The organism is Spongiibacter taiwanensis, assembly GCF_023702635.1.
GTDB lineage: Bacteria > Pseudomonadota > Gammaproteobacteria > Pseudomonadales > Spongiibacteraceae > Spongiibacter > Spongiibacter taiwanensis.
The window spans coordinates 167,129-222,929 of sequence record NZ_CP098455.1 but is presented as its reverse complement, the minus strand read 5'-3'; the positions used below and the strand labels follow the sequence as shown (position 1 = coordinate 222,929).

General features: G+C 55.9%; 59 protein-coding genes and 2 tRNA genes (1 of these 61 only partly in view). 11 read left to right on the top strand and 50 right to left on the bottom strand.

Going from position 1 to position 55,801, the window contains the following annotated elements:
• Positions 1-151 precede the first annotated feature (151 nt).
• Genes NCG89_RS01185 through nfuA form a run of 4 tightly spaced genes read right to left on the bottom strand, consistent with a single transcriptional unit; the run spans position 152 to position 2,459 of the window.
• Positions 152-895, bottom strand: coding sequence for an endonuclease/exonuclease/phosphatase family protein (locus tag NCG89_RS01185; RefSeq protein ID WP_251087947.1), 744 nt, complete (start codon positions 893-895; stop codon positions 152-154).
• Between the two features lie 10 nt (positions 896-905).
• The gene (locus NCG89_RS01180; RefSeq protein ID WP_251087946.1) at positions 906-1,361 is read right to left on the bottom strand and encodes a YchJ family protein; all 456 of its coding nucleotides are present in this window, start codon (positions 1,359-1,361) and stop codon (positions 906-908) included.
• A 9-nt stretch (positions 1,362-1,370) separates the two neighbouring features.
• Positions 1,371-1,799: an acyl-CoA thioesterase gene (locus NCG89_RS01175; RefSeq protein WP_251087945.1), complete on the bottom strand. Its 429-nt coding sequence runs from the start codon at positions 1,797-1,799 to the stop codon at positions 1,371-1,373.
• 42 nt (positions 1,800-1,841) lie between these two features.
• Complete coding sequence (nfuA, locus tag NCG89_RS01170; RefSeq protein WP_251087944.1) at positions 1,842-2,459, bottom strand: Fe-S biogenesis protein NfuA; 618 nt, start codon at positions 2,457-2,459, stop codon at positions 1,842-1,844.
• Positions 2,460-2,612: 153 nt separating this feature from the next.
• Here nfuA and metH point away from each other — a divergent pair, with 153 nt between their 5' ends.
• A complete protein-coding gene (metH, locus tag NCG89_RS01165) occupies positions 2,613-6,311 on the top strand; it encodes a methionine synthase (protein WP_251087943.1) in 3,699 nt (1,232 codons plus the stop codon).
• Between the two features lie 93 nt (positions 6,312-6,404).
• On the opposite strand, the gene NCG89_RS01160 is transcribed toward metH, so the two are convergent.
• Positions 6,405-6,524 carry a methionine synthase gene (locus NCG89_RS01160; protein ID WP_251087942.1) on the bottom strand — a complete coding sequence of 40 codons (120 nt, stop codon included), beginning with the start codon at positions 6,522-6,524 and terminating at the stop codon, positions 6,405-6,407.
• Between the two features lie 175 nt (positions 6,525-6,699).
• On the opposite strand from NCG89_RS01160, the gene NCG89_RS01155 reads away from it, so the two are divergent.
• The 4 genes from NCG89_RS01155 to NCG89_RS01140 all read left to right on the top strand — a co-directional run bounded on the left by NCG89_RS01155 (position 6,700) and on the right by NCG89_RS01140 (position 10,477).
• Positions 6,700-6,930: a DUF2970 domain-containing protein gene (locus NCG89_RS01155; protein WP_251087941.1), complete on the top strand. Its 231-nt coding sequence runs from the start codon at positions 6,700-6,702 to the stop codon at positions 6,928-6,930.
• 163 nt (positions 6,931-7,093) lie between these two features.
• Complete coding sequence (locus tag NCG89_RS01150) at positions 7,094-8,737, top strand: nitrite/sulfite reductase (RefSeq protein WP_251087940.1); 1,644 nt, start codon at positions 7,094-7,096, stop codon at positions 8,735-8,737.
• Positions 8,730-9,209: a DUF934 domain-containing protein gene (locus tag NCG89_RS01145; RefSeq protein WP_251087939.1), complete on the top strand. Its 480-nt coding sequence runs from the start codon at positions 8,730-8,732 to the stop codon at positions 9,207-9,209. Before NCG89_RS01150 ends, NCG89_RS01145 begins: the two co-directional genes overlap by 8 nt.
• A gap of 101 nt (positions 9,210-9,310) precedes the next feature.
• Positions 9,311-10,477: a cation:proton antiporter domain-containing protein gene (locus NCG89_RS01140; protein ID WP_251087938.1), complete on the top strand. Its 1,167-nt coding sequence runs from the start codon at positions 9,311-9,313 to the stop codon at positions 10,475-10,477.
• A gap of 14 nt (positions 10,478-10,491) precedes the next feature.
• Here NCG89_RS01140 and NCG89_RS01135 read toward each other — a convergent pair whose 3' ends face one another.
• The 3 genes from NCG89_RS01135 to NCG89_RS01125 form a co-directional block, all read right to left on the bottom strand.
• Positions 10,492-11,058 (bottom strand): YceI family protein, encoded by a 567-nt coding sequence (locus NCG89_RS01135; protein ID WP_251087937.1) that lies wholly within the window; start codon positions 11,056-11,058, stop codon positions 10,492-10,494.
• Positions 11,059-11,218: 160 nt separating this feature from the next.
• A complete protein-coding gene (locus NCG89_RS01130; RefSeq protein ID WP_251087936.1) occupies positions 11,219-12,148 on the bottom strand; it encodes an electron transfer flavoprotein subunit alpha/FixB family protein in 930 nt (309 codons plus the stop codon).
• The gene (locus tag NCG89_RS01125) at positions 12,148-12,897 is read right to left on the bottom strand and encodes an electron transfer flavoprotein subunit beta/FixA family protein (protein WP_251087935.1); all 750 of its coding nucleotides are present in this window, start codon (positions 12,895-12,897) and stop codon (positions 12,148-12,150) included. The genes NCG89_RS01130 and NCG89_RS01125 overlap by 1 nt, the downstream gene beginning before the upstream one ends.
• Before the next feature lie 381 nt (positions 12,898-13,278).
• On the opposite strand from NCG89_RS01125, the gene NCG89_RS01120 reads away from it, so the two are divergent.
• The gene (locus NCG89_RS01120; protein ID WP_251087934.1) at positions 13,279-14,931 is read left to right on the top strand and encodes an electron transfer flavoprotein-ubiquinone oxidoreductase; all 1,653 of its coding nucleotides are present in this window, start codon (positions 13,279-13,281) and stop codon (positions 14,929-14,931) included.
• 100 nt (positions 14,932-15,031) lie between these two features.
• Here the strand turns inward: NCG89_RS01120 and NCG89_RS01115 are convergent, their stop codons facing one another.
• From NCG89_RS01115 to NCG89_RS00985, 27 genes are all read right to left on the bottom strand, one after another.
• Complete coding sequence (locus NCG89_RS01115; protein ID WP_251087933.1) at positions 15,032-15,565, bottom strand: DUF1285 domain-containing protein; 534 nt, start codon at positions 15,563-15,565, stop codon at positions 15,032-15,034.
• 43 nt (positions 15,566-15,608) lie between these two features.
• On the bottom strand, positions 15,609-16,781 hold the full coding sequence (locus tag NCG89_RS01110) for a phosphoglycerate dehydrogenase (protein WP_251087932.1): 1,173 nt from the start codon (positions 16,779-16,781) through the stop codon (positions 15,609-15,611).
• Positions 16,782-16,849: 68 nt separating this feature from the next.
• Positions 16,850-17,584, bottom strand: a complete 735-nt coding sequence (locus tag NCG89_RS01105; protein WP_251087931.1) for a 4'-phosphopantetheinyl transferase family protein — start codon at positions 17,582-17,584, stop codon at positions 16,850-16,852.
• Positions 17,585-17,645: 61 nt separating this feature from the next.
• Entirely contained in the window at positions 17,646-19,526 is a 1,881-nt protein-coding gene (locus NCG89_RS01100) for a SurA N-terminal domain-containing protein (protein WP_251087930.1), read from the bottom strand.
• Positions 19,527-19,640: 114 nt separating this feature from the next.
• Entirely contained in the window at positions 19,641-19,913 is a 273-nt protein-coding gene (locus NCG89_RS01095) for an HU family DNA-binding protein (RefSeq protein ID WP_251087929.1), read from the bottom strand.
• Between the two features lie 145 nt (positions 19,914-20,058).
• On the bottom strand, positions 20,059-22,485 hold the full coding sequence (gene lon / locus NCG89_RS01090; protein WP_251087928.1) for an endopeptidase La: 2,427 nt from the start codon (positions 22,483-22,485) through the stop codon (positions 20,059-20,061).
• 176 nt (positions 22,486-22,661) lie between these two features.
• On the bottom strand, positions 22,662-23,936 hold the full coding sequence (gene clpX, locus NCG89_RS01085) for an ATP-dependent Clp protease ATP-binding subunit ClpX (protein ID WP_251087927.1): 1,275 nt from the start codon (positions 23,934-23,936) through the stop codon (positions 22,662-22,664).
• Positions 23,937-24,049: 113 nt separating this feature from the next.
• Entirely contained in the window at positions 24,050-24,691 is a 642-nt protein-coding gene (clpP, locus tag NCG89_RS01080; RefSeq protein ID WP_285236384.1) for an ATP-dependent Clp endopeptidase proteolytic subunit ClpP, read from the bottom strand.
• A gap of 116 nt (positions 24,692-24,807) precedes the next feature.
• Positions 24,808-26,136: a trigger factor gene (gene tig, locus NCG89_RS01075; RefSeq protein WP_251087926.1), complete on the bottom strand. Its 1,329-nt coding sequence runs from the start codon at positions 26,134-26,136 to the stop codon at positions 24,808-24,810.
• Between the two features lie 85 nt (positions 26,137-26,221).
• Positions 26,222-26,306 (bottom strand) — tRNA-Leu (locus tag NCG89_RS01070).
• A gap of 146 nt (positions 26,307-26,452) precedes the next feature.
• Positions 26,453-27,628 (bottom strand): acetyl-CoA C-acyltransferase FadA, encoded by a 1,176-nt coding sequence (gene fadA, locus NCG89_RS01065; RefSeq protein WP_251087925.1) that lies wholly within the window; start codon positions 27,626-27,628, stop codon positions 26,453-26,455.
• Between the two features lie 17 nt (positions 27,629-27,645).
• Positions 27,646-29,793, bottom strand: a complete 2,148-nt coding sequence (gene fadB, locus NCG89_RS01060; RefSeq protein WP_251087924.1) for a fatty acid oxidation complex subunit alpha FadB — start codon at positions 29,791-29,793, stop codon at positions 27,646-27,648.
• Between the two features lie 146 nt (positions 29,794-29,939).
• A complete protein-coding gene (locus NCG89_RS01055) occupies positions 29,940-30,923 on the bottom strand; it encodes a beta-N-acetylglucosaminidase domain-containing protein (protein ID WP_251087923.1) in 984 nt (327 codons plus the stop codon).
• Between the two features lie 80 nt (positions 30,924-31,003).
• Entirely contained in the window at positions 31,004-32,122 is a 1,119-nt protein-coding gene (gene gcvT, locus NCG89_RS01050; RefSeq protein ID WP_251087922.1) for a glycine cleavage system aminomethyltransferase GcvT, read from the bottom strand.
• A 69-nt stretch (positions 32,123-32,191) separates the two neighbouring features.
• Positions 32,192-32,968 carry a TatD family hydrolase gene (locus NCG89_RS01045; RefSeq protein ID WP_251087921.1) on the bottom strand — a complete coding sequence of 259 codons (777 nt, stop codon included), beginning with the start codon at positions 32,966-32,968 and terminating at the stop codon, positions 32,192-32,194.
• Positions 32,969-33,022: 54 nt separating this feature from the next.
• Positions 33,023-33,373 (bottom strand): PilZ domain-containing protein, encoded by a 351-nt coding sequence (locus NCG89_RS01040; RefSeq protein WP_251087920.1) that lies wholly within the window; start codon positions 33,371-33,373, stop codon positions 33,023-33,025.
• Between the two features lie 25 nt (positions 33,374-33,398).
• Positions 33,399-34,397 carry a DNA polymerase III subunit delta' gene (locus NCG89_RS01035; RefSeq protein WP_251087919.1) on the bottom strand — a complete coding sequence of 333 codons (999 nt, stop codon included), beginning with the start codon at positions 34,395-34,397 and terminating at the stop codon, positions 33,399-33,401.
• Positions 34,390-35,040 (bottom strand): dTMP kinase, encoded by a 651-nt coding sequence (gene tmk / locus NCG89_RS01030; RefSeq protein WP_251087918.1) that lies wholly within the window; start codon positions 35,038-35,040, stop codon positions 34,390-34,392. The genes NCG89_RS01035 and tmk overlap by 8 nt, the downstream gene beginning before the upstream one ends.
• A complete protein-coding gene (gene mltG / locus NCG89_RS01025; protein ID WP_251087917.1) occupies positions 35,037-36,113 on the bottom strand; it encodes an endolytic transglycosylase MltG in 1,077 nt (358 codons plus the stop codon). Before mltG ends, tmk begins: the two co-directional genes overlap by 4 nt.
• The gene (gene pabC, locus NCG89_RS01020; RefSeq protein WP_251087916.1) at positions 36,110-36,937 is read right to left on the bottom strand and encodes an aminodeoxychorismate lyase; all 828 of its coding nucleotides are present in this window, start codon (positions 36,935-36,937) and stop codon (positions 36,110-36,112) included. Before pabC ends, mltG begins: the two co-directional genes overlap by 4 nt.
• Positions 36,934-38,178, bottom strand: a complete 1,245-nt coding sequence (gene fabF / locus NCG89_RS01015; protein ID WP_251087915.1) for a beta-ketoacyl-ACP synthase II — start codon at positions 38,176-38,178, stop codon at positions 36,934-36,936. Before fabF ends, pabC begins: the two co-directional genes overlap by 4 nt.
• 130 nt (positions 38,179-38,308) lie before the next feature.
• Entirely contained in the window at positions 38,309-38,545 is a 237-nt protein-coding gene (gene acpP, locus NCG89_RS01010) for an acyl carrier protein (RefSeq protein WP_183409231.1), read from the bottom strand.
• 213 nt (positions 38,546-38,758) lie between these two features.
• Positions 38,759-39,496, bottom strand: coding sequence for a 3-oxoacyl-ACP reductase FabG (fabG, locus tag NCG89_RS01005; protein ID WP_251087914.1), 738 nt, complete (start codon positions 39,494-39,496; stop codon positions 38,759-38,761).
• A gap of 15 nt (positions 39,497-39,511) precedes the next feature.
• Positions 39,512-40,456: an ACP S-malonyltransferase gene (gene fabD, locus NCG89_RS01000; protein WP_251087913.1), complete on the bottom strand. Its 945-nt coding sequence runs from the start codon at positions 40,454-40,456 to the stop codon at positions 39,512-39,514.
• A gap of 35 nt (positions 40,457-40,491) precedes the next feature.
• Positions 40,492-41,505, bottom strand: coding sequence for a phosphate acyltransferase PlsX (gene plsX / locus NCG89_RS00995; protein ID WP_251087912.1), 1,014 nt, complete (start codon positions 41,503-41,505; stop codon positions 40,492-40,494).
• Between the two features lie 8 nt (positions 41,506-41,513).
• Entirely contained in the window at positions 41,514-41,693 is a 180-nt protein-coding gene (gene rpmF / locus NCG89_RS00990) for a 50S ribosomal protein L32 (protein ID WP_047012154.1), read from the bottom strand.
• Positions 41,694-41,719: 26 nt separating this feature from the next.
• Positions 41,720-42,250 (bottom strand): YceD family protein, encoded by a 531-nt coding sequence (locus NCG89_RS00985; protein ID WP_251087911.1) that lies wholly within the window; start codon positions 42,248-42,250, stop codon positions 41,720-41,722.
• 178 nt (positions 42,251-42,428) lie between these two features.
• On the opposite strand from NCG89_RS00985, the gene NCG89_RS00980 reads away from it, so the two are divergent.
• On the top strand, positions 42,429-43,043 hold the full coding sequence (locus tag NCG89_RS00980) for a Maf family protein (protein ID WP_251087910.1): 615 nt from the start codon (positions 42,429-42,431) through the stop codon (positions 43,041-43,043).
• A 41-nt stretch (positions 43,044-43,084) separates the two neighbouring features.
• Here NCG89_RS00980 and NCG89_RS00975 read toward each other — a convergent pair whose 3' ends face one another.
• Positions 43,085-43,774, bottom strand: coding sequence for an HAD family hydrolase (locus tag NCG89_RS00975; RefSeq protein ID WP_251087909.1), 690 nt, complete (start codon positions 43,772-43,774; stop codon positions 43,085-43,087).
• A complete protein-coding gene (locus tag NCG89_RS00970; protein WP_251087908.1) occupies positions 43,774-44,730 on the bottom strand; it encodes an RluA family pseudouridine synthase in 957 nt (318 codons plus the stop codon). The genes NCG89_RS00975 and NCG89_RS00970 overlap by 1 nt, the downstream gene beginning before the upstream one ends.
• Positions 44,731-45,283: 553 nt before the next feature.
• On the opposite strand from NCG89_RS00970, the gene rne reads away from it, so the two are divergent.
• The 3 genes from rne (at position 45,284) to NCG89_RS00955 (ending at position 49,130) form a co-directional block, all read left to right on the top strand.
• Complete coding sequence (rne, locus tag NCG89_RS00965; RefSeq protein ID WP_251087907.1) at positions 45,284-48,277, top strand: ribonuclease E; 2,994 nt, start codon at positions 45,284-45,286, stop codon at positions 48,275-48,277.
• 175 nt (positions 48,278-48,452) lie between these two features.
• Positions 48,453-48,540 (top strand) — tRNA-Ser (locus tag NCG89_RS00960).
• Between the two features lie 98 nt (positions 48,541-48,638).
• Positions 48,639-49,130 (top strand): BRCT domain-containing protein, encoded by a 492-nt coding sequence (locus NCG89_RS00955; RefSeq protein ID WP_251087906.1) that lies wholly within the window; start codon positions 48,639-48,641, stop codon positions 49,128-49,130.
• 10 nt (positions 49,131-49,140) lie between these two features.
• On the opposite strand, the gene NCG89_RS00950 is transcribed toward NCG89_RS00955, so the two are convergent.
• Positions 49,141-50,319, bottom strand: a complete 1,179-nt coding sequence (locus tag NCG89_RS00950) for an Arm DNA-binding domain-containing protein (protein WP_251087905.1) — start codon at positions 50,317-50,319, stop codon at positions 49,141-49,143.
• Between the two features lie 93 nt (positions 50,320-50,412).
• Between NCG89_RS00950 and NCG89_RS00945 the strand changes: the two genes are divergently transcribed.
• Positions 50,413-50,766 carry a hypothetical protein gene (locus NCG89_RS00945; protein ID WP_251087904.1) on the top strand — a complete coding sequence of 118 codons (354 nt, stop codon included), beginning with the start codon at positions 50,413-50,415 and terminating at the stop codon, positions 50,764-50,766.
• Positions 50,767-50,808: 42 nt separating this feature from the next.
• On the opposite strand, the gene NCG89_RS00940 is transcribed toward NCG89_RS00945, so the two are convergent.
• The 12 genes from NCG89_RS00940 to csrA form a co-directional block, all read right to left on the bottom strand.
• Entirely contained in the window at positions 50,809-51,021 is a 213-nt protein-coding gene (locus NCG89_RS00940; protein WP_251087903.1) for a hypothetical protein, read from the bottom strand.
• A 65-nt stretch (positions 51,022-51,086) separates the two neighbouring features.
• A complete protein-coding gene (locus NCG89_RS00935; RefSeq protein ID WP_251087902.1) occupies positions 51,087-51,416 on the bottom strand; it encodes a hypothetical protein in 330 nt (109 codons plus the stop codon).
• A gap of 15 nt (positions 51,417-51,431) precedes the next feature.
• Positions 51,432-51,659 carry a hypothetical protein gene (locus NCG89_RS00930; RefSeq protein WP_251087901.1) on the bottom strand — a complete coding sequence of 76 codons (228 nt, stop codon included), beginning with the start codon at positions 51,657-51,659 and terminating at the stop codon, positions 51,432-51,434.
• The gene (locus NCG89_RS00925) at positions 51,652-52,281 is read right to left on the bottom strand and encodes a DNA adenine methylase (protein ID WP_251087900.1); all 630 of its coding nucleotides are present in this window, start codon (positions 52,279-52,281) and stop codon (positions 51,652-51,654) included. Before NCG89_RS00925 ends, NCG89_RS00930 begins: the two co-directional genes overlap by 8 nt.
• A gap of 4 nt (positions 52,282-52,285) precedes the next feature.
• Positions 52,286-52,744 (bottom strand): hypothetical protein, encoded by a 459-nt coding sequence (locus NCG89_RS00920; protein ID WP_251087899.1) that lies wholly within the window; start codon positions 52,742-52,744, stop codon positions 52,286-52,288.
• Positions 52,745-52,746: 2 nt separating this feature from the next.
• Positions 52,747-53,049, bottom strand: coding sequence for a hypothetical protein (locus NCG89_RS00915; protein ID WP_251087898.1), 303 nt, complete (start codon positions 53,047-53,049; stop codon positions 52,747-52,749).
• The gene (locus NCG89_RS00910; RefSeq protein WP_251087897.1) at positions 53,049-53,312 is read right to left on the bottom strand and encodes a hypothetical protein; all 264 of its coding nucleotides are present in this window, start codon (positions 53,310-53,312) and stop codon (positions 53,049-53,051) included. The genes NCG89_RS00915 and NCG89_RS00910 overlap by 1 nt, the downstream gene beginning before the upstream one ends.
• A gap of 88 nt (positions 53,313-53,400) precedes the next feature.
• The gene (locus tag NCG89_RS00905; RefSeq protein ID WP_251087896.1) at positions 53,401-54,060 is read right to left on the bottom strand and encodes a hypothetical protein; all 660 of its coding nucleotides are present in this window, start codon (positions 54,058-54,060) and stop codon (positions 53,401-53,403) included.
• Complete coding sequence (locus NCG89_RS00900; RefSeq protein ID WP_251087895.1) at positions 54,057-54,596, bottom strand: phiTE_072 family protein; 540 nt, start codon at positions 54,594-54,596, stop codon at positions 54,057-54,059. Before NCG89_RS00900 ends, NCG89_RS00905 begins: the two co-directional genes overlap by 4 nt.
• On the bottom strand, positions 54,593-55,186 hold the full coding sequence (locus tag NCG89_RS00895) for a hypothetical protein (protein WP_251087894.1): 594 nt from the start codon (positions 55,184-55,186) through the stop codon (positions 54,593-54,595). Before NCG89_RS00895 ends, NCG89_RS00900 begins: the two co-directional genes overlap by 4 nt.
• Complete coding sequence (locus tag NCG89_RS00890) at positions 55,183-55,677, bottom strand: hypothetical protein (RefSeq protein ID WP_251087893.1); 495 nt, start codon at positions 55,675-55,677, stop codon at positions 55,183-55,185. The genes NCG89_RS00895 and NCG89_RS00890 overlap by 4 nt, the downstream gene beginning before the upstream one ends.
• A gap of 62 nt (positions 55,678-55,739) precedes the next feature.
• Positions 55,740-55,801: the 3' end of a carbon storage regulator CsrA gene (csrA, locus tag NCG89_RS00885; RefSeq protein ID WP_251087892.1), read on the bottom strand. It continues 163 nt past the right edge of the window; 62 of the gene's 225 nt are visible here — the last part of the coding sequence; the start codon falls outside the window, past its right edge; its stop codon occupies positions 55,740-55,742.

Genomic DNA, 55,801 nt, shown 5'->3' with positions numbered 1-55,801 from the left:
GCTTCGTGAGACGCTGGTACATTTGAAAAAAAACGCCCGATGGGCGTTTTTTTTGATCTAAAGATTTTCTAGCGGCGTAGTAAAAGTGCTTCTATACCATCTATGGCATTGCCCCGGTCCCCCGGGGCTTTTTTTATGGTGGCTTCTCAGTTTACGACCGCGCACCGGCATCAGCCGGAAGCAGCTCCGCATAAATGCCACAATGATCTGAAAGCCGGTCCCAGGGCGGACCGCTGAGGCGCCGTGCTTCGACGGCCTCAAAACCACGATAGTAGATTCGATCCAGGCGAAAAAACGGCCGCTTGACGGGGAAGCTGCGCACCGGCTTGCCGGTGAGCTGGGTGAAGGCTTCCCTGAGGCGCAAATGGCGTTTAAACCGCTGGTGGATTGCCCCCGTCCAGTCATTGAAGTCACCGGCAATAATCAGCGGCGCAGCAGCCGGTACCCGTTCGGCGATAGCGCGCTCCAGCAATTGGAACTGTCGGTGGCGCTCCCAGCCAAGCAGACCCATGTGAACACAGACCAAATGCACACCCGACTCGACCTCGCTAAACAGCAAGCCGCGCTGGGATTGGCGGTAGAGCGACACATCCACATTGTCTGAATGGATAATCGGAAACTTGCTCAAAATGGCATTGCCGTGGTGGCCGTGTTGATACACAGCGTTTTTGCCATAGGCAAAATGGGGCCAAATACTGTCGGCGAGAAACTCGAACTGACCACCGTGAACCCAATTGTCAATTGCCCGGGCATGGCGGTGATTTTCGCCCACCACCTCCTGCAGAAACACCACATCAGCATCGACAGCACGAATACTCTCCCGAATATCGGCCAGCAGAAACTGACGGTTGGCGGAGCAAAAACCTTTGTGAACGTTGTAGGACAGAATCCGCATGGCTGTTGATCTAATTCGGATGACACGCTTTGCGTTTCAGACCGCTGCCACAATAGCAGGGTTCATTTCTGCCTAGTTTGATTGGCGGCAACATTTTGCCATCCACGTAGTGCCAGCGGCCATTCTGGAAGACAAAACGTGAACGCTCATGAAGCTGGTCGAAGCTGGCCTCACCGGTCTGACAGAATGCGGCAAATTCCACTTCGCCCTGGTCTTTGCGCGCAGGCGGAGCAGAAACAATCACCAGTCTGGTCCAGCGCGTTTGGGTAATGTCTGCTGCCAGTGCATCCCGGGAGTCCGGTGGTTGCAGCCATGTGTGGATCAGGTAGTCCACCTCACCCGTAGCAAAGGCGCTATAGCGCGAACGCATCAGCTCTTCGGGGGATTGCGCCAGGCGCTCCCCCCTGATGAGGACGCCACAGCAGTGCTCAAAATCAAGTCCAGAACCACAGGGACAATGAGCCATTGCGGCGCCCTACCCGATACCGGGTTTGAGTCGGGCGGGCACTTCGGGGATTTTACTTGGATCGGTGGGCTCCCAGTCCGTGGGCAAGGCCACGGCCTTACGGGTTTGGGTGTCGAACCCCACCAGCACGCTGCGACTGACCGTCACGCAGTCACCGTTGGCGTAAAGATGGTGGGCAATGTTCATGCTTTTGGTTCCGACGCTCTCTACCCAGGTCTCCACGACGACCCGGTGGTCAAAGCGAATCTCCTGCAGCATATCCATCTTCACACTGGCCACCACGTATTGCGGAACTTCGCTGAATTCCCGCACTTCGCGAAAATAATCGATCCGAGCCAGATCAAAGTACTGGGCATACACGCTGTTGGAGACATGGCCAAGCATATCCAGGTCTGAGAAACGGACCTGAATTTCCGTACGGGTTTTGGGCAGTCTCATTTGATTCGGGCACGCTGGTCACCGGCCGGAGGCCGGCGACGGTTATTTGAAGTAAGCATTCTCGGTATTGGTGTGATCGGTATTGTCCTTAACACCTGCCAATTCCGGCACTTGGTCGAGAAGTGTTTTTTCCACGCCTTCTTTAAGGGTCACATCAACCATGCCGCAACCCTGACAGCCACCGCCAAACTTGAGTACGGCGTATTTGTCGCTGGTAACCTCCACCAGAGACACTTCGCCGCCGTGGGCAGCCAGACCGGGATTCACCTCGTTGTAGAGCACGTAATTAATACGGTCTTCGAGGGGGCTGTCGGCGCTCACCCGGGGTAAGCGGGCGTTAGGCGCTTTGATGGTGAGCTGCCCGCCCATGCGATCTTTGGCGTAGTCGATCAGCGCCTCATCCAGAAACGGCACGCTGCGGGCCTCGAAATAGGCATTAAATTTTGGGTATTCCACCACCACATCACCGTCGTTGGCATCGCCATCGCGACAGTAGGCAATACAGGTTTCCGCCTTGGGGGTGCCCGGCTGGGTGATGAAAACACGCACCCCAATGACGTCGTCCTGCTTGGCGAGCAACTCGGCCAAATAATCCTGCCCCGACTCGGTAATGGTCAGATTAACAGGGTTTTCGATTGCGACGACTTCTTCGCTTGCCATATACACCTCTTCATATCCCGCTGTTTTCGCAAACAATTTCAATGGACGCGGGAGTATCTGCTAGAATTGCGCAGTTTACCACGAAGGCGATTGCCGCCACAGCCCGCAAACCTTTGCATTGTCTTACCATTTGCCAGTTTCACCAGGATATTCATGACCGACGCGATCAATCGTAGCGAATTGCTGCTTAATGCCCTCAAAGAACGAATTTTAATCATCGACGGGGCGATGGGCAGCATGCTGCAGAGCTACAAACTCTCCGAAGCGGATTATCGCGGTGAGCGTTTCGCGGATTATCACCGCGACCTGAAAGGCAACAACGACCTGTTGACCCTGACCCAGCCGCAAGTGGTGCGGGAAATCCACCAGGCCTACCTCGATGCGGGCGCCGATCTGATCGGCGCCAATACCTTCAACGCCACGGCTATCTCCCAGCAGGATTACGAACTCGGCGACATCGCCGAAGAGCTGAGCGAAGCGGGTGTGCGACTGGCCCGGGAAGTGGCCGATGCCGAAACCGCCCGCAACCCTGCCAAACCACGCTTTGTGGCAGGCATTCTCGGCCCGACACCCCGTACTGCGTCCATCTCCCCCGATGTCAATGATCCGGGCGCCCGCAATATCACCTACGATCAGCTCGTTGCCGATTACTATGCGTCGACCCGCGGCCTGGTCAACGGCGGCAGCGATATTATTTTGATCGAAACGGTATTTGACAGTCTCAACGCCAAGGCTGCGGTCTTTGCGGTGCTGCAGTACTTTGAGGACACCGGTATTGAGCTGCCAATTATGGTCTCGGTGACCTTTCCAGACGTCAGTGGCCGCACCCTGTCGGGGCAGACACCCAAGGCATTCTGGAACTCCATTGCCCACGCAAAACCCCTTATCGTCGGCAGTAATTGTGGTAGAAGATTCAGTGAGATACGGCCATTTGTTGAGGAACTGGCTGATGCAGCTGACTGCTACTTCAGCGGCCACTTCAATGCTGGTCTCCCCAACGAGTTTGGCGAATACGATGAAACCCCCGAGGACATGCACGACGAGCTGCGCGACTTTGCCCAGCGCGGCTACCTCAACCTGATCGGCGGCTGTTGCGGTACCACACCCGCCCACATCGAGGCCATCGCAAAAGCCGTTGACGGCGCCGCGCCGCGCCCCCTGCCCCAGCATGCGCCCAAATGCCGCTTGGCCGGGCTCGAGCCCTTCGAAATCGGCCCCGAGACCCTGTTTGTCAATGTCGGCGAGCGCTGCAACGTGACGGGATCCGCCGTGTTCAAGCGTTTGATTCTGGAAAATGACTTTGACGCAGCGTTGTCGGTGGCTCGGCAGCAGGTGGAAAACGGCGCCCAGATCATCGACATCAACATGGATGAAGGCATGCTCGATGCCGAGAAGGCCATGGTGACCTTTCTCAATCTGATCGCCTCTGAGCCCGATATCTCCCGGGTGCCGATCATGGTGGATTCGTCCAAATGGGCGGTTATCGAAGCGGGCTTGAAGTGCATTCAGGGCAAGCCAATCGTTAACTCGATCTCCTTAAAGGAAGGCGAGGAAGAGTTCCGCGCCCACGCGCGGCAGTGTCTGAAATACGGTGCAGCGGTGGTAGTGATGGCCTTCGACGAGGCCGGCCAAGCCGATAATCTCCAACGGCGCAAAGATATCTGTCAGCGGTCCTACGACATTCTGGTAAATGAAATCGGCTTTCCGCCCCAGGACATTATCTTCGACCCGAACATCTTTGCGGTGGCCACTGGGATCGAAGAACACAACAACTATGCCGTGGACTTCATTGAAGCCACCGCCTTTATTCGTCAAGCCCTGCCCCACGCGCTGATCTCCGGCGGGGTCTCTAACGTGTCGTTTTCTTTCCGGGGCAATAACCCGGTTCGGGAAGCGATTCACTCGGTATTTCTTTACCACGCAATCAAAGCCGGCATGGATATGGGTATCGTCAACGCCGGCCAGTTAGCAATTTACGATGATCTACCCGAGCTGCTGCGCGAGCGGGTGGAGGACGTGATTCTCAACCGCCGGGATGATGCCACGGAGCGCCTGCTCGAGATCGCCGACCAGTTCAAAGGCGATGGCACCGCCGGCCCTGCCAAAGAAGATCTCAGCTGGCGGGAATTACCGGTAGAAAAACGCATCGAGCATGCCCTGGTAAAAGGGATTGCCGATTACATTGAAGAGGATACCGAGGAAGCACGCCTGCAAGCGGCCAAGCCCATTGATGTTATCGAGGGTGCGTTGATGGACGGCATGAATGTGGTTGGCGACCTGTTCGGCGACGGCAAGATGTTCCTCCCTCAGGTCGTCAAGTCGGCGCGGGTAATGAAACAGGCGGTGGCCTACCTCAACCCCTTTATAGAAGCGGGCAAGGAAGTGGGTGCCAAGGCCAACGGCAAAGTACTGATGGCTACCGTGAAAGGCGACGTTCACGATATTGGCAAGAACATTGTCGGCGTCGTGCTGCAGTGCAATAACTTTGAGGTAATCGACCTTGGGGTAATGGTGCCCTGCGAAAAAATCCTCGAAACCGCCAAACAGGAAAACGTTGATATTATTGGCCTGAGCGGACTGATTACGCCGTCACTGGATGAAATGGTCCACGTGGCCAGCGAAATGCAGCGACTGGGGTTGTCGGTGCCATTGATGATTGGTGGCGCCACCACCTCTAAAGCGCACACGGCGGTAAAAATCGAGCCCAAGTATCAGAACGACGGCACCGTGTATGTACCGGACGCATCACGCAGTGTGTCGGTTGCCAGTCAGCTGATCAGCAAGGACCTCAAGGCGGCGTTTGTTCAGGAGCAGCGAGAGGACTACGAACGGGTTCGCGCGCGCCGGGCTGGTCGCCAGGGCAAAACGCGCCTGCTCGGTTACGAGGACGCCTGCAAACGGGCGTTCACCACCGACTGGGCGAGCTATACCCCACCGGAGCCAGCCTTCCTCGGCCTGCGCGAATTTATCGATTACCCGCTGGAAACCCTGCGGGAAACGATCGACTGGACGCCCTTTTTCATCTCCTGGGGCTTGGCGGGCAAGTACCCTCGCATTCTCAGCGACGATACTGTGGGTGAAGCGGCCACCAACCTGTTTAACGACGCACAAAAAATGCTCGATGAGATCATCGCCAACGGCAGCCTCAAGGCGAAAGGCGTCATCGGTTTTTGGCCCGCACAGCGAGTTGGCAGCGACGATGTGGCGGTGATGGATCCCGAGGATGGTCATACCCTGGCCACCCTGCACCACCTTAGGCAACAGGCCGTTAAACCCGATGATAAACCGCAAATGAGCCTGGCGGATTACATCGCCCCCGAAGGGCTTGGTGTGAAAGACTATGTGGGTGGCTTTGCCGTTACCACGGGGATTGGCGCGGAGGAACTGGCAAAAGCCTACGAGGCCAAGGGTGACGATTACAATTCGATTATGGTCAAGGCCCTGGCAGACCGACTGGCCGAGTCCTTTGCCGAGCATTTGCACAAGCGCGTGCGGACCGAATTCTGGGCCTATGCGCCGGACGAGCAACTCAGTAACGAGGAGCTGATCAAGGAAGCCTACCGGGGCATTCGCCCTGCGCCGGGCTACCCTGCCTGCCCAGACCACACCGAAAAGGAAACCCTGTTCAAGCTGCTTGATGCCAGTGCTCGCACCGGGATCAGCCTGACCGAGCATCTGGCCATGTTTCCGGCGGCATCGGTGAGCGGATTTTACTATTCGCACCCTCAGGCGAGGTATTTTGCCGTGGGTAAAATCAACAAGGAGCAGGTCGCAGATATTGCCAAGCGTAAGGGCATGGAGCTCAAGGCAATGGAGAAATGGCTGTCACCCAATCTGGATTACGATCCCTGAGGGTTCCAGTCAAAGGCGGCCCTTTGTCGAATGGGGCTGCCACAAAAAAGGCCGCATTTGCGGCCTTTTTCTTTAGATCAGTAATACTGGGTCTTACTTTGGCATATGGTAGAGCCAGTACACTACCGTGGCCACAACCAAGCTCAGAATGGCAATGGCGGCGATGGCGTCAGCAGTGTTATCTTCGCGGGTTTCTTGGTCTTTGTCGCTCATGGGTAACCTCGGCAGTGGCAGTAGGGCTATAAATCGATGACCGATTATAGCAAGAAATTTTCAGACAACTTAAGCATATCGACCGCATCGCTATCGCTTATTCATATTCGTCACTTTTCCCGGCCGGTTCACCGCCTTAAAATAGCCTCCATCAACTGCGACAACGAGGTAAAAGGTGGCTCAGCATCAAGACCAGGACGACAAGACCAGCAACAATACGCCGGGGCCCCTTGCGGTGATTGGCAGCGTATTGTCTGCGGCGTTCGGCGTGCAAAGTCGCAAGAACCGTGAGCGGGACTTTCAGCACGGCAAATTTCGAAACTACGTGATTGCTGCGATACTGTTTGTCATCGTGTTTATTATCACCGTCACGTCGGTGGTTCGCCTGGTGCTCAGTCAAAATTAGCCCGGCAGTTTATCGGCTCAACAGTTATCCCATATCAGCAAAAAGCGTTGGCACTCAACCTAACCCAGATTTACCATTGCGCCGCCCTGCTATGTAGGTGTATCCAGTCGCCGCCGACCCGGCGTTGCAGACGGCCCTATTCAGACTCCAAGACAAGGTAATTATGTACGTTTACGACGATTACGACCGCGCGATTATCAATCAGCGGGTGAACCAGTTTCGCGATCAAACCCAGCGTTATCTGGATGGCAAAATCACTGATGAACAGTTTCTGCCACTGCGCCTGCAGAACGGATTGTATGTCCAGCGTCTGGCACCAATGATGCGGATCGCCATTCCTTATGGCACATTGAGCAGCCGCCAGCTGCGCAAGCTTGCCCAAATCAGCCGTGATTACGATAAAGGCTACGGCCATATCAGCACGCGCCAGAACATTCAGCTCAACTGGCCCAAGCTGGAAGAGGTGCCGGACATTCTGGCTGAGCTGGCCACTGTGGAAATGCACGCCGTACAGACCAGCGGCAACTGCATCCGCAATGTTACTGCCGACCAGTTCTCTGGTGTTGCGGCCGATGAAGTGGAAGATGCCCGTCCCTACTGCGAGATTATTCGCCAATGGTCGACCTTTCACCCCGAGTTCGCCTTCTTGCCACGGAAATTTAAAATTGCCGTATGCGGTTCGAAGGCAGATCGCGCGGCCGTGATGGTGCACGATATCGGCCTGCAAATCGTTAAAACCGCTGCCGGCGAAACCCGCTTTAAAGTGATTGTTGGTGGCGGTCTGGGCCGGACCCCCGTGATCGGCAGCGTGATTCACGAGGCACTGGAGCCACAACACCTGCTGAGCTATCTCGAAGCCATTCTGCGCGTTTATAACCAGCTTGGTCGCCGGGATAACAAGTTCAAGGCACGGATCAAAATTTTGGTTAAGGCGTTGGGACCGGAAGCCTTCAAGGAAAAGGTTGAAGCCGAATGGGCCTACCTGCGTGATGGCCAACTCACCCTGACAGACGCTGAAATCGATCGCGCAAAGGGCTTCTTTACCCGTCCAGACTACGCCGCACTCGACGACCAGGACCTGCAGGCGATGGCTCTGGAAAGCGCGGAGTTTGCCCGCTGGCTCAAGCAGAATACCCATGCCCACCAACAGCCGGGCTACCGGATTGTCACCCTGTCCCTCAAGCCGATTGGCATCGCGCCCGGGGACATTACCGCCGAACAGATGGAGTCGGTGGCCGACCTGGCTGATCAATTTGGCTTTGGTGAGCTGCGTACCACCCACCAGCAAAATCTGGTTTTGCCCGATGTGAAGCAAACCGATTTGTTGACCCTGTGGCGCACCCTCACTGATCTTGACCTGGCCAGCCCGACAGTGGGCACGATGAACGACATGATCTGCTGCCCCGGCGGCGATTTCTGCTCCCTGGCCAACGCCAAATCCATTCCGGTGGCGGAGGCAATTCAGCGTCGCTTTGATGACCTGGACTACCTCTACGATCTGGGTCCAATCGACCTGAATATTTCAGGCTGCATGAACGCCTGTGGTCACCACCATATCGGCAATATCGGCATTCTTGGCGTGGACAAGAAAGGTCAGGAGTTTTACCAGATCTCTCTCGGCGGCAGTCAGGGACTCGATGCCAGCATCGGAAAAATTCTTGGCCCCTCCTTTGCCCAGGAGGAAATTCCCGACGTGATTGAGAAGATCCTTGGCGCCTATGTCGACCTGCGCCAACCAGAGGAGGATTTCGTCGATACCTTCACCCGGGTTGGACTGGACCCCTTCAAGGAGCGCGTATATGCCTAATATCATCAAAAACAACGGCGTGGTTCAGGACGATTGGCAAGTTTGGCGCGATACCGAATCGCTCCCGGACCAAGGTAAAGTCATTGTGCCGCTGGCGCTATGGCAGGCGGAGAAAGCCGAGCTGCAAGCATTGGGTGACGTTGGTGTTTTTCTGGCCAGCGACGAGTCGCCCAAACTCCTGGGCGATGACATTGCCCTACTGCCCCTCATTGCAGTGGATTTCCCTAAGTTTGCCGACGGCAGAGGCTTCAGCTACGGGCGGGAGCTGCGTGAGCAGCACGGCTTTAAAGGCGAGCTGCGCGCAATTGGTGACTTTATGCGCGATCAGCTGTTCTTCCTCAAGCGCTGCGGGTTCGACGCCTTTGCACTGGAGAACACCGAGCTGGAAGATGCCATCGCCAGCCTGGCTGACTTTGACGAGGTTTACCAGGCGAGCATTGACCAGCCCACCCCCTTGTTCAGACGCCGTTGAAGCACCCAGCAAAACCAGATTAAGGCCGCCCTGCGCGGCCTTTTTTTATGGCCAGAATCCGACTACCTTTTAAGTATCAAGCGGCACTTTAAGGGTTTCCGATGGCGTCTTCGCTGACATTTTCCTTCTTTATTATTTTCACCGGCGCGGCCCTACTGGCGTCTATAGCACTGTACACCCGCCAGCCTCTGCTGATGGCCTACATTGTTCTGGGTGCCGCGGTAGGCCCTTTCGGCGCAGCCTGGGTGACCGACGTGAATTTGTTGGCCGAAGTCGCCAATATCGGAATCTTGTTCTTGCTGTTTTTACTCGGGCTGGATATGCAGCCCAGCTCCCTGGCGAAAACCCTCCGCAAAACCACAGTGGTCGCCTTGCTGAGTTCGCTGATCTTTGCCTCCGTAGGCTTTCTGGTCTGCTTTGGCTTTGGTTACAGCGTCAGTGAAAGCCTGATCGCAGGCGCCGCAATGATGTTCTCCAGCACCATTATTGGTATCAAGCTGCTACCCACGACGGTGTTACATCACCGCATCACGGGTGAGTTGATGGTGGGCTTGTTGCTCTTACAGGACTTGATTGCCATCTTCGTGCTGCTGATCTTGTTCAGTATGAGCAGCGGGGAGTTCTCTTCACTGGCACTCATGAAAACCCTCCTCGCCTTGCCGCTGATGGTGGCGTTCGCCATCCTGGCGGTGCGGTACTTGTTACTGCCCTTGCTACAGCGATTCGACCGCTTTCACGAATACATTTTTCTGGTTGCTATCGCCTGGTGCCTGGGCTTGGCTGAGCTGGGACACTGGCTTGGCTTATCCGCCGAAATGGGGGCCTTTCTGGCCGGCATCAGCTTAGCGACCAGCCCTATTTCGCAGTACATTGCCATCAACTTAAAGCCCCTGCGGGACTTCTTTCTAATCCTGTTTTTCTTCTCATTGGGGGCGCGCTTTGATCTGGCGTTACTGCCCAGCATTGCCTTGCCGACCCTGATTCTGGCCGGCCTCATGCTGGCGGGAAAACCCGTGGTGTATCGCTATCTCATGAAAACCATGACGCGCAGCAAAGCACTGGCCTGGGATTTGGGCTTTCGAATGGGGCAGATCAGCGAATTTTCATTGTTGATCGCCTATGTGGCGGTGGGTTTGGAGCTAATCAGCGACGAAGTTTCACACTTGATTCAAGCGACTGCTATCGTCAGTTTTATGGTGTCGTCTTACATCGTCGTGCTGAACTACCCGACGCCGATTGCCCTGTCAGACAAACTGCGCCGGGATTAGGCATAGACAAACCGTTACTTGAAGACCACCGAGAAAGTCACCGGCACGACCAGGGTGATACTGTTCAGGCCTGCCAGGCTGCGCAGTTTACCCACGCCGTCAATCAAGCCAAACTTGCGAATATCAACAAAGCCCGGTGCGGTGGTGACCGCAGAGTAGCTACCCTCTGCCGTCTTGGTAACGACGATATCAAAGTCAACCTTGCCGGATTTACCCGACAGCGCCAGCTCGCCAGCCAGGGTCATTGCTTTCTGCTGCCCGACTTCCATCGCCGACAGCGCTGCCATATCTAACTGCGCGGTATAAACCGCTTTGGCGAATTCCTCTGTGTTGAACAGATATTTGCGCAGGCGCTCATCGCGAATTTCAATGCCGGTATTTACGCTGGCCAGCGGCACAGAAATTTGCGCTTCACCGGCAGCGCTGATGCTGCCGGACAACTCGTCAAAAGTAAGCACCTCGGCAATAGCGTCATTTTTGACGCTGACAAAATTGAGAGTCGAGTTTTTCGGGTCAAGCTCAAGGGCCTGCCCTGAAATCACGACCAGGCTGAGCAATAACGAAGAGACAAACTGCTTCACTTTACATCTCCTGATAACAACTGGCTTTTGAAACGACAATCATTCCCTTTTACCCCATGCGGCCGCCCAACTCAATGCGTTTGAGGAGGTTCACCGAAACTTAGGAACAAAAAAAAGCCCGGCGGTTGCCGGGCTTTGATAGAGGTATCTGTGTCGCTGCTTAGATAGCGCTTTCCAACTGAGGAAGCACTTCAAACAGATCAGCAACGAGACCATAGTCAGCCACTTGGAAGATCGGGGCATCCTCATCTTTGTTGATAGCAACAATCACTTTGGAGTCCTTCATCCCTGCCAAGTGCTGGATCGCGCCGGAAATACCAACGGCGATATACAGGTCTGGTGCAACGATCTTACCGGTCTGACCGACCTGCATGTCGTTGGGAACGAAGCCAGCATCAACCGCGGCACGAGACGCACCCACGGCAGCGCCGAGTTTGTCGGCCACCGCGTACAGCAGGCTGAAGTTGTCACCGTTCTGCATGCCGCGACCACCGGAAACAACGATACCAGCAGCAGTCAGCTCAGGGCGGTCGCTCTTGGCAATCTCTTCCTTCACAAAGCTGGAAGTACCGGCATTGTGGCTGGAAGATACAGACTCAACAGCAGCTGAACCACCTTCCGCTGCCGCAGCGTCAAATGCTGTGGTCCGCACGGTGATCACTTTGATCGCGTCACTGCTCTGAACAGTTGCAATCACGTTACCGGCGTAGATCGGGCGCTTGAAGGTATCGCCGCTCTCTACAGAGATAATGTCAGACACCTGGCCTACGTCGAGCAATGCAGCGACGCGTGGCATCGTGTTCTTTCCGTTAGTTGTGGCAGGCGCCAGAACATAGGCAAACTCTTTGCCCAGCTCAGCGACCAACAGGCTCACGTTCTCTGCCAGTTGATGACCATAGGCAGCATCGTCGGCAACCAGGACTTTGCTCACGCCGTCGATTTTAGCGGCAGCTTCTGCAGCAGCGCCGCAGCCTTCGCCGGCAACCAGTACGGTGATATCGCCACCGATCGCTTTTGCGGCGGTGATGGTGTTCAGCGTTGCGCCCTTGATAGAGGCATTATCGTGTTCTGCTAGGACTAGAATACTCATCAGATTACCTTCGCCTCGTTCTTCAGCTTGTCAACCAGTTCAGCAACGTCAGCAACTTTGATGCCGGCACTGCGCTCAGCCGGTGGCTCTACCTTCAGAGTGGTAACGCGAGGAGTGACATCCACACCCAGTTCGTCGGGAGAGGTCGTATCCAGCGTCTTTTTCTTCGCTTTCATGATGTTCGGCAGTGAAGCGTAGCGTGGCTCGTTCAAGCGCAGGTCAGTAGTCACAACCGCAGGCAGTGACAGTTTGACTGTTTGCAAACCGCCATCCACTTCACGAGTCACGCTGACACTGTCGCCGTCTACGGCAACTTCAGAGGCAAAAGTGCCCTGACCCATGCCAGTCAATGCGGCAAGCATCTGACCAGTCTGGTTGTTATCACCGTCGATAGCCTGCTTACCCATAACAACCAGCTGGGGCTGTTCTTTCTCAACGATGGCTTTGAGCAGCTTCGCGATACCCAGCGGCTGAACAGCAACATCGGTTTCAACCAGAATGGCGCGGTCAGCACCCAGTGCCAAAGCGGTCCGCAGTTGCTCCTGGGCAACTTTAGGGCCGACTGAAACAGCAACGATCTCAGTCGCAACGCCCTTCTCTTTCAGGCGAACGGCTTCTTCTACAGCGATTTCACAGAACGGATTGATCGCCATTTTGACATTATTGAGGTCAACGTCGGTGCCGTCCGCTTTTGGACGCACTTTCACGTTGTAGTCAACGACTCGTTTGACAGCAACAAGAACCTTCATGGATTCCCCAGTACATGCGTAAATTTAATGAATGGCTGAGGCCCTTACGCTGCGAACCCGTGAATGGATTCGACTGGACCAAGCCCCTGTAAAAGCGCCGCTATATTGACGCCTGCAGCGGTGTAGGTCAACAAAACCAGCGGTAACAACCCTGTAATGATCGTCATTCACAGGATTAATTTCGCTTAAGTGTTACTGCCTTATGCCGCTCTGGACGCTGATTTTAGCAGAGTCTACGGGCTCAATTCAAAATAATTCGCTTGCGTACTTAAATTTCGGTTAAAATAGCCTTTTGTGCTTTGCGGCCCTATAATTGCGCCTTTTGATTTTGCCAAAAATAGCCCAGATACAAGGGCATACCGTTATTAGAGGAGAGAGTCAGTGGAACGCGAATCGATGGAGTTTGACGTCCTAATTGTCGGTGCAGGTCCCGCGGGTCTGGCCGCTGCCTGCAAAATTCGCCAACTCAGTGAGTCCACCGGCCAGGACATCAGTGTCTGCGTGGTTGAGAAAGGATCGGAAGTCGGCGCCCACATCCTGTCTGGCGCTGTTTTTGAGCCAACAGCGTTGAACGAGCTCTTTCCTGACTGGATAGAAAAAGGGGCTCCCCTCCACACGCCGGTGACGGGTGACGATATCTATTTCATGACCAGCGCCGAGAAAGCCACCAAGGTGCCGGGCTTTGCCGTCCCCAAAACCATGCATAACGAAGGCAATTACATCATCAGCCTGGGCAATTTGTGCCGCTGGCTGGCTGAACAGGCCGAGGGAATGGGCGCAGAAATTTACCCCGGCTTTGCCGCTGCCGAAATTCTGTTCCACGACGACGGCACAGTGAAGGGTGTTGCCACCGGCGATATGGGCATTGGCCACGACGGTGAGAAGAAAGACAGCTACATGCCCGGCATGGAGCTGCACGCCAAATACACTCTGTTTGCCGAGGGCTGCCGCGGGCACCTGGGTAAGCAACTCATTGAAAAATTCGACCTTGCAGCGGGCAAAGATCCCCAGCACTACGGTATTGGTATCAAGGAACTGTGGAAAATTGACCCCGCCAAGCACGAACAAGGCAAAGTCATCCACGCTGCCGGCTGGCCCCTTTCCGAGAACGGTGCATTGGGCGGCAGCTTTCTGTACCACATTGAAGACAACCAGGTTGCCCTCGGTCTGATTACCGACCTGTGCTACGACAACCCTTACCTGTCGCCCTTCGAGGAGTTCCAGCGCTTCAAACAACATCCGGTGATCAAGCAATTCCTGGAAGGTGGCGAGCGTCTGTCCTACGGTGCCCGGGCCATCTCCAAGGGTGGTTTGCAATCGCTTCCCAAAATGACCTTCCCCGGCGGCCTGCTAATTGGTTGTGATGCAGGTACCCTGAACTTCGCCAAAATTAAAGGCAGCCACACGGCGATGAAGTCCGGCCTGTTAGCTGCAGAGGTGGTTCACAAAGCGATCACCGAGGCCTCCAAGACTGGCGAAGAGCTCACCGAGTACACCACGGCGTTCGAGAACTCATGGCTCTACAAAGAGCTCTACGAGCAACGCAACTTTGGCCCTGCCCAACATAAATGGGGCAACTTCATTGGTTCAGCCTATGCCTTCCTGGACCTGAATATCTTTGGCGGTAAGCTGCCCTGGACCCTGCAGGATGGAAAGGCTGACTACGCCCAAATGAAGCCCGCGGCCGAGTGCAAAAAGATCGAGTATCCCAAGCCCGATAACAAAATCAGCTTCGACCGTCTGACCTCCGTGTTTTTGTCCAACACTAACCACGAGGAAGATCAACCCTGTCACCTGACGCTGAAAGATCCAGAGCTTCCTATCCGGGAGAACCTGCCCAAATATGCCGAGCCAGCCCAGCGCTACTGCCCGGCTGGGGTGTATGAAGTGGTCGAGGATGAAAACGGTCCGCGCTTCCAGATCAATGGTCAGAACTGTGTGCACTGTAAGACCTGTGATATCAAAGATCCGGCGCAGAATATTGTCTGGGTTACACCAGAAGGCCTCGGCGGCCCCAATTATCCGAACATGTGAGCGAGCCGAAACGAGAAAGGGCAGCCAAGTGGCTGCCCTTTTTTATGCCGATGATTTTTGCCGCCGGGCAAAGGTCGCCCGATCACCGCAACCCGCGTGCCTACAGCTTACCGAGAGAGAACCGCCCGCCCCGGCAGTGCAATACCAGCTCCCTACCCTCTTCCGATGCCAAGGCAACCAGCCGGTAAAAGCAGGGGCGATTCACCCTCGCGCCCATGCCGCGCAGGGTGGTCACCTCGGGTTGCGGTTCCTGGTCCGCTGACGTGGTCACAGTCAAAGGGTGCTCGGCACTCAGCTCAAACCATTGCCCGGTGTTGGTTTTCACGGCGATGGCAGGAATGGGATCGTCGGACACTTCCATATCGACTACGGTGAACGGCAGGTCCTCTACCACCAGCCGCCACTTCTCCACCGGGGTGACCAGGTAGTAACAGCCGTCTTCCTCACGCCGCAGAATCGACGAAAAAAGCTTTACCAGCTCCCGCCGCTTAATTTCGTCACCCTCGTGAAACCAGCGTCCGTCTGAGCCAATGACGATGTCGATGTCACCGCTCAACTCGGGGTGCCATTTTTCCAGCGGAGGCTGGCTCGTATGGGCACTCACCAATTTTGCAATGTCGTCCAATGCCGCCATATCTTTACCCCTTCCGGCCGCCGGGTTCTAACGAGTGGCCTGGTTATCGAATTACCCTCACGTTTACGATACCTTCCAGCGCCTCGATTTCTTTAACCAGTGCCGGGCTGATATCACCAGCAATATCTATCAGGTTATAGGCAATTTCATCCCGGCTTTTGTTCAACATATCGAGAATATTGATTTCGGCGTCCGCCAGAATACCAAGAACACTGCCAAGCATTTTGGGCACATTGCGATTACTGATAGCCAGTCGGGTGCCGCCGGTCCGCTCCAGGCTAAGTGCAGGGAAATTCACCGAGTTGACAATGTTCCCGTTGCAGAGGAAATCTTGCAATTGGTCGGCAGCCATAATCGCGCAATTTTCCTCTGCCTCATCGGTGCTGGCGCCAATGTGCGGCATCAGAATAACGTCTTTGCGACCTATCAATGCCGGTGTGGGAAAATCGGTGATGAACTGGCGCAGCTGGCCCTGATCCAGCGCTGAAACCACCGCGGCCACATCGACAATTTCCTCGCGGGCGAAGTTGAGCAGGCACGCGCCCTCTTTGGCCACTGCAAGTATGTCACTGTTTATCAGGTTGCGGGTTGAGTCCAGCACAGGCAAATGCAAGGTGACAAAGTCAGACTTGGCGAACAGTGACTGAAGGTTCTCCATTTTCTGAACCGAGCTAGGCAAGCGCCACGCCGCGTCAACCGACAACGCAGGGTCATAACCAATCACTTTCATTCCCAGGTCAAGAGCCACCCGGGCGACCATCGAGCCGATTGCGCCAAGTCCAACAACACCAAGGGTTTTGCCGAGCAACTCCTGCCCTTTAAAGCGCTTTTTCTCAGCCTCGAGCAGTTTTGACATGGCAGCGCCATCTTTCATATCCGCCAGCGTGTTGACGTATTCGATACCCGGCAGGATCCCACGGGAGCCCAAAGCAAGCCCCGCCAGAACCAGTTCCTTTACCGCGTTGGCATTGGCGCCAGGAGTGTTAAATACTGGAATACCCATGGTGGTGCAGGCACTCACCGGAATGTTATTGGTGCCGGCACCCGCGCGTGCAATTGCTTTCACCGAGGCCGGAATATCCTCTTTTGCCAGCTTGTGGCTACGCAGCAAAATAGCATCTGGGCTGGAGAACTCACTGGCAATTTCAAAGGTCTCCCGTGGCAGACGATTAAGGCCTTTCACAGAAATTTGGTTTAGGGTCAGAATCTGATACACAACTCTCTCCTGGGGGATCAAGGGAAGGCAGAAAAGGAAAATCGGCTTTGAAAACCGGGATGCCTAGGTCAGGTAGCGTTGAACTCTTCTACCGGCCCAAGCGGGATGCATTTGAGGAGGCGCAATTGTTGTATCTTTGCGCCCATCGCCAATGCAGCAGTGTAATTGGCATCTTGTAACAACAGTCGAAAATCCCAACGCTCTGCCTCTGGCCCACAAAACTCAACAAAGGCGCCATCTTTCAAAACCACTGAAAAATCGTGGAGGGGGATCGACAGACCTTGCCCCCGCGCTTTCAAGTAAGCCTCTTTCAAGGTCCAGTAACGAAAGAAATCAGCCAGCTTAGCCTCTTCACTATCCTTCTCGTGAAGCGCCTGAAGCTCTTGGGAGGAGAAGTAATCGTCCGCTACGCTGAGCAGACTCGCGCTGTCGGAATGATACTCGGCGTCTATGCCAACCGGATAGGAGCGACCCACCACACACACCGTCAAGCCATGGGTATGGGCGGTATTAAACTGCAAATCCTGGCCAGCAGGAGACAGGAGCTCGGGCTTGCCATACTCACTTACACCAAAGACAAGCTCATTGGGCTCGCAATCACAATACCCAGCCAGAACGGTGCGCAGAAGAACCCGACTAACCAGGTAGTCATGGCGCTGATCCTGCTGTGGAAGCTGCTCATATTGTTCGCGCTCACTATCTGAGAGCATCGCGTTATACGCCCCCAGATAAGTGTTGAGACGTTTGTCTCCTGTAAAGCAAAACCAGACATCAAGATTGCCTGGGCTAACCGTTGTTTTCATAGCGTACTGCTGCTTATTTTTATGAGTTGATCAACTCGGCCCCGGAGGGCCGAGATAATGGCTATTTACGAATTGTGATATCGGCATTAGACCATAGCGAATTAAAGTAAGCGGAGAAGTCCTGCCCCATCTGCTGCTCATACATCGACTTTTTACTTTCAGTTGCGCTCGCTACGTCAAGGCGATCCAGGTCGCCCTGGGTGACACCGGTAACCTGAATGGCCACGAAGCTGTCATCATTCTGGGCAATCGCCGTGCTGACACTGTCTTCCGCCGGCCGGGATACGGCAAACGCTTTATTGCGAATGGCGCTGGCAACGGAGGTACTGTTCCGCTTGCCAGCAACCACAGCCTCCCACTTCAAGCCCTCTGCTTTAGCAAGGTCTTCAGCTCGTTCCCCTTTGGCCAACTTCGCTGCCAATGCATCGGCCTTCTCTTTTGCTGCCTGTCGCGCCTTTTCAGAGGTTAATGCGGCCACAATCTCTTCTTTGACATCAGCCAACGGCAGCGGCTGGGGCGCTGCATACTCTTCTACGTGAATAACCACGTACTTGGTTGGCGACACCTCGACCACGTCACTGTTCAGATTTTGCTCACGCAAGGTCGCATCAAATGCCGCCTGACGAATCAGATCGCTAGAAAAAATGTCTGCCTCATCAGTCCGGCTCAGCCAGTCGGTCTGCTTTACCTCAAGGCCAAGTTGCTTTGCTGGCATCGCCAGGCTTTCCGCATTAAATGCCAGGTCCTTAAGCTCCTCCACCTTCGCAATCAGCTCAGGGCGGGCTTTTTGTTCACGGAGCCGCTCGGTAATCTCCCCGCGCACACTATCAAAGCTGGGTACTTCTGGCTGACGGAGGCTCACTAATTTAATCAGGTGTAGCCCGGCATCTGTCTCTACCACACCAGAAACCGCACCTGGCTCCAAGGTCGCCAGCGCATCTTCAAATTCACTGGGAAAGCTATCACCGGCGGTGAATCCCAATACGCCGCCCTGATTGGCAGAGCCTGCATCCTCAGAATATTTTGCCGCCATTTCGTCAAAGGAGGCGCCATCGGCTAACTTCGCTTTAATTTCCTTCAGCAGTTTGGCCCCGTCTTCGCGGCTGCGGTCATCAGTAATCTCGACCAGAATATGAGCCGCCTCGCGCTCGGTGTCCTTTTCCAAGCCGGATACCATGCGCTGGTACTCCGCCTGAACTTGATCCTCGGAAACGGGTTTAAAAAATTGACTTTCGTTCAGCTCAAGGTACGAAAGACGAACCTTTTCTTCGCTTTGAAATTCGTCTTTGGCCGATTCGTAATAGGCTGCGATCTCATCATCGGTCACGGTGACGGAAGCGGTAAAATTGCTGATTGGCACCGGAATGTACTGATAGTCCCGGGTTTCATGAAGCACCTCGACAACTCGGGCCAACTGCGCATCAGTTACGAAGGCCGAGCCAGCAAGACCATTCGAAAGCTGTTGGATAACCAGATCTGAACGCAATAAATCTTTGAACAGTGCACCGCTGTAGCCCTGTAGGCGCAACATCTGTTCATAGCGAGCCTGAGAGAAGCGACCAGATTCCTGGAATTGTGGCATCGCCGCGATGGTCGCATTAAGTTGCTCATTAGAAACGACCACGTTTGCAGACTCAGCCGTATCGAGCATCAAGGCCTGTTTGACGAGGGTGTTCAGGGCAGGACCTCGCAATACCGAGTCATCAAGCATCCCCGGATCAATTTGATCCCCCATCATGCCGATCAGACGCCGTTTTTGCATTGCTACGGCTTGGGCAAGTTCAGCTTCCGAAATTTCGGTGCCGTTAATTTCGGCCACTGCTTTGGGGCCGCCGCTCTGAAAAAGGCTGTCGATACCAAAAAAGGCAAAGGGAACAACGATGATAGCAATAATGACCTTCGCGGCAGTTCCTTGGATATTATTGCGGATGTTTTGCAGCATTGGTGGTTAACTCGGTGTGATAAAAAAAAAGCGCACCTCTTGGATGCGCCTTCGATTGTTCAGACCTTGCTTCGAAGTATTGTCCTTCTTGTAAAGATCCGTTTCAGCAAGAACTTAGTTGCAGGCGTCTTTCAGTGCCTTGCCCGCTTTGAAGCTAGGGATCTTGGCGGCAGAAATTTCGATGGGCGCGCCAGTCTGAGGGTTGCGACCGGTGCGGGCAGCGCGCTCTTTAACGCTGAAAGTACCGAAACCCACCAGGGAAACAGAGTCATCGTTTTTCAGTGCGTTGGTAATAGCTTCTACGGCAGCATCCAGCGCGCGACCGGCAGAAGCCTTGGACAGATCAGCAGACTCTGCAATCGCATCAATTAGTTCAGATTTGTTCACTTATCCTTCCCCTTTGAATTGTTATGAAACACTATGATTTCGCGTGGCTATGAATCAGGCACCAAAGGCCGAAAACCCCGTACCGCCTGACAAAGAGGAGGATTTATACCAACTCGGTCAGGGGCGGTCAAGGAATCTCTCTGCCTTAATGCGCGCTGGGTCGAAGTCCCTGAGATTTATCTTCTGACGACTCCACCGCCCTATCAGAAGCGCCGATTCCTGCCAAGTAGGCTTCTTCAGAAATCTCTTCGGGAATGCGCTCAAGGGCGATGTCGAGCACCTCATCAATCCATTTAACTGGTTTGATCTGGAGGTCGGCCTTGATGTTGTCCGGAATCTCTTTCAAGTCCCGCTCATTCTCTGCCGGGATCACCACAGTCCTGATGCCACCGCGGTGTGCCGCCAGTAATTTTTCCTTCAGCCCCCCGATGGCGAGCACTTGCCCTCGCAGGGTAATTTCCCCGGTCATCGCAACATCAGAGCGCACGGGAATTCCGGTGATAACCGATACCAGCGCGGTGCACATGCCGATACCTGCCGATGGACCATCTTTGGGGGTCGCCCCCTCCGGCATATGAATGTGGATATCGTGTTTTTCGTGGTATTGCGCAGGGATGCCAAGTCGCTTGGAACGGCTGCGTACCACGGTCATGGCGGCCTGAATCGACTCCTGCATAACGTCACCTAGCGACCCGGTCTTGATATGCCGACCTTTGCCGACAACCGATACCGCCTCGATGGTCAGCAGCTCGCCGCCCACCTGGGTCCAGGCCAAGCCGGTGACCTGGCCGATCTTGTTTTCCTCTTCGGCTTTGCCGAAGGTGAAGCGGCGCACGCCAAGGAAATCCTCAAGGTTTGCGGAGGTGATTTCTACTGGCGTGTTGTCGTCGCTCAGTGCCACATTCTTAACAATCTTGCGGCAGATTTTTGCGACTTCACGCTCCAGCCCCCTCACCCCGGCCTCCCGAGTGTAGAAGCGAACGATATCCCTTAAAACTTCATCTTCAATCTTCGCTTCTTTCGCCTTAAGCCCATTGTTTTTAAACTGCTTGGGAATCAGGTAACGGCGGGCGATATTGACCTTCTCATCCTCGGTATAACCGGGTATCCGGATCAGCTCCATACGATCCAGCAGCGGCGCTGGAATATTGAGCGAGTTTGACGTGCAGATAAACATCACGTCAGACAGGTCGTAATCCACTTCAAGATAATGATCGTTAAAGGCATGATTTTGCTCTGGATCGAGGACCTCAAGCATGGCCGAGGCCGGGTCGCCGCGGTGATCCATTCCCATTTTGTCAATTTCATCGAGCAAGAACAGCGGGTTTCGCACACCCACCTTGGACATTTTTTGCACCACCTTGCCAGGCATTGAGCCGATATAGGTTCGGCGGTGACCGCGAATTTCAGCCTCATCGCGCACACCACCCAAGGCCATGCGCACGAATTTACGGTTGGTGGCACGGGCTATCGACTCGCCAAGAGAGGTTTTGCCGACCCCCGGAGGCCCTACCAGGCAAAGAACGGGACCCTTGGCCTTTTTGACGCGCTTTTGCACTGCCAAGTATTCAAGAATGCGGTCTTTCACTTCCTCAAGACCATAGTGGTCCTGATTGAGCACTTCCTCGGCGCGCTTTAGGTCGTGCTTAACCCGTGAGCGTTTTTGCCAGGGGATGTTGACCAGCCAATCGATGTAGCTGCGCACCACGGAGGCCTCGGCCGACATCGGAGACATCATTTTGAGCTTGGCGAGTTCCGCCCGAGCCTTATCCAGGGCCTCCTTGGTCATTCCTGCCTTTTCAACGCGCTTCTCTAGCTCTTCAAGCTCGTTTACGCCGTCTTCTGTTTCGCCCAGCTCACGCTGAATGGCCTTCATCTGCTCATTCAGGTAGTACTCGCGCTGGCTCTTTTCCATTTGTTTCTTTACGCGGCCGCGAATGCGCTTCTCCACCTGAAACAGATCGATCTCAGCTTCCATCAAGCCCATCAGGTGCTCAAGGCGCTCCCGCTCGTCAACCATTTCCAATACGGCCTGCTTCTGCTCCAGCGCCATAGTCATATGAGCGGCAATGGTATCCGCCAGGCGACCCGGCTCATCGATGCCTGACAAGCTGGTCAGCACTTCGGAGGGAATCTTTTTGCTCAAGTTAATGTATTTCTCAAATTGGGAAACCGCCGAGCGAAGCATCACTTCGGACTCTTCCGGCGGAATCACTTTCCCGGCCAAGGGAGACACATCCGCTTTGAAATAGTCTTCCTCTGCGGTGATGGAATTCAGCTGAGCGCGATAGTCGCCTTCAACCAGCACCTTCACCGTACCGTCGGGGAGTTTGAGTAACTGCAGGATATTGGCCACGGTGCCAATATCGTAAAGGTCGTCGGTACCCGGCTCATCCACATCCGGGTCACGCTGTGCTGCAAGCACGATTTCCTTGTCGTTGCTCATCGCCAGTTCAAGGGCCCGAATCGACTTGTCCCGTCCCACGAACAGCGGTATTACCATGTGGGGGTAGACCACCACATCGCGCAGGGGAAGAAGAGGAAGTTCTAGGGTTGCTTGCTGTTCAGCCATTGCGTCGCCTCGTTACTGAGCTGAGGGCATCACCTGAAACCGCTAGGCTCCGGTGACTCTAGAGGTCTTTTGACCTTATCTCCAAGATGGGGATAACAGCTGGGAAATACAAGACTTGACTTGTAAAGAAACTGACAAAATTGCAACGGCGCAGGGGCTGCGCCGTTGCAACTCTATCAATCTTCAGGAGCAGCTTTGCGTTGCTCGCTGTAGACCAGGATGGGGGAGGATTCACCGCAGATGACCGACTCGTCGATCACTACCTTGCTAACATTATCCATAGACGGCAGGTCGTACATGGTGTCGAGCAGTACCGACTCGAGAATCGAGCGCAGGCCACGGGCACCGGTTTTACGAACCATGGCCTTCTCTGCCACCGCGCGCAGACCGTCCTCGCGGAAGTCCACTTCCACCCCTTCCATTTCAAACAGCTTGGCATACTGCTTGGTCAGGGCGTTTTTGGGGTCGATCAGGATACTGACCAAGGCATCGATATCGAGCTCTTCCAGCGTTGCAATAACCGGTAGACGGCCAACGAACTCGGGAATCAACCCGTAACGAACCAAATCTTCCGGCTCGACGTCGGCCAGTACCTCACCGACATTGCGAGAATCGTTTTTGCTCTTTACCTCAGCGCTAAAGCCGATACCGCCTTTCTCGGAGCGATCACGAATGACTTTATCCAGACCGGCAAAGGCTCCGCCGCAGATGAAAAGGATGTTCGCTGTATCGACTTGCAAAAACTCCTGCTGGGGGTGCTTGCGCCCTCCCTGGGGCGGCACCGATGCAACTGTGCCTTCGATCAACTTCAGCAGCGCTTGTTGAACACCTTCGCCAGACACATCCCGTGTAATCGAAGGGTTGTCCGACTTGCGGGAAATCTTGTCAATTTCGTCAATGTAGACAATGCCCATTTGAGCCTTTTCTACATCGTAGTCACATTTTTGCAGCAGTTTTTGGATAATATTTTCAACATCCTCACCGACGTAGCCCGCTTCTGTCAGCGTGGTGGCATCAGCGATGGTGAAGGGTACATCCAGCAGCCGGGCCAGGGTCTCAGCCAGCAGCGTCTTACCGCTCCCCGTTGGACCCACGAGCAGGATGTTACTTTTGCCCAGCTCGACACCGTCTTTACTGGCGTCGCCGTGGCGCAGCCGTTTGTAGTGGTTGTATACCGCTACCGCGAGCACCTTTTTGGCACGCTCTTGGCCAATCACGTACTGGTCCAGGGTGTCATTGATTTCGCGGGGCACCGGAAGCTTTTCGCGACCACCCTCGGTGGCAGCCTCCTGCACTTCTTCGCGAATAATGTCGTTACAGAGGTCCACGCACTCATCGCAGATGAATACGGAAGGACCGGCAATTAGCTTACGTACTTCGTGCTGACTCTTTCCACAGAAGGAACAGTAGAGCAATTTACCGTTATCGTCTCCGCTGTTTTTACTACTCATGCGTTTCCACCTTGTTCAATTCGGCCAGCAAAAAACTGGCCAGTGCCACAGCACCTACAGGGTTAAAGATGACCGCTTTGCCCCCCTTTTGCAAGTCAGGGCTTGCCCCAGGATCAGGCAGCTGGTTTACGCTCGGAGAGCACCTGGTCGACCAAACCGTAGTCGCAGGACTGCTGGGCATTCATGAAATTATCCCGCTCTGTGTCCTTGGCAATGGTCTCGTAGGTCTGCCCGGTGTGTTCAGCCATCAGGTGGTTCAGACGCTCGCGGATAATCAAAATTTCACGGGCGTGGATATCAATATCGGTCGCCTGCCCCTGAGCGCCGCCACTGGGCTGGTGGATCATGGTGCGGGCGTTGGGGAGGATAAAGCGCTTACCCTTCTGACCACCGCTCAGCAGGAAGGCGCCCATGCTGGCCGCCTGACCGATGCACATCGTGCTCACGTCGGGCTTGATGAACTGCATGGTGTCATAGATAGACAGACCCGCCGTCACCGAGCCCCCAGGTGAATTAATGTATAGATGGATGTCTTTGTCGGGATTTTCCGATTCTAAAAACAACATTTGGGCAACGATCAAGTTTGCCATATGGTCTTCAACCGGGCCGACGCAGAAAATCACCCGCTCTTTCAGCAAACGAGAGTAGATATCGTAGGAGCGCTCGCCACGGGCGGTTTGCTCAACAACCATCGGGATCAGGCCCAGGCTATTGATCTGGCTCTTACTCATTCCATCAAAGCTATTATTCGACATAAATCTCCACTCTCAAGCGTCGTAGGCCTCGCCTACGTTATTAGATGCCCAAAAAAAATCAAGCGACGGAACGTGAGTTCAGTCGCTTGAAGGAGGGGGACGTCGCGACGTCTGGTTTAAGACGCGTCGTCTTCCTGCTGAGGGGGCGACAAGACTTCCTCGTAACTCAAAGTTTCTTCGCTAACTTTTGATTTTTCAAGTAGTTTTTCTACTACTTCCTCTTCCACAACCATCGCCTGGATCTGCTGAAGCTGCTGGGGGTTGCCCATATACCAGTTGATGATCTCGTCTTTGTCTTCGTAGCTCTCGGCCATTTCTTCCAGGGCTGCTTTCACCTTGTCCTGGCTGGCAGTAATACCTTCGGCGTTGATCAGTTCATTCAACACCAGACCCAACTTCACCCGACGCTCTGCGTTTTCGCGAAACAGGTCGTCTGGCAGGATGTCGGCCGGATTCAGTTTCTCGGCAAGCGCGCCGAACTGCTGCATCTGCTGCTTGCGCAGTGCATCGATCTCCTGATCGACCAAGGCCTTGGGAACCTGCATATCGCTGTGCAGGTCCAGAACACCTTCCATCACTTGATTCTTAATGCGGGCCTTGCTCGCGTTTTTCAATTCCCGAGTCATGTTTTTTTCGACTTCAGCGCGGAAGGCCTCTTCGCCGCCTTCTTTCACACCGAACATTTCGTAGAACTCGTCATTAAGCTCGGGCAGTACTTTTTCATTTACCGCATTGACCTTGATGGCGAATTCAACTGCAGCGCCTTTCAGCGCTTCGTTGTGGTAATCCTCGGGGAAGCTCAATGCCAGCGTCTTTTCCTCGCCGGCAGAAAGCCCAACAATGCCATCTTCAAAGCCGGGAATCATGCGACCGGAGCCCAGCTCCAATTTGCTGCCCTCGGCGCTGCCGCCATCGAAGGCCTCGCCATCTTTAGTGCCGGCGTAATCAATATCAACCTGGTCGCCCAATTGAGCGGCTCGCTCGGCAGCCTTCCAGCTGGCGCGCTGCTTGCGCAGATTTTCAATCATATTGTCGATATCTGCAGGAGTGACTTCGGCAACGGGTTTTTTCACCTCGATACCGCTGTAATCCTTAGTTTCGATCTCTGGGAATACTTCGAAGGTGGCAACAAATTCGACGTCCTTCCCTTCTTCCAGGCTTTTAGGCTCGATTTCAGGACGGCCCGCTGGCTTCAGGCCCTGCTGCTGGATCGCCTCGTAGAAGGACTCATTCATTACCTCGCCCAGCACTTCCATCCGCACTGACTGGCCGTAGCGCTGGCGGATAACCCGCATGGGCACTTTGCCGGGACGGAAGCCGTTCAGCTTCACTGTTTTCGCGGCTTCTTGCAGACGGCTATCAACCGCACTGTCGATGCGCTGCGAAGGCACAGCGACAATAAGGCGGCGCTCTAAACCGGACGTGGTTTCGACGGAAACTTGCATGGGAGGTCCTCAATACAGAACTGGCAACATAAACAGCTGTAGAAATAGCGGTCTCGATCAGCTATTTATTAAAATTCTTGGAAAATGGTGCGGATGGAGAGACTCGAACTCTCACGCCTTGCGGCACCAGAACCTAAATCTGGCGTGTATACCAATTTCACCACATCCGCCCGTCAAGCCATCTAAGCTATTGAAATAAAACGGCTTAAACAAAAATCGCGCAGCTTCCGGCCACGCGAGGCTCGAGATTGTGCCACAGCACCAAGACAGGATCAAGCCGGGGCAAATCCCCGGCTAACGCAGCAATAAGGCGACTCTACACTCGCTCGATGATCGTACTGATCCCCTGCCCCATGCCAATGCACATGGTCGCCAGGCCCACTTGGGTGTCCCGCTGTTCCATGACATTAAGGAGGGTGGTCACAATTCGGGTACCGGAGCAGCCGAAGGGATGTCCCAGCGCTATCGCTCCGCCGTGAAGGTTGACCTTCTCATCCATTGAGTCCAGCAGCTTGAGATCTTTTAATACCGGCAAGGCCTGGGCTGCGAAGGCCTCGTTGAGCTCCACAGTCTGGATGTCACTCATGCTCAGCCCCGCCCGCTTGAGCGCCTTGTGGGTTGACGGTACCGGCCCATAGCCCATGATGGACGGATCGACCCCGGCAACCGCCATCGACACAATCCGGGCCCGAGGGGTGAGGCCCAGTGCCGCGGCCCGCTCACCCGACATCACGATCATCGCCGATGCGCCGTCGGCGATTTGGGAGCTCGTTCCGGCGGTCACCGTGCCGTTTTTGGGATCGAAGGCCGGGCGCAGCTGGGACAGCCCCTCGAGGGTGGTGTCGCCGCGCACCGTGGTGTCCGCTTCAACAAGAATTTTGTTGCCCGCCTCGTCGTGGCCTTCCATCGCCAGAATTTCGTTGCTGAAGGCACCGCTCTCCTGGGCGGCTGCCGCCAATTTGTGGGATCGCAAACCAAACTGGTCCTGCATTTCGCGGCCGATGCCGTGCATCATCGCCAATGCCTCAGCGGTCATGCCCATCATGCCGGCCGCCCGGGCGACGTATTTGCTCGCCTGAGGATTGGGGTCCACACCGTGATCCATTGCCAGGTGCCCCATGTGTTCTACCCCACCCACCAGGAAGGTATCTCCCTGCCCACTCATGATGGAGGCGGCAGCAGTATGCAGTGCCGACATCGACGAACCGCACAGACGGCTGACGGTTTGGGCGGCGACCTCGTGGGGCAGCGCCGTCATCAGTGACACCATGCGGGCAATGTTCCAGCCCTGTTCGTTGGTTTGGTTCACACAGCCCCAAATCACATCCTCGAAACTGGCGGGATCGACACCGGTGTTTCGAGCCAGCAAGGCATTCACCAGCCCGGCAGAGAGATTTTCTGCACGAACATTGCGAAAAACGCCATTTTTGGAGCGGCCCATCGGGGTGCGGGCTGCGTCGATAATTACTACGTCTGTTGCTTTATAAGTCATCTCAATTCTCCGCCCGCTTAACCGAAAAAGCTGTTCTTGTCGGCAGCCATGCTGCGCAGACTATCAGTGGCCTGATACAACTTGCCCAGTTCGGCATAACGGTCTGCCAACTCGCAGAAAGTTGCCGCGCCCATTTGATCAATGTAGCGAATCGCGCCACCCCGGAAGACCGGGAAGCCAATCCCCATGATCAAGCCCATATCAGCATCAGCCGGAGAACTCACTATCCCCTCATCCAGGCAGCGAACGGTCTCAATACACATGGGCAGCATCATCCGTGCGAGGATGTCTTCGTCGCTGACCTCTACCTTGCCCGTCGCCACCGCAGCGGCAATGGCCAGGGCCTGCTCATCTTCGGTCTTGCGAGGCTTGCCTTTGGCATCCTCCTGATAAGCGTAAAAACCAAGACCGTTTTTCTGCCCGAGCCGTTTGGCATCAAACATGGCGTCAGACACCCCTTTGAAATCGTGCTGCATCCGATCAGGGAAACCTTCGGCCATTACTGCAGCGGCGTGCTTGCAGGTGTCGATGCCGACCACGTCCATCAAGTAGGCCGGCCCCATCGGCATACCGAAGTTTTCCATTACCCGGTCAATGCGACGGAAGTCCACGCCATCCCTGACCAGCATGTTGAAGCCGGCAAAATAGGGAAACAGCACACGGTTGACGAAGAACCCGGGGCAATCGTTAACGACGATGGGGGTTTTACCCATCTTGAGTGCATACTTAACCACTCTGGCGACCGTGGACTCGGATGTCTTTTCTCCCCGGATGACTTCCACCAGTGGCATCGCGTGGACCGGATTAAAAAAGTGCATACCGCAGAAGTTTTCCGGGCGCTTGAGTGCCTGGGCCAGAAAGCTAATCGAAATGGTAGAGGTATTGGACGCGAGCACTGCGTCGTCACGCAGATGCTGCTCTGTCTCTGCCAGCACCGCCTGCTTCACCTTTGGGTTTTCCACCACGGCTTCGACGACCACATCCGCGCTGTCAAAGCCGTCATAGGTCAGCGTGGGCCGAATGCTGCTGAGTACGGCAGCCATTTTTTCCGGTGCCATTTTGCCGCGGGCCACCCGCTTGGACAGCAGTTTGCCCGCCTCCTTCATACCCAGCTGCAAGCCCTGGTCGGCAATGTCCTTCATCAGGATCGGGGTGCCCTTGTAGGCAGATTGGTAGGCAATACCACCGCCCATAATCCCGGCGCCCAGGACCGCGGCCTGTTTCACTTCACCGCCCTCTTTGGCGTAAGCCTTGGCCGTTTTATTGACTGCCTGGTCATTGAGAAAAATACCGATCAATGCCGCCGCCTGGGGAGTTCTCGCCAGCTTTATGAAATGATCGATTTCAACTTCAATCGCATCGTCACGGTTAAAACCGGCATTGCGCTCCATTGATTTCGCGACGGTTAGCGGTGCCGGCATGTTTTTGCCAGCCTGCTGGGCGATCAACGCCTTTCCTGTGGTAAAGGCCATCATGCGTTCGATTTCATTGAGCTTCACCGGGCTCTTCTTTTCATCCCGCCGCGCCTGGAAATCAAATTTGCCCGCCAAGCACTGCTTGAGCAGGTCCAAAGCAGATTTCTTTACCAGCTCCGGCGCCACCACGGCATCGACGCCCCCGTCTTTCAGGGCCGCATCCGCCCGTTTTTGATCCCCGGTGGCGGCCCACAGCATTGCATTATCACAGCCGATTAACCGCGGCAGGCGCACCGTGCCGCCAAAGCCTGGGTTGATACCCAATTTGACCTCGGGCAAGCCAACCACGGCACTGCTCGACATGACCCGGAAGTCACAGGCAAGGCACATTTCATAACCACCGCCGAGGGCAATTCCATTAATCGCTGCCACGGTAGGCACACTTAGATCTTCAAACCGGCTGAATACGCCATTGGCGTGAGAAAGCCACTCACGCAGCTCTGTGTCGCTAAGCTTGAACAGGCCGGTGAACTCCGTAATGTCCGCGCCGACGATAAACACGTCTTTGGCGCTGGTCACCAGCACCCCCTTCACACCCGGTTCTTCCGCCAGTGCGCGGGTCGCCTCATCGAGTTCCTGCAGCGTTAAGCGATTGAATTTGTTGACAGAGTCGCTCTGCGCATCGAAACAGAGCTCGGCAATGCCATCTTCCAGAAACGAGGCACTGAGTGCCTTGCCTTGATAGATCATGAAGTCTTCCTCAAATCAGTTGCCACGGTCGGACTTGTTACTGTTATGTTTACACCGTAAACACAGGATCACAAAAGTACTTGATAGGCTCGCTATTGGCAAGCCCTCGATATGGATTAAGCACATTATGAGGGAGAGCGTCGCGCCTATTCTGTGAGGCAATTGGGGTCAAAGCGGTAGGCTTCATTCAGCCACTCCACCACTTCGACGGCCATGGGATGATCGATGGCGCCATACTCGGCCACACGCTGCTGTTTCTCAGCGTCGGTCATGCCATCGAGTCCACGGCACTGGAAGGCCTGCCAATCCCGGCCCAGCAAATATTGCAGGGACGCAGGAATATCACAGTCTGACAGCGCCAGGGTATCGCAAGGATCGCTGAGCGGCGCATGAAGACTGGTCAGTGCGAGCTGGTTCAGGCTGAACTGATTCATGGGGTTGCTGAAGTGCCCGCGACAGCGCGCAGGATCGATCCCCGCTCGTTGGCTGAAAGGTGCCAGATGCAGAAAGCGGCTGGTTTTGCGTCCGTCATTGACCGGGTAGTTGTCCCACAACAGCGGGGGCCGACCCAAAGTCGCTGTGGCAGCGGCAATATCTGCAGCGCTTATTGACTCACTGACAACCTTGTTGCCGGTCCAAAGCAAATCAACGGATGGCGGCAACCCGGCATTAAGTTGCTCGAAATAGCCAGCGGGACAGTCCCCGAAGATCTCTTCCAGAATGGGATCAAAGCTGTAGTAACTCGGGCACACGGCAATGCGCGTCTGCGGCAGGGAGTCCAGAACACACTCCGCCACCCGCAACTGGTTAGCGGCAAGCTCGGGATTCCCAGCGGGCAAGTCATCGAAGAGTAACCAGAGCGTATCTATCTGAAGCTGACGTATGCTCGCCAACTTGGCAGAAAGTGTTGCCAGATCCGCCTGATTGCAGGTGGCCTGTAACCCGGCCGGAGACAGCCCTACCCCCCACTGCAATCCTGCGTGATGAAACGCCTCGCCGAGACGGTGCAGTCGGCTGAACTGCTCAGGGCTAAAGGGTTGCTGCCAGTGACTGCGCAGACTGGCATCGCCCTTGGGCGCGTAAATGTAACAATCCAGCTGCCATTGGCGCATTAAGGTGGGCAGTGACATCCGCTGCGACCAATTCCATTGGCGCCCGTAAAACCCCTCTACAATTCCATGTTGAAACGCCACGACAGCCCGCCCCCGCGTCAGCCTCTAAAATATCGCTGGGTGATGTAGGGTTTGGCCCGCGGCGTAACACCGATACGCTTCCCCCGTACCGCGGCAAACAGCGCATTACCTGCCGCCAGGGCGGCACTATCAACGTAGGCCATGGCGATGGGTTTGCTCACACTGGGGCCAAAGCCGCCACTGCACACCTGACCTATAACGGTGCCATCGTCCAACACCACTTCGGCGCCATCGCGGACCGGCGCCCGGCCATCGATATCCAGCAGCACCCGCTTGCGCTGACAACCCTGTTCAATCTGTTGACCGATAACATCCGCACCTGGGTAACCGCCACTGCGCTCGCCGCCAGGGCGCCGAACCGGCGATATTGCCCAAAGCAAGCTGGCCTCAATCGGGGTGGTGCATTCATTCAGCTCGTGGCCGTACAGACATAACCCCGCCTCTAGACGAAGTGAATCCCGAGCGCCCAGTCCGATCAGTTCCACCTCGGGCTCAGCCAACAGGCGTTTTGCCAACGACTCCACCTGGTCGTTGGGAATCGATAATTCAAAGCCATCCTCGCCGGTATAGCCCGAGCAACTCAGCCAGCACGCAACTCCATCCACCTCAATATGAGCCGTCTCCATGAACGCCAGCTCGGCCACACTCGGGGCCAACCGAGCGAGTACCGCCCGGGCGCTGGGCCCCTGCAACGCGAGCAAGGCCTGATCTGCAAGGTATTCGCACTTCACCGACGAAGGCAATGACGCGCGGAGATGGGCCAGATCCGCCTCCTTGCATGCGGCGTTGACCACCAAGTGAAAGTAGTCGCCGCAGTTGGCCACCATCAAGTCATCGATCACCCCGCCCACTTCGTTTGTCAGCAGACCATAGCGCTGTCGATCCACAGGTAAACCCAACACATCAATGGGCAGCATCGCCTCCAGGGCCGCGGCTGCATTGGGCCCAGAGACACGAATCTGCCCCATATGGGACACATCAAACAAACCCGCCGCGCTGCGGGTATGAAGATGTTCTTTCAGCACCCCCATCGGGTATTGGACCGGCATCAGGTAGCCAGCAAAAGGCACCATTTTTGCGCCTCGGGCAAGATGAAAATCGTACAACGGGGTTTTACTGAGGGAATCGGGGGACAAAGTGCTTCTCCGAGGTTAATAGCGGTTACGTAATTTACTGGCTGGCCCTCGCCGGGTTGCGAAGCGGCCTCAGCCAGCCAAATTAAACAGGGCGTCAAAATTGCGGGTGGTCTCCTCGGCCACCTGGCCCAGAGACAGGCCCTTCAGCTCGGCAACACACTCGGCGACTTCGCGTACGTACTTGGGCTCGTTCTTCTTGCCACGATAGGGTACCGGCGCAAGATAGGGAGAATCGGTTTCGACCAATAACCGCTCCATGGGTACCCGGCGGACCACGTCGCGCAATGCTTCGGCATTCTTAAAGGTAATGATGCCGGAAAAGGAAATGTAGTAACCCATATCGATTGCCGCTTCGGCCATTTCCCAGCTCTCGGTAAAACAGTGCAATACCCCGGCAACCTGCGAATCCCCATGCTCGGCGATGAGCGCCAAGGTGTCTTCTCGCGCCTCACGAGTATGGACTACCACGGGCTTTCCACAGCGCGCTGACACCCTCAGGTGGCGGGCAAAGCTCTCCTGTTGGGCGATCTTGTTTTCCTGACTGTAATAATAATCCAGACCAGTTTCGCCAATGGCCACCACCTTCGGGTGATCGGCCAGAGCCAGCAAAGTTTCCTCAGCGCAGAGGCTGTCACTGATATCCAATGGATGAACACCCACCGAGGCGTAAATATTGTCAAAGCGCTCGGCAATACCCACTACGTCGGGGGCATTGTTCATATCAATGCCGATACACAGCATGCGCTCAACACCGCGCTCGCCAGCGGCGGAAACGGCGGCGGCAAGATCGCCGTCGTACGGCGCCAAGTTAATTCGATCTAAATGACAGTGACTATCAACAAGCATAGGTAATCCGAGTAAGACTTAGCGGTGGGACGCTGGGGCCCAGTGCCCCCGCGGTTACATGGTGTGGGTGGGCTTTTCAGACTCGAGTATGCCGGCCAGATAGGCCTCAATTTTTTTATTGGCGCTGTTGTCTTCGCCAATAAACTGCACACCGATACCAGCGGCCCGGTTACTCTGCGCGCCTCGGGGAGTAATCCAGATCACCCGCCCCGCCACCGGCAGTTTCTCCGTCTCGTCCATCAGACTGAGCAGCATGAAAACTTCATCGCCGATGTTGTAGACCTTGGTGGTGGGCACGAACAGGCCCCCGTCCTTGATAAAAGGCATGTAGGCGGCATACAGCACCGCCTTGTCCCGAATTGTCAGAGAAAGGATGCCATTTTTTGCACTCTGGGGACCACTCATCAAAAGACTCCAAAGACCCTAGCCATTACCGCTGCTGCGACCGGCGAGTATTGTGACAGAGATTGCGCCAATCCAGCAAAATTCCCTCCCAGAGCAGTCGCTTGTTCAGGGCCGCCCCCCGAGACACCTGATTGAGACTGCGCTGAGCATCGTCCAATCGCTGAAATACCAGTTTGCTATCCAGTCGCGTCATGTCACGCCAGGGCGCTGGCAGTGCAGTGGCGACACCAGCCAACGTGCCAATCAAACTTTGCAAACGCCGCACCCACCATTGCAAGCTTTGTTCTGGCTCCTCTTCGGCCAGCGTCTCGGCAACCCTCAGCAATCCGTTGTTGCCTTCCAGCAGGCTTGTAAGGGCCTCATCCAGCTGAGCGAATCGCTCCACACCACCGCTTTCGATCAGCTGTCGAGCGGCCAGAGGACGCCCCCCGCCCTCTGCCAATGCCCGTCCAATAAGGGCGGGGTCATCAACACAGGTACGCAACCACTGCTCGCTCTGGGCCGTATCCGGGACGGCAACAGCCATTTGCATGCAGCGCGAACGAATCGTTGGCAGCAACTGGCTGGCGGCATGACTGATCAGAATTAACAGGGTTTGCGGCGTTGGCTCCTCAAGGGTTTTCAACAGGGCGTTGGCAGCGCTGATATTCATCGCCTCAGCGGGCCGCAAAACAACAATCTTATAACCATCTTCCCGGTGTGCCCGCTGGACCACCAAGCCCTGCAAGTTTCTGATCTGGTCAACGCTGATCTGCTTCTTGCCCTCGGCGAAGCTGATATCAACAAAATCAGGATGCTGCCCCTCTTGATTCCAGCGGCAGGCCTGGCATTGCCCGCAGGCAAAGCCGGCGTTGGGTTGGTCACACAGCAGGCGGCCCGCAAAGGCCCGCGCCAGCCGCGTTTTACCAATACCTTCCGGACCGGAAAGTAACAGCGCATGAGGCAATCGCCCGGCCGTCACCAAATCGGTCAAATTCTGCCAATGGCGGGTTTGCCAGGGATAAGGAACCATCGCCTCAGTCATTGGCCGACGACTCCTGGCGAACCATTGGCGCGAAAAGCGCACGAATATCTGTCTGTACAGCGGCCAAATCCCGACTCGCATCAACCACCCGATAGCGCTCCGGTTCGGCGGCGGCCCGAGCCAAATAACATTGGCGCACACGCTCAAAAAAGGAAATCTGCTCTTGCTCGAAGCGATCCAACGCGCCGCGCTTGCCTGCCCGATTCATGCCGATTTCAACCGGCGCGTCTAGCAGCAAGGTCAGGTCCGGCCTGCGCTCACCCTGCACCAGCGTCTCCAGCTGGGCGATTGTGTCAGCCCCCATGCCCCGGGCCGCGCCCTGGTAAGCAAACGTGGCATCGGTGAAGCGATCGCAGAGTACCCATTTGCCCGCAGCCAGCGCCGGTGCAATCCGCTGTTCGAGGTGCTGCGCCCGGGCAGCAAAGACCAGTAACAGCTCGGTCATATCGCAGACTTTTTCGTCCCGCGGGCTCACCAGTAACTCCCGGATCGCCTCCGCCAGCGGGGTTCCACCGGGTTCCCGGGTTTGAATAAAATCAATACCCGCCTCAGACAGGAGCTCGGCAATCAGCGAGATATTGCTCGATTTGCCGACGCCCTCGGTGCCCTCAATAGTGATAAAAAGTCCCTGGGATACCGTCACTGCGCCGCCTCCTCGGAAGTCGGCTGGTTGTTCACCGGCGGCGCGGACCGGTAATCACTTCGCCGCTTTTCAATCTGATAATGACGAACCGCGGCTTCGTGCTCGGCCAGAGTCGCCGAAAACTGATGAGTTCCGTCACCTTTGGCCACGAAGAACAGCGCATCCCCCTCACCTGGATGCATTGCCGCATGGATGGCCTCCCTGCCGGCCAGCGCGATGGGCGTGGGAGGCAGGCCATTGTGTCGGTAGGTGTTGTAAAGATTGGATTCGTCTCGTAAATGGGTTCCCCGCAGATTCCCGGCGTACGCATCGCCAATGCCGTAAATCACGGTTGGGTCGGTCTGCAATCGCATTCCAGCAGCAAGCCGCCGGACAAAGACACCGGCAATCGCATCGCGCTCGTAGGCGACACCCGTTTCCTTCTCAATAATTGAGGCCATAATCAGTGCCTCGTACGGCGACTGGTAAGGCAGGCCAGCATCCCGAGCCTGCCACTCCTCATCTAGCACCCGCAACATTTTGCGATACGCTCTATTCAAAATGACGCTGGGTTGTTCGCCCAGATGATAGTCATAGGTGTCGGGAAAGAAGGCACCCTCAGGGTGAGGCGCAATCGGGTCGTCCACCCCCAGTATCGCCCACAGGGTTTCATCCGCTGGCAGCGCTTGGGTCTGCAAACTGCTTTGCTCGCTAAGGTATTTGATCACCTGCGAGAGGCTCCACCCCTCTACCAGGGTCAACTGGTGACGAACGACCTGCCCCGATTGCATCATCGACAATGCCTCGGCAACGGTTTGTCCCGGTAACAGGCGATACTCACCGGCTCGAATCTGGGCAGCCGGGGGGTAAAGCCGCCCGTAAAGCTTCAAAGCCGCCCCGCGCTCAATCAGCCCCTCGGCCTGAAGCTGGTTCACCATCGCCGAAAAACCAGTTCCTACCGGCAAAATAAAGGAGCGCTCGTCATCCAGATCTAGGGACTGATTAAGGTTTGCGTTGAAATACCAGGCGGCGAGTAAGGCCAAGAACAGCAGCGGCAACATGCCGGCCATCAAGAGGCGAAACAATTTTCTCAATTAAATAGCTCCTCGAATTCTTGTTGTAATTGTCGAGCCACCGGGCCAACCGACTTGGTCAAACACTCCACCTTGGTCACCGGCCAAATACCAAACACACTATTGCAAACAAAAACTTCGTCAGCGGCTGCCAGATCCGGGTAACCGAGCCGACCAATTTTAACGGGCTGACCACCTTGGTGGGCCCATTCCAAAACCTTAGCGCGCATAATGCCGGCAACCCCTGCCTCGTTCAGACTGGGTGTCACCAGCACTCCCCCCCGCACAATAAACACATTGCTACGGGTGCCTTCAATGAGGGCGCCCCGCGAGTCAAACATCAAGCCCTCCACCGCCCGGCGCTGCAATAGTTCCCGCGCGCCAAAAACCTGCTCCAGGCGATTGAGGTGCTTGACCCCCGGCAACAGGCAAGGACTTGCCAATCGATGCTGACAAACGATGGCCTCGATCCCTCGCTGCCAGGCAACCCGAGCGGGCGCGCCGGACGACAGCGTTAGTAGCCGTTCCGCCTTTGCCGTTGTCGGTGCATAGCCCCGCCCCTGTGCGCGGCGAAACAAGACCACTTTCAGAATCGCAAAAGGGGCATCACAGCTCGATACAAAGTGATGTATTTCAGATGAAATAAGATCGGTATCACACTGTATTTCAAGAAGTTTACTGCCGCGCTCAAGGCGGTCAAGATGGGCGTCCAGCCAAACGGGACGGCCATCACGCACCAGGATAGTTTCAAATAGCCCATCGCCGTAGGCAAGCCCCCGGTTGTCGGGGGCAATGCCGGTCAGCCGATTGCCATTAAGCAAATGGCGTTGCGCGCCGATGGTCATATTCCCTTTCGGGTAAACAACAGGCTGCCGTTGGTGCCGCCGAAACCAAATGAATTGGAAAGCGCATAGTCTATTTGCCGGGATTGCGCGGTATTGGGCACGTAATTGAGGGGGCAGTTTTCGTCGACGTTCTCCAGATTAATCGTTGGCGGTGCAACCTGGTCGCGCAGGGCCAGAATACTGAAGATTGCTTCTACCGCGCCGGCTGCGCCCAATAAGTGCCCTACCATTGACTTGGTTGAGCTGACCGCGACCTGACTGGCCGCCGCGCCCATCAGTGCTTCGATTGCCCGGCTTTCTGCCACATCCCCCGCTGGCGTCGAGGTGCCGTGAGCATTGATATAGTCGATACAGTCAGCAGACAAACTCGCATCGCTCAGGGCATTGCGCATTGCGGCCAATGCACCACGACCATCTTCCGGTGGCGACGTCATATGGAAGGCATCGCTACTCATGCCAAAACCGACCAATTCGGCGTGGATGGTCGCACCTCGAGCTTTGGCGTGTTCATACTCTTCTAGCACTAGCATGCCCGCGCCATCGCCCAGTACAAACCCATCCCGGTCCCGGTCCCATGGACGGCTGGCGCCCTGGGGATCATCGTTGCGGGTGGACATCGCCCGGGCCGCCGCAAATCCGCCGACACCCACCGGCGTAGTCGCCATTTCAGCGCCACCCGCCAGCATGACATCGGCATCGCCATAGGCGATGGCACGCGCTGCCATGCCGATATTGTGGGTGCCCGTGGTGCAGGCGGTGGTCACCGCAAAGGTGGGCCCCTGCAGGTTGTGCTTTATGGATAGCACACCAGCCACCATATTGATGATGGCGCCTGGCACGGTAAAGGGAGAAAGCTTGCGGGGACCGCTGTTTTCGATGATCACCCGGCTATTTTCTATCAGGCCAATACCGCCAATGCCCGAACCGATGGCCGCGCCGAAGCGGTGACAATTTGCGTCAGTAACTTCAAGACCACTGTCGGCCAGGGCCTCTTCTGCGGCAGCAACACCGTAATGAATGAAGGGGTCAAAACGCTTTGCCTCCTTCGGTGCCATAAAGTCGGCGACATCGAAATTTTTTACTTCGCCACCGAATCGGGTGGCGTATTGTGAGACATCAAAACGCGAAATTTCTGCGATGCCGCTTTTTCCGGCAAGAATGTTTTCCCAGGTAGCCGCAACGGTATTCCCCAAAGGGCTAACCATACCCAACCCAGTGATGACGACCCGCTTTTTGCCCATAACTGTCTCCCGGCGATGAAAACTGTCGGATGATACCCCGGGGCTAATTCAGTCGCGCCCGGGCAAAAAAAAAGCCGCCCTAACTCAATAGAAACGGCTTCTTCAACGGCTGGACCGTTAGGAACAGCGCTTACTGGAGATTTTCTTTGATGTAATCGATCGCCAGTTTAACGGTGGTGATTTTCTCAGCTTCTTCATCGGGAATCTCGGTCTCGAATTCCTCTTCCAAGGCCATAACCAGTTCCACCGTGTCGAGAGAGTCAGCACCCAGGTCTTCTACGAAAGAAGCGGACTCTTGTACGTCCTCCTCTTTCACACCCAGTTGCTCTGCAACAATCTTCTTGACGCGTTCTTCAATGCTACTCATGGTCGTTGATGACTCCTGATTGATATTAAAATTTGGGCTGACCTGTAGAGATCCGGAATACCATCCATCGCTTCGAAAAAGGCCAAGCTACCGAGTTAGTGTTTGTACCGCTCAGCACTTGGGCGCTAATTCTAACCCGAGTCCGAGCCCTTGTGCATAGAAAAAGGCGAAAAAATCACATTCCGAAGCAAAAAGCGCTTACAGAACAGATGTTTACGCCATATACATGCCGCCGTTCACATGGATTGTCTCACCCGTGACATAGCCTGCGCCCTCGCTGGCAAGAAAGGCGACTACCGCAGCAATTTCCTCACTCTCACCGAGACGCTGCATGGGTATCTGTGCCTTCAGAGTGTCACGTTGATCTTCGGGCAATTTTTTAGTCATATCGGTATCGATAAAACCGGGTGCCACCGCGTTTACGGTAATGCCTCTGGAGCCAATTTCACGGGCCAATGCCCGGGTAAATCCGTTCATCCCAGATTTGGCTGCGGCGTAGTTCGCCTGGCCAGCATTACCCATCGAACCCACCACGGAGCTGATATTGATGATCCGCCCCCAGCGGGCCTTGGTCATGCCGCGCAAACACGCTTTGCTGAGGCGATACAGGGAGTTGAGATTGGTGTCGATCACATCGAACCACTCATCATCCTTCATGCGCAGCATGATATTGTCTTTGGTAATGCCGGCATTGTTCACCAGCACCTGCGGTGCGCCAAAAGTGTCGCTGATCTCTTTGACCAGGGCATCGACCGACGCGCTATCGGCAATGTTCAACACCCGACCTTCGCCTTTCAACCCGACTTCTTTAAAACCAGCAGTAATGGCGTCGGCGCCCGCTTCCGAGGTCGCGGTACCAACCACCTGCATACCGGCCTGGGCCAAAGAATGGGCGATGGCCTTGCCGATACCACGGCTGGCGCCAGTCACCAGGGCGACTTTGTCTGTCATTGTTCTCTCCTTATTTTACGCTTGCAGTGCCGCCAGGGCGGCATCCAGCGTCTCGGGGGTTTCGATATTCAAGCATTCCAGGGATTTTTGAACACGCTTGTTCAAGCCGCTGAGGACTTTGCCGGGACCACATTCAACCGTGGTCTCAACACCGGCTTCAAGCATCGCCTCCACGCAGGAGACCCACTTCACCGGACTGTAGATTTGCTCAACCAGTAGCGCCTTAATTTTTTCCGGATCCGCCTCAGTCGCACCGTGCACGTTGTGTACTACCGGAATTGCCGGTGCGCCAACACTCAGCTGGGCAAGCGCCTCTTGCAGTTTCTCGCCGGCCGGACGCATCAGTGACGTATGGAAAGGCGCGCTGACGGGCAATGGCATGGCACGCTTTGCCCCGGCTTCTTTTAATAATTCGATCGCCCGGTCCACCGCGGCTACCTGGCCGGCAATAACCACCTGGCCCGGGGAGTTGAAGTTGACCGCTTCAACCACACCCGCCTCGCTGGCTTGCTGACAAATCGCAACAATTTGCTCATCATCCAGCCCGAGCACGGCAGCCATGGCGCCCTCACCCACCGGAACGGCGGTTTGCATGGCCTGGCCGCGGGCGCGGACCAGTTTTACCGCATCTGCAAATTGCAGGCTCCCGGCGCAAACCAGCGCGGAGAATTCGCCCAGGCTGTGCCCTGCCATCAGCGCAGGTTTGGCGCCACCGAGCTCACACCATAAACGCCATACGGCCACACTCGAGGTCAGCAATACAGGCTGGGTGGTTTCGGTCAGGTTCAGCTGTTCTTGCTGACCATTTTGCACCAGATCCCACATATCGTAGCCAAGGGCCTCTGAAGCTTCGTCAAAGGTGGCCCGAACGCTGGCGTGGGCTGCGGCCAATTCAGACAACATTCCCACCTTTTGGGAACCTTGCCCCGGAAATACGAACGCGACTTTCTTGCTTGTCATTCCATCTTCCTTATTTGGTCTACCAGTGATTGAAATTAATGCTCAACCATCACCTCGATCTGCCGGGCAATTCGGGCAGGAAGGTCAAGCTCAACCGCCTGTACAGCGTGGCGGATGGCATTTTGAAAACTGCGGGCATGGGAGCGACCATGGCTTTTCACTACCACGCCCTTCAGCCCTAGCAGGGCGGCGCCATTGTAACGCTCGGGATTGATTTGTTGGCGAAAAGAACGCAGCAAGGGTTTGGCTGCCGCGCCCACGAGACGTCCGTAGACCGTGCGCTTGAACTGGCTTGCCAGTCCTTCGCCAATAAACCGTGCGGTACCCTCGCACACTTTCACCGCGACGTTGCCAACAAAGCCCTCGCAGACAACTACATCGGCCGCGCTACCGAGGATATCGCCACCTTCAACAAAGCCGGCATAATTCAAGCTGTTGTCTTTTCTGATCAACTCGGCCGCATCGCGCAGATACTCTTTGCCCTTCAACAGCTCTTCGCCAATGTTGAGCACTGCGACTCGGGGCGACGGCTTGTTGTCCAATATACAGGCCAGCGCGCTGCCCATAATCGCAAACTGATGCAGCTCATCGGCATCGCCATCCACGTTGGCGCCCAGATCAAGAACAAAGGTGTGCCCGCTGCGAGATGGTATCGGCGCACAGATGGCCGGGCGGCGAATGCCGGGAATGCGCTCAACAATAAAACAGCCCATGGCGACGAGCGCACCGGTATTGCCAGCGCTGACCACGCCATTGGCGCGGCCATCCTTCAGCATTTCCAGCGCCATCCCCATGGAGGAATGACGTTTTTTGCGCAGCGCGACCGACGGCTTTTCATCCATCGCAACCGCGCAATCACTGTGAACAATCTCAAGACGAGTGCTATCGAAACGCTTGCCCTGAATGGCGGCGTCGATAGCGTGCTTATCACCGATGAGGGTAATGTGTAGGCGGGGATTTTCGCTGATTGCCGCGAGAGCGGCAGGGATTGAGGAGCGGAGACCGAAGTCTCCGCCCATAGCATCAACGGCGAGACGCAGTGATGCCACTTAACAACTTAGTCGTCTTTGCCAGCAACTACTTTGCGGCCGCGGTAGAAGCCGTCTGCGGACACATTGTGACGCAGGTGCTTTTCACCGCTGGTCTGATCAACAGACAGAGCAACACCAGTCAACGCGTCGTGTGAACGGCGCATTCCGCGGCGCGAACGTGTCTTTTTACTTTTCTGAACAGCCATGGCTCAATAATTCCTCGTACTAAAAATTAGTCTTTGGGCTTTAATTGCCCTAACACCGAAAACGGCGAACTGCCCTCCGCCTTAACCTCCACCTCGTCTTCAGCGGGCGCGAACTCTGCGGAGTTCGGCGCCGAGCACTGATCAACGTCGTGGTAGTTGACAAAGGGCGTGTTCAAAATCAACTCGTCCTGTAACAGCTCCGCGAGCACCAATCCTTCTTCGCCCACCAATAGAGGGTCGAGAGACTTGGGTAACGCCTTGGCCTGCTCATCGGTCCACACAATCGCTAGCTGGAAATCAGCCTCGATACCAATAGCCATTGCCTGCAAACATCGCTCACAGACAACATCGACCTCAGTATTGAGTTTACCGTCGAGGCGGTAAAAGCCCTGCAAGTCGCGATAGAAGTGAAAATCGACCTCTACCACACCACGATCAGATGCCAATCCCTCCCTAAAACGAGTCAGCGCCACAACTGGTTCCGTAGCGGCTATCTCGGTGCCGATGGCGGCGAATTTTCGCGCATCCACCAGCCGGGGAAGGGGCTGTCTTTGCATAGGCGCGCAATCATAGGGATTTCGCCTAGCCTTGTCAAAGCAAACCGCTGAGTTTCCTCGACAAATCCGGTAATTTAGGGTCAGTATTTGCGCCGAAGTGGGCCGTTGCACCATGGCCCCATTTACGCCGCGCTTATTGCGACACCTTGCCACCCCAAAAACACCGGTATCGACACCAATGAATTCTACCCCCACTCCGCCGGATCGCCGGCTATTAGTGCTTGCCTCCCAGTCCCGCTATCGCCTGGCAATGCTGCAAAAACTCCACCTCGACCCGCTCTGCCACCCAACCCACATTGATGAATCCCCCATCAAGGGCGAATTACCTCAACAAACCGCGTTGCGCCTGGCTTGCGAGAAGGCCGATGCGGCCGCCCAGCATCATGCCCGCGCACTGATCATCGGCAGCGATCAGGTAGCGGAACTGGACGGCCAACCCCTCGGCAAACCCGGCACCCGCCAACGCGCCGTTGAGCAGCTCAGCGCCTGCTCCGGAAAAAGCGTGCTGTTTCACACTGCCGTCTGTTTACTCAACAGCGCCACTGGACGCAGACAACAAAGCTGCGAAACCGTAACGGTGAAATTCCGGCCACTGTCTGCCGACTTTATCAGTGGCTATTTAGAAAGAGAGGATGTGCTGGATTGCGCGGGCAGTTTTAAGTCTGAGGGCCTGGGTATCGCCCTGTTCAAATCGATTGAGGCAACCGACCCCAACACGTTACAAGGCCTGCCGGTCATTCGCCTGCTCGACTTTCTCGCCCAAGAGGGCTACGGCCTATTTCCGGAAGGTTAGCGCAGGCGCTTCCTGTCGCCATGCCGTCCCTGCCGGCCCGCTCACTGGGGCCGCGGCGGCCAAATTCCATAATGCTCCGAACTGCGCTGGGCAATCTGCTGAACAATCGGCGGCAGTTCGCTCATGCAGTCAATCAAGGCCCGGGGCTGCCACCGGCGCAGGCGACTGATCTGATGCGCACCGTAGGTCACGCCAATGCGGGGCATATTGATTCGACTGGCCATTTCCAGGTCGTATTCGGTATCTCCAATCATTAACGCCTCTTCGGGCGACTCGGAAAACACCTCGCATAATTCCAACAGCATTTGTGGGTCGGGTTTGGATGCTGTCTCGTCCGCGCAACGTGTTGCCGAGAACAAACGGGATACCGGCAAATGGCGAAATACCCGATCCAGGCCGCGCCGACTTTTACCGGTAGCCACACAGAGGGTGTGCCCCTCACGCTTCAAAGCCTGCAGGCTGTCCTCGACATTGGGAAAAAATGGACAAGGCGTGACATCGGCGCTGGTAAAGGCCTTGGAATAGGCCTCCCGCATCGCAAAGGCTGCAGCTCGACTCAGATCCGGATGCAGGCGACGAATCGCCAAGCTCAGCTCCAACCCGATGATATTGCGAATTTCGCCAGCAGAGCGCGGCGGTAAGCCCAACTCTATTGCCGCTTTTTGCATGCAGGCAATAATCTTGTCTTCAGAATCAAGCAGGGTTCCATCCCAGTCAAAAATAATAAGCATTACAAAGAAATACCTGACTTTTCTAAAAATTCTTTTAATTCAGTAGGCAGCGGCGCCTGAACCGATATATGGCGCCCGTCCAGGGCAAACGCCAGGCTGTGGGCATGCAGAAACAAGCGCCGCAACCCTCGCTGCTTTGCCGCCAGATTGGCGTTGTCATCGCCGTACTTTTCATCACCCAGGATGGGATGACCGGCATGCAGACAGTGAGCCCTGATTTGATGGGTGCGGCCAGTAATCGGCCGGGCTTCCACCAAGCTCACCCCCCCTTCCCTGGCGATCACCGAGTATTCGGTCAGCGCCCGCTTGCCCTCCAGCTCCACCCTGACCATCCGCTCACCGGACTGCAGGACATTTTTCTGCAAGGGCGCATTGACCTGCACTTTGCGGGTTGGCCAACTCCCCGCCACCGCGGCTAGGTATCGCTTCTCAACGCCTTTCTTGCTTTTCAGCATTTCGTGGAGTTGTTTAAGCACCGAGCGCTTTTTTGCCACCATCACGCAGCCGGAAGTATCACGATCCAGGCGGTGCACCAATTCCATTGAACGATGCTCGGGAAAAACCTGGCGCAGACTTTCGATCAGACCAAGGGAAACACCGCTACCGCCGTGCACTGCCAGCCCTGATGGCTTGTCGATAATCAGCAGGCCGGCATCCTCATACAACACCGAGGAGCGAATTTTGTCTGCCAGGTCGCCCGAAACCCGGCTTTCTGCCGGCCGATCTGCCAGCCTGACCGGCGGGATGCGCACGGTATCCCCCTCCACCAATTTGGTATCGGGTTTCACTCTCGCTTTGTTAACACGGACTTCGCCGCGCCGAATAATGTTGTAAATCTTTGACTTAGGAACGCCTTTTAATTCGCGAACTAAGAAATTGTCGATACGTTGACCGTCAAACTCAGCGGATACCGCCAGAAATTTAACCGCAGGATTGATGACGGCATCCGAGGCCACGATAATCTCCCGTAACTCATTGAGAATCCAGTTGAATGCTGATATATTCCGCCCGGTACGAATTGGGCTTGGTTCCCGCCATAGCGTGGCTATGAGGTGAGGGAAAACCGCCAGTTCTGTACTGTGGGGTACGCACTGCGAATCGTTTCGCAGCACCCTTAAATTTTTGAACAGTTGGTGCGCTGGCTGCATTCTAGCCTAGTGTCGGCGCACAATTTAATAGTACTGCCGAATTTGTTAGTCACCGGCATGTGACAGAACTCTGAAACGCGACGTAGACGACGTTACCAATACTGGCGTGCGATTGACGCCCGATAGTAATAGATGAAACACGCCGCTACTGCCCTCCCAAAACCGAGCGCAGTGTGCGAAGAACGGGCTGGAAAGACCAGCCCCTGACTGGCGCGGATTGAACCCCCGAGCTGAACCAAAAACCTGAAGTTTGTTACCAGGTCCGGCCCCTGAGGGCCCAAGGACAGCCCAGTCAAAGCGCTTGAAGACGATCCGTCACATGAGCGGACTAGCAATTCCCGGCATTTCGGGATATTTGCTCATGAAAAGAATGTTAATCAATGCAACTCAACCAGAGGAGTTGCGCGTTGCCCTGGTCGATGGCCAGCGACTGTACGATCTGGATATTGAAAACCGCACCCGCGTCCAAAAGAAAGCCAATATTTATAAAGGCACCATCACCCGGGTGGAGCCCAGCCTTGAAGCGGCGTTCGTGGATTTTGGCGCCGAGCGTCACGGCTTTCTCCCCCTCAAAGAAATCTCCAAGGAATATTTCTACCGCACCCCCTCCGATGTCAGCGGTCGGGCCAAGATCAAAGATCTGGTCAAGGAAGGCACCGAAGTTATCGTCCAGGTAGAGAAAGAAGAGCGTGGCAATAAGGGCGCTGCCCTGACCACCTTCATCAGCCTCGCTGGCCGGTACATGGTGCTGATGCCCAACAACCCCCGCGCGGGCGGTATCTCCCGCCGCATTGAAGGTGAAGATCGCAGCGCCCTCAAAGACGCCCTTAGCAGCATTACCATCCCGGACGGCATGGGCGTGATTGTGCGCACCGCGGGTGTCGGTCGCAGTTCCGAAGAATTACAGTGGGATTTGGACTACCTGCTCCACTTGGCAAGCGCCATCAAGCAGGCCGCTACCGAGCGCAAAGCCCCAATTCTGATCCTGCAGGAAAGCAACGTCATTATCCGCGCCATTCGCGACTATCTGCGCGACGATATCGACCAAGTGTTGATTGATGGCGAAGATTCCTTCAACGAAGCCATGCATTTCGTTGAGCAGGTCATGCCCCACTACAAAAACAAGGTTCGGTTCTACCAGGACCCGGTGCCGCTGTTTAACCGCTACCAAATCGAAAGCCAGATCGAATCCGCCTTCCTCCGTGAAGTGCAGCTGCCCTCGGGTGGCTCCATTGTGATTGATCCGACCGAGGCGCTGGTATCAATCGATATCAACTCTGCCCGGGCCACCAAGGGTGGCGATATCGAAGAAACCGCGCTGCAGACCAACCTGGAAGCCGCCGACGAGATTGCCCGGCAATTGCGCCTGCGCGACATCGGCGGCCTGATCGTGGTCGACTTCATCGACATGATGGCGGCCAAAAACCAGCGCGAAGTCGAGAACCGGGTTAAAGATGCCATGGAGGCCGATCGCGCCCGGGTTCAGGTTGGCCGGATCTCACGGTTTGGTCTGCTGGAAATGTCCCGCCAGCGCCTGCGGCCCTCGCTGGGCGAAACCAGCGCCAAAGTCTGCCCTCGCTGCAGCGGTCAAGGGACGATTCGCGACACCAAATCCCTCGCCTTGTCGATTCTCCGCCTGGTTGAAGAAGAAGCCAATAAAGAGAAGAGCGCGGAAATCCGTGCCATTGTGCCGGTCAATGTCGGCGCCTACCTGCTCAATGAAAAGCGCGAAGCCATTCAAGCCATTGAACAGCGCTGTGGTGTACGCGTGGTGGTCATTCCCACCCCGACGCTGGAAACGCCCCACTTTGACGTTCAGCGCCTGCGGGAAAATGACCTGTCAGAGGAAGCCGAGGTCAGCTACAAAATCGCTTCAGAGTTGAAAGCAGAGGCCGAAGCGCAAGAAGAGGAAATCGCCCCGGCCCAGCCCGCGCCGGCTGCTGTAGTGCGTACATTAGCGCCAAAGGCGCCCTCTCCCGTCGCACCAGCCGCCGACCCGGTCGCACCAGTGGCGGCCAAACCCGAAGCTGCCGCGCCGTCGGCGCCCCAACAACCCGGTTTCTTCAGCCGTCTCGGCAAGGGTCTTGCCACCCTGTTCGCCGGTGAGCCGCCGAAACTCGAGACGCCAGTAGAACCGGTTGAAGCGCCACAAGAACCCAGCGAAGAAAAACGCCAGCCCAAGGGCAATGGTGAGCGCCGTAACAACCAGCGCAATCGCAACAATCGCCGCGGCGGCGACAACCGGCAAAACCGCAATCGCAATGACAATCGCGGCAACCGGGATGACGAAACCAGTAAAGCCGCCAGCAATCAAGAAGATGCGCCAAAGCGGGAAAAGCCGGCCCCTCAATCCCAGGACGACAGCAGCCAAGAGCAGGATAGCAGCCAGAATGCACGTCCAAAGCGTCGTCCCAACAACCGCAAGCCGCGCTCACCACAAGAGCGTCGCCGCAGCAAGGCACCAGAAGATGCTTTGCCGGCCGAACAGCGCAGCAATGAGGCTTCTGGCGAGGAAAGCGCTGACATCACCCCGCCGGTGAACGCAAGCGAAGACACTGCCCGGGAAAAGCCAGCTCGCGAAAGCAGACAGCGCCCCCGTCGCGAGCGCGCCAACCGCCAGGAAGACAAGGAAGCCCGTCAGAATGCGGTTGAACAAAGCAGCATCGCAGCGAGCGAAGCCGCTGAAGTTGCCGAAACCGCAGTGGAAGACGCACCGGCGCCCGCCTCAGTCACAGCGGAGGTTGTGGTTGAAAAATCAGTAGTAGAAACCGCCGCTACTGATACCGCGGGCACTGAAGAGGTCGCGGACCAAACCCCAGCGGCGCAGGTTACGGCCGCCGAGCCTGCCGTTGCCACAGAAGCTCCGGCAGAGCCAGTGGAGGCCAACGTGAAAGAAGACGTGGCCGCCACTGCAGAACCACAGGCCACCGAAAACCCTGAGGAATCGAAGCACTCGGTCGCAGCAGAAGCCAGCCAACCGGCCGCCCCAGAGACCGCCGAGCAGGCACCAAAGGCCTCTTTCGAGGCAGCAAATGCCGCGGAAATTGGCACCGAGGGTGACCAGGCCAGCGACAAGGCAGACCCCGTTGCCGCCGAAGCGACCCCGGAGGTCGATGCGCCCGCCCCAGTCATTGCCCCGGCATCTGCGCCTGCGGCAACCGTGCCCAGTAGCACTGAGCGTGTTCGACCCACCGGACGCGCAGCGAACGACCCCAGAGTGGCGCCCAAGCCCGTCAGCCAGGTGGATATTACGACCAATCGGCCGCGCCCTCCGGCGCTGGACCCAAGCGTAATGGCCAGCCCCAACCCTGACCGACCCGTGCTGCCCAGAGCCGCGAACGATCCGCGCAACTAAATTTGACCCGATTTCGGTCACCTCGGAGCCCGGCCTTTGCCGGGCTTTTTTTCGCCTCAAGCCTGCTGTGCGGGCTGCAGTTTACTCAGAGGTCGCGCCATCGAGCTGATTTTTAAGTTCTTTTTTGTCTGGCGCTTGTTTCCAAAACCAAGCTCTGTATAATCTCGTCTGCCGCGGAGGGGTGGCAGAGTGGTCGATTGCACCGGTCTTGAAAACCGGCGAACCGCGAGGTTCCCAGGGTTCAAATCCCTGCCCCTCCGCCATTTAAACCCGCGTAATTCGGGGCTTCCCGAGACTAGCAGTTTGGAATGGGACGATTTTGGGACCGTTCTGGGACTGGCGATAAGCGAGGTGCGACGGAATGCACTATGTTTACTGCTCTGCGGCTGGCAAGATTTCTCTGTTCTCAATCGATGAGCCCCAGGTCTTTTTCAGAAATGGCCGCGAGTACCTTCAGTTCTTTGATGAGGCCAGCGGTCGTTATAAAACCCCGCGCCTCGATCGGGTGTTGTTCTCCAGTGACTCAGCTGAAGAAGCGCAAGCCGCGTTAGTTCAATTTCAAAAAGACACCCCTTCCCCAACGGCAAGACCTTCCAGCGCCAATCGTATCGATGCCTTTGAGGTCTGCTTTACCGGATTTTCAGCTGGGGACAAAGCCAGGTTGGTTGCTGCCGCCGTGGAAGGCGGAATGCAGGTAAGATCTAGCGTCACAACGGCTTTAGATTTACTGGTGACCGGTAACAACGCCGGGCCAGCCAAGTTGCTGAAGGCTCACAACCAGGGTGTTTCGATCACTTACGAAGCGGGCTTTCTCCACCTTCTCCAAACTGGCGAGCTGTTGGACGACGTTTAGAGCCTGGCAATTATTCTTCCTGCCCAGTAAACCCCAGTTTGGTATTTGCCAGCTGTGAGAAATTGACCGGCTGGTCTTCCTGAATGAATTTGCCATAGTGCTTCCGGATCATGGCTTCTGACGTGTGGCCTACCTGCGCAATAATCCAGTTGATGGGCATGCCCACCGTTAACATTTGACTGATGAAGGTGTGACGGCACTGGCTGGGGCCCCGGTAGCGAACCCCGGCCGCTTCCAGGTGTTTGGTCCACCAGTGTTCCCGGTAGCTCTTGATGTGGATGAATGGTTCGCCGGTACCGGTGCTTATCCATACCGGACGGAATTTCACCTTGCGGATAGTGCGGTTATCCCGATCGGTCATCTCAACAGTGATCGGGTCCAGGTCGCCGGTGATGGCTTTCTGCCGGCGCAACGCGTCGACGGCCGGTTTCAGCAGCTCGACCGTGCGCTTTGATCGGCGGGTCTTGGTCGCCTTGTACTGCCCTTCCACCACACCCATTTCATAGCGGGCGATTCCGGCATCGAGGTCGATATAATCCCAGCTCATGGCAATCAGTTCTGCGGTGCGCGGGCCGGACCACAACCAAAACTCTGCCATATTCCGTTCAGACTCCCGCTCTGTGGGCGTGTTGAGAATCAGGTTGATTTCCTTCCGGTTGAACACGTCCGGGTCTTCCGAGTCTGGCAGCGCCACGCGGATCGGCTTGGTAGGGTTGTAGTGAACGCGGTGCCGCGTGCCGTACAGGTCAAACACCTGAGACATGATCTGCAGGATCTCTTTGATACTCTTACTGGCCAGCTCATGTAATGCTGCGCTGATCCATTTCTCAATGTCGATGGTGTCGATATCCTCCACCAGCCGGTGGCCCCACTGGGGGCGAATATAACCCCTGCCCCAGCGCTGGTAATTCTCGATCGTCAACGCCGCCACTTTGCGGGCTTTGATCTCATAGAATATATCCAAGTAGTGGCCGAACGTGTTTTGCTTCAACCGCGGCGAATTGGGAAATCGGCTGGCATAGTCGAAAATGCCCTGCCGGATCTCGTGCTTGATGGTGGCCACCAGGCCTTCAGCGTAGGCCTTGTTTTGATCCGTTGGCGGCAGGTTCAGCGGCTCCCGGCATTTATCCCCCTTGTAATAGAAATAGACCCGCAGCATCCCACCGTGGACTTCCCAACCCTTCGCCATTACTATCGCCCAAAATAACTAATTAGCGGCCTACATTGAGAGATAGGCCCCCGCCGTTCAAGAATTGCCACTCACAGAACAGGGAGATGTTCCATGCGCCGCGCCAGTCTATTATTGTTGATCGCCCTTACCGCCTGTTCTGGACCTTATGACCAACAGCTGGACGTCATCAATTACGCCTACTCCCAGCACCTTCCCTATGCCGAGGGCGCCTGGTGCACCCACAAGCAGATGAATAACCGGGACTTTATCGGCTGCCCCTATAAGGTCGGCGGCAGCCAGAAAACCGCGGTGTGGCTCCTCGAGGGGAAAACCTTTCTGGCCGTCAATGGCACCGCCCGCAGCGATCGGGAGGCCCTGGGGAACTACACAGAATTTCAGGACCTGCCCAGGCCAGTGCCCGATGATATCGACATTCCCGCCATGGTTGCCGAATTCCAGCGATAACACTTGCATTGCCCGGGACCTAGCGGCCCGGGAATAGCGGCGTTATGGGTAAAACACTTTTGTGTGGTATTTCTCCGGCCCAACGAAGTCGAGAAACCCTGAGTTGTAGCCCGGCGAGTGGGGTGCTTCCGCCCACACCAAGCCGTTATCATTAACCACCCTATATTTGTGAGGGCCGTTACCGCCCGACCACAGCACCACTACCTCCGCTCCTGTCTCCAAGGCGTTCACTTCGTCTTGAGTTAATTCACCCATAACAATCCGCTCCAGTCGCTTCACTTCGTTACGCTCGGACGGCTGCGCCGCCGCTGAGCTGGGGGTTATGAAGGCGTCTCGATCCGCAGGATTCTGCCATCTGCCAAGTCAATACGGCCCTGCTCTGCGCCATGCCCACAACAGCAGGCAACCGTCTCAACGCCGCCGGCATTCAGCGCGGCCACGATTTGATGGATGCACCAGTCAATGCACCGAACCTTTCCCTGCAGAGGCATCATTACCTGGTTGGCATAGGTTTCCGCGCTACCACATTTACCGCAGCGCTCACAGCTTCCGTTACTCGAGATGGCGTCCTTCTGATCGACTACCGCCGCGGCTAAGCAATCAATACCACCCAAGCAGTCATCTCTTTCACAATCTTTACAAAAGGACATTTCAGTCTCCATAACTCAAAAAAGGGCTTGCTGCGCCCGATTCTCGATGCAGGCCGGATTTAGCCACACCACCTCTGTGCGGGTTGTCGTGCCTCTCCCGGCGCTGATCCGAGCGGTAGTGGAATGCTTCTCCCAACCTGCCAGCATGTCGTTGTAGAGCTCGCTGTCGTAGCCTGATATCACCACCATGCCATCAGCCACCATCAAGCGCGCAAGCAGTTGAACGTGCTGTTCATCACTCATTTCGTGGTTGTAGTACCCCCCCCCCCGCCCGCATTTTCCGGGTGGAGTGAACATAAGGCGGGTCAACAAAAAACAACGTGTCAGGGCGGTCGTGATTGTCGATCACGTCCAGCGCGGGCTTGTTTTCAATCACCACCGCCTGCAGGCGCTCAACGAACTGGGAAATGCATCGAGGATACTTCGCCCAAATATGCGCGGAGGTGCCATAGGCCCGGGCAGAATCAATCCGGAAACCGGTTTTATGCTTGGTGGCGCCCGCAGACCCAAAGCCCTGATGGGCACGAATCAGCGTTCTTCTGGCCTGTTCTACGGGGCATTCGGAAGGCTCATAGCTGAGATTAAACTCATCCCTGGCGTACGGGGTTAGGGCCAGTAGCCGCTCCAACGCTGCGGCGGTGTCGGGTTGCTGAAGCACCCGGAATACGTTCACCACCTCACCGTCCAAGTCGTTATAAACCTCACTGATTGACCGGGGCTTCTGCAAAAGCACTCCCGCCGCACCGGCAAATGGCTCCACATAGGTGTGGTGTTTGGGGAAAAATGACATTACCCAGGGGGCAAGCCGAAACTTGCCGCCGTGATAGCGCATTACCGGGCTTTTTACTCGCGCTAACTCTTCCATCGCCCTACCCCAAGTCCGGCAACAGTTTGGGCATCTGGCCCGACTCATAGGCCTGGGCGATCTGGGGCAGCATAAACTGGCTGACGGTGGTCCCATTGGGCAGCACGATGTTGGCCATAAACTCGTCTTCAAACACGGCAATGCCCGCCTCTACCGCTTCCAGCTTGGCTTTAATCACCAACGACAGGGCGCGCCATTTCTGGCGGCAGGCCTGTTCCCATTCGGTGAATGCAGCCGTTTCCTTCCGCAGTTTGCCGGTGGGGGTGTGGGTGAATTTGCGATCGCGCTTATCCGGCATGGGCAGCAGAAAGCGGATCTGGCGCTTTGCCATACGAAAGCCGACCACGGCTTTATCCTGATCCCAGCCATACATGAATTGATCAGCGCCATAGCGCTGCAGGGTGCGCTCGATCTCGGCGCGGCTTTTGTCGGTGCTCACACTGGTGTTTTCGGCGTAGGCCATGGTTATATTTTCCCTTCAATATCAGAGAACTTAATCGCTCTAAAACCATGAAACGGTTTTGACTGCGGTGGTTCCAGGTATGTCAGGGCCACACAACCATCAGGCAGCGATCGCTCAAATAAATAATCATCAATAACAACTGGGCGGTTTAGATATTTTGCAACGGCTTCTGCGTTTCGGGTTTTTCCACATGCCTGAGGACCGTAGACAACAATTGGTTCGCCGTAGCCACCCGACTCAAATACTTGCCGCCTGATATCAGAATTAGTCACCATCTTAGAGCTAAATATCTTTACGGATTTCATCATGCTCTCCTCTGCCCCAGATACTTCTGGTAGGCCTGATTAATTTTGTAAAACATCGTCGCCGCCTCGGGTTTGTGGTCCAACTCGGCGCGGCTTTCTATGCCGCAGGCCTCCAGAAAGAAGTCGCGGGCGTCTTCTTCGGTGTGGGTGCCGTCGGGAATGTCGATGGGGTATTTGGCGTTGCGCATGCGGTCCAGCCACAGGCGAAATTCCGGTGCCTGGCAAAGCATGGCCGCACGGCGTGACAGTGCCCCGCCCTTCATGGCTGGTCATCCTTGGCGATCCTGCAGGCCGCCATGGCGAATACCGTCAGCAACAGCGCAACGATGACGAAGGCCGCACATAGATATTTCATCCCGCGGACTCCGGTCCCAATGACCGGTGGGCAGCCATCGCCATGCGCCGGTAAATCTCTTTGCACAGATCCCATGGCACAATGCGGGTCGCCACATGCTCGACCACATTTCCCTGTTCGTCGTAGTAGTCGGCTTGCTCTTGCCATGCAAACTGACCGATGCACTCTGCTTTCATAGCGCTATTGATGTGCGGCTTCTTGCCGTCCCTCGTAGCATCCACAGGTATAGCCATGGTCCCCGGTGCGGTGAGATCAGTCGAATGGCGTTCATGGTAGCCATCTAAAAGCATGGCAACTTCCCTCAGCGACTGGGCATCTCCCTCCGGGAGTCCACAGCTATAGTCGTCCTGCTCAGCCAGCTGTTTAGCCAATCGCTCAAAGTCGTGAATAGCTCTTTCCAGCGCCCCCTTGTGGTGGGGAAGCGGCCATTGTTCGCCATCATTTCCATCGACTCGGCGCTGAATGCGCTGCCAGGTGGGCTCGTATTCCGGCCAGTCGCTTTCTACTACCAGATATTCCTGATCAGGCTTTTCTGCGGCTTGCCTGCCCGCACTGATCTTTTTCAGGATCTCGATAATGCACTGGTGGTCATCTGCAGACAGGTAGGCAAACACATCTGTGTTCTTGAGGACGGTGTAGCGGTTTTGTCGGATCATGCCGTCACCCCCTCTTCCATCTGAGATTTCAGCGCCGCTTTAACCGCATTGATGATGCGGCACAGGTATTGATAATCGGGATTTGGAACATCCGGGATGGAGAGCCACCAGTCGTCACCAATGATTTCACTGGCGAGCTTGGCGCCGCTATCAGAGCGCAAAAACGCTTCGTCGTTGTCGCACCAGAGTTCGATTTCGTCCCAATAGCGCCTGGCTTCCTCCTTTGGAATTTCTATCTCGCGGCGAAGCCTGATCACTTCTGATTTAAGCCATTTATCCAGGTTGTCGTAATCTGGAATTTGGCTTGGGATGCTGGATAACTTGTCCGACAAATATCCGGCGTCACAGGAGCAAAAAAACTCGGCAATGGTGCGGTTGCCCATGCCACCCCAGTAGGCGCTCCAGCTTTGGCCGTAACACTCAATGATGATCTTGCCTTGGCGGGGGCCAAGGTCTTCAGCAATCACGGTGATGGGGTCCAGCGCTGTAGCGCCGGTAATCCGCAGTTTGGTGATGGTGGATTTTTCGATGTTCATAGCTCCACCCCCTCAATAGCCCGCTCGACCTCCCACTTTTTAACCTCCACCCATTCTTCCGGCGGTGTCCAAAGCAGGTGTTCGTAGTTGCCGTTTCCGGATATTCCAGACGCTCTTTCAGCGCGGTACTCCTCAAGGAGCCTGGGGTCTATATCCATCCACGGAATAACCGCAAACCAGCCTTTTTTCTGCGATCCGCAAACGGTTGCGCTATAACATCTGAGGCCATCCATAAGAACACCAAATGGGCCGGTCTCGATCCCTGCAGTGCTCAATGCAGTGTGAACCGACTTTGGGCGGGACAGCGCCTCAATCCGATTTGCCAGGGCTTTTCCGGCCTTGGATGACTTTTTTGGATAGAAAATATCGCCGCCTTTTATCTTCCTCCACAGGGTTTTATCGGGAGTTTCAGAAAACCCAAACCCGGCAAAGCCGTGCGCGCGATCATAGAAGTAAGTATCACTTGCGCCCACTGCTTTGGAGATTTCATGGATTGATTGCTGATATTGATTTCGCTGATCTACCAGCGATTCAATCGCCTGCGTGGTTGCGGCATCAAGCACCTTGAAATAACGATAATAAACGCTCATGCCACACCCCCTTTCTCAGCAAAAGCCAAGGCATTGCGGGCCACGCGGCCGCCGTCTTCCATGACGTGGAATGGGTCACCGCCCAGCCAGCTGCCGGCGTATTTGGCCTGGTGGGCGTAGAACTCGACGGCCTGGGCCAGTGCGGTGGCGCGGTGCTGCAGGGCGCGCATGGGTGCCAATTGGCGGTGAATTTCCCGGCGCAGATCTCCGGCGGTCATTACCACGGTGAGGGAATTCACCATGGACTCGGGGTGGTCTTCGCCGTTGTCTTGCCAAAACCACATGGCAACGTCTTCGTCGCCGCGTAGTTTATTGGCGATGTCCTCGGCCTTTGCCAAACGGCGCAGCAGGTAATTTTTGGTGTCCTCGAGTCTATCGATTTCTTCTACCAGCATTGCCACCTTGTGGTTGAGCAATGAAACCTTGTCCGAGTCGGGAAAGGTGGTAGGCTTCTTGGCGCTGGCTTCAGCGCGGGTCTTTACTATTTGCATGGTCTTGCCCCTGTTGCGGTCAGTAGGCACCGGGGAGTTGCCGCTCTCCGGTGCCGCCTTGGTTAAATGGCGGTGAGGTGCTTGCGCCGGTCGGTCATGGTGTCGGGTGCTTTTTTCTGGGCCT

Excerpts from the sequence above, each read along its gene's own strand:
- NCG89_RS01185 (WP_251087947.1), bottom strand. The coding sequence starts at position 895 with ATGCGGATTCTGTCCTACAACGTTCACAAAGGTTTTTGCTCCGCCAAC.
- NCG89_RS01180 (WP_251087946.1), bottom strand. The coding sequence starts at position 1,361 with ATGGCTCATTGTCCCTGTGGTTCTGGACTTGATTTTGAGCACTGCTGT.
- NCG89_RS01175 (WP_251087945.1), bottom strand. The coding sequence starts at position 1,799 with ATGAGACTGCCCAAAACCCGTACGGAAATTCAGGTCCGTTTCTCAGAC.
- nfuA (WP_251087944.1), bottom strand. The coding sequence starts at position 2,459 with ATGGCAAGCGAAGAAGTCGTCGCAATCGAAAACCCTGTTAATCTGACC.
- metH (WP_251087943.1), top strand. The coding sequence starts at position 2,613 with ATGACCGACGCGATCAATCGTAGCGAATTGCTGCTTAATGCCCTCAAA.
- NCG89_RS01160 (WP_251087942.1), bottom strand. The coding sequence starts at position 6,524 with ATGAGCGACAAAGACCAAGAAACCCGCGAAGATAACACTGCTGACGCC.
- NCG89_RS01150 (WP_251087940.1), top strand. The coding sequence starts at position 7,094 with ATGTACGTTTACGACGATTACGACCGCGCGATTATCAATCAGCGGGTG.
- NCG89_RS01145 (WP_251087939.1), top strand. The coding sequence starts at position 8,730 with ATGCCTAATATCATCAAAAACAACGGCGTGGTTCAGGACGATTGGCAA.
- NCG89_RS01140 (WP_251087938.1), top strand. The coding sequence starts at position 9,311 with ATGGCGTCTTCGCTGACATTTTCCTTCTTTATTATTTTCACCGGCGCG.
- NCG89_RS01130 (WP_251087936.1), bottom strand. The coding sequence starts at position 12,148 with ATGAGTATTCTAGTCCTAGCAGAACACGATAATGCCTCTATCAAGGGC.
- NCG89_RS01125 (WP_251087935.1), bottom strand. The coding sequence starts at position 12,897 with ATGAAGGTTCTTGTTGCTGTCAAACGAGTCGTTGACTACAACGTGAAA.
- NCG89_RS01115 (WP_251087933.1), bottom strand. The coding sequence starts at position 15,565 with ATGGCGGCATTGGACGACATTGCAAAATTGGTGAGTGCCCATACGAGC.
- NCG89_RS01105 (WP_251087931.1), bottom strand. The coding sequence starts at position 17,584 with ATGAAAACAACGGTTAGCCCAGGCAATCTTGATGTCTGGTTTTGCTTT.
- NCG89_RS01100 (WP_251087930.1), bottom strand. The coding sequence starts at position 19,526 with ATGCTGCAAAACATCCGCAATAATATCCAAGGAACTGCCGCGAAGGTC.
- lon (WP_251087928.1), bottom strand. The coding sequence starts at position 22,485 with ATGGCTGAACAGCAAGCAACCCTAGAACTTCCTCTTCTTCCCCTGCGC.
- clpX (WP_251087927.1), bottom strand. The coding sequence starts at position 23,936 with ATGAGTAGTAAAAACAGCGGAGACGATAACGGTAAATTGCTCTACTGT.
- clpP (WP_285236384.1), bottom strand. The coding sequence starts at position 24,691 with ATGTCGAATAATAGCTTTGATGGAATGAGTAAGAGCCAGATCAATAGC.
- tig (WP_251087926.1), bottom strand. The coding sequence starts at position 26,136 with ATGCAAGTTTCCGTCGAAACCACGTCCGGTTTAGAGCGCCGCCTTATT.
- fadA (WP_251087925.1), bottom strand. The coding sequence starts at position 27,628 with ATGACTTATAAAGCAACAGACGTAGTAATTATCGACGCAGCCCGCACC.
- fadB (WP_251087924.1), bottom strand. The coding sequence starts at position 29,793 with ATGATCTATCAAGGCAAGGCACTCAGTGCCTCGTTTCTGGAAGATGGC.
- NCG89_RS01055 (WP_251087923.1), bottom strand. The coding sequence starts at position 30,923 with ATGTCACTGCCCACCTTAATGCGCCAATGGCAGCTGGATTGTTACATT.
- NCG89_RS01045 (WP_251087921.1), bottom strand. The coding sequence starts at position 32,968 with ATGCTTGTTGATAGTCACTGTCATTTAGATCGAATTAACTTGGCGCCG.
- NCG89_RS01040 (WP_251087920.1), bottom strand. The coding sequence starts at position 33,373 with ATGAGTGGTCCCCAGAGTGCAAAAAATGGCATCCTTTCTCTGACAATT.
- NCG89_RS01035 (WP_251087919.1), bottom strand. The coding sequence starts at position 34,397 with ATGACTGAGGCGATGGTTCCTTATCCCTGGCAAACCCGCCATTGGCAG.
- pabC (WP_251087916.1), bottom strand. The coding sequence starts at position 36,937 with ATGACCATCGGCGCGCAACGCCATTTGCTTAATGGCAATCGGCTGACC.
- fabF (WP_251087915.1), bottom strand. The coding sequence starts at position 38,178 with ATGGGCAAAAAGCGGGTCGTCATCACTGGGTTGGGTATGGTTAGCCCT.
- acpP (WP_183409231.1), bottom strand. The coding sequence starts at position 38,545 with ATGAGTAGCATTGAAGAACGCGTCAAGAAGATTGTTGCAGAGCAACTG.
- fabG (WP_251087914.1), bottom strand. The coding sequence starts at position 39,496 with ATGACAGACAAAGTCGCCCTGGTGACTGGCGCCAGCCGTGGTATCGGC.
- fabD (WP_251087913.1), bottom strand. The coding sequence starts at position 40,456 with ATGACAAGCAAGAAAGTCGCGTTCGTATTTCCGGGGCAAGGTTCCCAA.
- rpmF (WP_047012154.1), bottom strand. The coding sequence starts at position 41,693 with ATGGCTGTTCAGAAAAGTAAAAAGACACGTTCGCGCCGCGGAATGCGC.
- NCG89_RS00985 (WP_251087911.1), bottom strand. The coding sequence starts at position 42,250 with ATGCAAAGACAGCCCCTTCCCCGGCTGGTGGATGCGCGAAAATTCGCC.
- NCG89_RS00980 (WP_251087910.1), top strand. The coding sequence starts at position 42,429 with ATGAATTCTACCCCCACTCCGCCGGATCGCCGGCTATTAGTGCTTGCC.
- NCG89_RS00975 (WP_251087909.1), bottom strand. The coding sequence starts at position 43,774 with ATGCTTATTATTTTTGACTGGGATGGAACCCTGCTTGATTCTGAAGAC.
- rne (WP_251087907.1), top strand. The coding sequence starts at position 45,284 with ATGAAAAGAATGTTAATCAATGCAACTCAACCAGAGGAGTTGCGCGTT.
- NCG89_RS00955 (WP_251087906.1), top strand. The coding sequence starts at position 48,639 with ATGCACTATGTTTACTGCTCTGCGGCTGGCAAGATTTCTCTGTTCTCA.
- NCG89_RS00950 (WP_251087905.1), bottom strand. The coding sequence starts at position 50,319 with ATGGCGAAGGGTTGGGAAGTCCACGGTGGGATGCTGCGGGTCTATTTC.
- NCG89_RS00945 (WP_251087904.1), top strand. The coding sequence starts at position 50,413 with ATGCGCCGCGCCAGTCTATTATTGTTGATCGCCCTTACCGCCTGTTCT.
- NCG89_RS00940 (WP_251087903.1), bottom strand. The coding sequence starts at position 51,021 with ATGGGTGAATTAACTCAAGACGAAGTGAACGCCTTGGAGACAGGAGCG.
- NCG89_RS00935 (WP_251087902.1), bottom strand. The coding sequence starts at position 51,416 with ATGTCCTTTTGTAAAGATTGTGAAAGAGATGACTGCTTGGGTGGTATT.
- NCG89_RS00930 (WP_251087901.1), bottom strand. The coding sequence starts at position 51,659 with ATGAGTGATGAACAGCACGTTCAACTGCTTGCGCGCTTGATGGTGGCT.
- NCG89_RS00925 (WP_251087900.1), bottom strand. The coding sequence starts at position 52,281 with ATGGAAGAGTTAGCGCGAGTAAAAAGCCCGGTAATGCGCTATCACGGC.
- NCG89_RS00920 (WP_251087899.1), bottom strand. The coding sequence starts at position 52,744 with ATGGCCTACGCCGAAAACACCAGTGTGAGCACCGACAAAAGCCGCGCC.
- NCG89_RS00915 (WP_251087898.1), bottom strand. The coding sequence starts at position 53,049 with ATGAAATCCGTAAAGATATTTAGCTCTAAGATGGTGACTAATTCTGAT.
- NCG89_RS00910 (WP_251087897.1), bottom strand. The coding sequence starts at position 53,312 with ATGAAGGGCGGGGCACTGTCACGCCGTGCGGCCATGCTTTGCCAGGCA.
- NCG89_RS00905 (WP_251087896.1), bottom strand. The coding sequence starts at position 54,060 with ATGATCCGACAAAACCGCTACACCGTCCTCAAGAACACAGATGTGTTT.
- NCG89_RS00900 (WP_251087895.1), bottom strand. The coding sequence starts at position 54,596 with ATGAACATCGAAAAATCCACCATCACCAAACTGCGGATTACCGGCGCT.
- NCG89_RS00895 (WP_251087894.1), bottom strand. The coding sequence starts at position 55,186 with ATGAGCGTTTATTATCGTTATTTCAAGGTGCTTGATGCCGCAACCACG.
- NCG89_RS00890 (WP_251087893.1), bottom strand. The coding sequence starts at position 55,677 with ATGCAAATAGTAAAGACCCGCGCTGAAGCCAGCGCCAAGAAGCCTACC.